Source organism: Streptomyces sp. NPDC001700 (assembly GCF_053596435.1).
Genome location: NZ_JBSFGE010000034.1, coordinates 1 through 56,445 on the forward strand (window position 1 = coordinate 1; position 56,445 = coordinate 56,445).

Genomic DNA, 56,445 nt, shown 5'->3' on the forward strand with positions numbered 1-56,445 from the left:
TTGTGGGTGGTGGTGGTGCCCCCGGGCCGGCGCCTCACCCCCGGGGCCCCCCCGGGTTGGGTGTGGGGGGGGGGGGGGGCGCCCGCCCCCCCCCCCCCCCCGGCCCCGGCACATGAATGGCCGCGATGAGTCATCGACGCAATGAATCGCCGTACGGGGCCGAAAACGCGTAACGGATCCACGCGGAGCGCGCAACGATCGCGGCTTGTCGGCCGATCTCGGCGCAACGTACCGTTTTCTGTGTACGGTCACGTCTCCCCAGAGGTCTTCATGCCGCCGCTGCGCACCGCCCTGCTCCAGAGCTCCGGTCACCCCGGCGACCCCGCCCGTAACCTCAAGGCCCTCGACGCCGCCGCCGAGCGCGCCGCCGCGGACGGGGCCGGGCTGCTGGTCACGTCCGAGATGTTCCTCACGGGCTACGCCATCGGCGACGGTGTGCACCGGCTGGCCGAGCCCGCCGACGGGCCGAGCGGCCGGGCCGTGTCCGAGATCGCCGCCGAGCACGGCATCGCGGTCCTCTACGGCTACCCGGAGCGCGCCGGGCAGGCCGTCCACAACTCCGCCCGCCTGGTCGGCCCCGACGGCACCGCGCTCGCCAACTACCGCAAGACCCACCTCTTCGGCTGCTTCGAGAACGACTGGTTCACCCCCGGTGACACCCCCGTCGTCCAGGCCACGCTGGGCGGGCTGACCATCGGCATCATGATCTGCTACGACGTGGAGTTCCCGGAGAACGTCCGGGCCCACGCCCTGGCCGGGACCGATCTGCTGCTCGTGCCGACCGCGCAGATGCACCCCTTCCAGTTCGTCGCCGAATCCCTCGTCCCCGTACGGGCCTTCGAGAGCCAGATGTACATCGCGTACGTCAACCGCAGCGGCCCCGAGGGCGAGTTCGACTTCATCGGGCTGAGCTGCCTGGCCGGTCCCGACGGCACCATGCGCGCCCGGGCGGGTCGCTCCGAGGAACTGGTCCTCGGCGACGCCGACCCCAGGCTGCTGGCCACCTCGCGCCGGATCAACACCTACCTGCGCGACCGCCGCCCCGGGCTGTACGGGTCCCTCGGCTGACCCCGCCCTCCTCGCCTTCACCCTCACCCTCGCTCGATCCGCAAGGAGTCCGTACCCGATGACGTCCACGGTGCCCACCGCCGTCCACGACGAGCACGAGTCCGAGCACACCGACAGCCTTCCGCCGGTCACGATGTTCGGCCCGGACTTCCCGTACGCCTACGACGACTTCCTCGCCCACCCGGCGGGCCTCGGCCAGATACCGGCGACCGAGCACGGCAGCGAGGTCGCGGTCATCGGCGGCGGGCTGTCCGGCATCGTGGCCGCGTACGAGCTGATGAAGATGGGCCTGAAGCCCGTCGTGTACGAGGCCGACCGGATCGGCGGGCGGCTGCGCACTGTCGGGTTCGAGGGCTGCGACGGGGAGCTGACCGCCGAGATGGGCGCGATGCGGTTCCCGCCGTCCTCCACCGCGCTCCAGCACTACATCGACCTGGTCGGCCTCGTCACCGAGCCGTTCCCCAACCCGCTGGCCCCGGAGACCCCGTCCACCGTCGTCGACCTCAAGGGCGAGTCCCACTACGCCCGCACCATCGACGACCTGCCGCAGGTGTACCGCGAGGTCGCGGACGCCTGGAACGCCTGCCTGGAGGAGGGCGCGGACTTCTCCGACATGAACCGCGCCATCCGCGAGCGCGACGTCCCGCGCATCCGCGAGATCTGGGCGAAGCTCGTGGAGAAGCTCGACAACCAGACGTTCTACGGCTTCCTCTGTAACTCCTCGGCCTTCACCTCCTTCCGCCACCGCGAGATCTTCGGCCAGGTCGGCTTCGGCACCGGCGGCTGGGACACCGACTTCCCCAACTCCATCCTGGAGATCCTGCGCGTCGTCTACACCGAGGCCGACGACCACCACCGCGGCATCGTCGGCGGCAGCCAGCAGCTTCCGCTGCGGCTGTGGGAGCGCGAGCCCGAGAAGATCGTCCACTGGGCGCACGGCACCTCGCTGTCCTCCCTGCACGACGGCGCACCGCGCCCCGCCGTGACCCGGCTGCACCGCGCCGCGGGGGACAGGATCGTGGTGACGGACGCGGACGGTGACATCCGCTCGTACCGGTCGGTCGTCTTCACCGCGCAGTCCTGGATGCTGCTCTCCAAGATCGACTGCGATGATTCGCTCTTCCCGATCGACCACTGGACGGCGATCGAGCGCACCCACTACATGGAGTCCAGCAAGCTCTTCGTCCCCGTCGACCGGCCGTTCTGGCTCGACAAGGACGAGGAGACCGGCCGGGACACGATGAGCATGACGCTCACCGACCGGATGACCCGCGGTACGTACCTCCTGGACAACGGCCCGGACCAGCCCGCCGTGATCTGCCTCTCGTACACCTGGTGCGACGACAGCCTCAAGTGGCTGCCGCTGTCCGCGAACGAGCGGATGGAGGTCATGCTGAAGTCGCTGTCGGAGATCTATCCGAAGGTGGACATCCGCAAGCACATCATCGGCAGCCCGGTCACGGTGTCGTGGGAGAACGAGCCGTACTTCATGGGCGCGTTCAAGGCCAACCTGCCCGGCCACTACCGCTACCAGCGGCGGCTGTTCACCCACTTCATGCAGGACCGGCTGCCCGCGGATCAGCGCGGCATCTTCCTCGCGGGGGACGACATCTCCTGGACCGCGGGATGGGCCGAGGGCGCCGTACAGACCGCGCTCAACGCGGTGTGGGGCGTCATGCACCGCTTCGGCGGCGCCACCGATGCGCACAACCCGGGTCCTGGCGACGTGTACGACGAGATCGCGCCCGTCGAACTCCCGGAGGACTGATCATCCGGAGGACGGCAGGGGAGCGAGCAGGCACCGCCCGACCAGGCCCACGGTCTTGTCGATCCGCTCCGTGAACTCCTCCACCAGCTCCGGCAGCGCCCGCAGGCCCCACAGGGCGCGGAACGACGCCCACGCGGCGTCCCGCGCCTTGTCCAGGCTCCACGAGCCGACGAGATGGGTGAGCGGATCGGCCGCCTCCAGCGGATCCGGGCCGGGCATCAGCTCCTCCCGGATCCGCTGCTCCATATCGGTCAGCATGGCCCCGACCTGGTCGAAGTCGCCCTCCAGGGCGGCCGGTTCCGTGTTCCGGGCCCGGCAGGTGTCCACCAGCGCGAGCGCCAGGTCATGGCCGATATGGGCGTTGATCCCGGCGAGTGCGAACTGCACCGGGCGGACGCCGGGGTGGCCGCGCAGCTCGAACAGCGGCCGCCAGCAGGCCGGGGGCCGCCGCCCGGCCGCCCCCGCGTCGACCGCCCCCGCGTCGACCGCCGCCAGATAGCGGCAGGCGAACCGTACGTCCAACTCCTCGGTGGCGGCCGGGTCCTGGAAGCCGCCGGTGCCGAGGCGGCGGCCGACCTCCTCGGTGACCTGCAGATACACCCGGTTGAAGACCGCCACCCCGTCCTCGGGCGGCAGCGCCGCGCCGAGCGCGCGCATGCGCGCCACGACGCTCCGTACGGTGCGCGGCGCGGTGAGCCGCTGGGCGGGCATCGGCATCGGCATCGTCATGGGGAACAGCGTGGCAGCGCGCGCTGCTTGTCGGCGGTCGGTGTGCCGTCACATCCCCCGTACGGCGGAGCGTTTCGTGACGCTTTTACAGCGCCCCCGCGTCGCGCGCCGTCCACATCGACGGGTACAGCGGACGCCAGCCCAGCTCCTCGCGCAGCCGCAGGTTGGAGGTGCACCCGAACCAGGTGTCGCTGTCCGTCCGCTCGGTCAGGCCCTCGGGGAGCGGCACCCCGAGGATCTGATGCAGCTCGACGATGGTCGCCGGGGCGTCGTCCACGATGTTGTACTTCCGCCCCGACACCGAGCCGCCCGCCGTGCCGCCGGGGGCGCGCAGCAGCCGCAGCAGCGCCTGCGTCACATCCGCGTGGTGGACCATGGCGAGCCGCTGGTTCCCGGCCCAGGCCCCGGCCAGCTGGAGCGATTCGACCAGATGCGGGTCGCCGTCCCCGTATACGAAGGCCAGACTGCCGATCCGCAGGTCGAGGCCGTGGTCCCGGTGCAGCGCCAGCAGTTCCCGCTCGGCCTCCGCCTTCGAGGCGGGGTACGCGCCCCACAGCAACGCGCCTTCGGGCACGCTCTCGTCGTCCTCCACCAGCGGCCGCCCGCGCGAGGCGCCGTACACGAGATTCGTGCTGACCTGGACGAACCGGCTCGTACCCGCCTCGACCGCGGCCCGTCCCAGGGCCACCGCGGCGTCCCGGTTGACCGCCCACGCCTCCTCGTCCGGCACCCCACGGAACGCCGCCGCGATGTTGACGACGGCGTGCGCCCCGTCCATCGCCTTCCGCAGATCCTTCTCCTCGCGCAGATCGCCGACCGCCACCTGCGCGCCGAGCGCCGCGAACGGCGCGCCCCGCTCCTCGTCGCGGACCAGCACCCGCACCTCGGTCCCGGACCGGGCCTCCGCCAGCAGCCGCTTCGCGAACCGCTGCCCCACCCGGCCCGTCACACCCGTCACCAGAATCAACGGCATCGCGAACAACCGCCCTTCGTCTCGATTGGTTGGGCTCACGGGCTCACCCTGCGCCCGCTGACCAGGACACCGGGAGAGACCTCCGTATCCAGGGATCGGCAGACCCTGGATACGGGCGGGCCGTGGCGCGACGATGGTGGGCGTGCACCGAACGGAACTCGCGGACTTCCTGCGCCGCCGCCGCGCCCGCCTCGGCCCCGCCGACGTGGGGCTCACCCCTGGCCCTCGGCGGCGTACGCCCGGACTGCGCCGGGAGGAGGTCGCCCAGCTCACCGGCATGTCCACGGACTACTACACCCGGCTGGAACAGGCCCGTGGCCCGCGCCCGTCCCGCCAGATGCTGACCGCGCTGGCGCGTGCGCTACGGCTCACCGACGACGAGCGCGACCACCTCTTCCACCTGGTCGGGGAGGAACCGCCGCGCGCCGCGACCACGTCCGGGCATGTGCGCCCGGGGCTGCTGCGGGTCCTGGACCGGCTGTACGACACCCCGGCGCAGGTGATCACCGACTGGGGCGATGTGCTCGCGCAGAACGCGATGGCGGCCGCCCTGGTCGGCGACATCACCGCCCGCCCGCCGAAAGACCGCAACATCCTCCGCAGCTTCTTCCTCCGGCGCCCCGGCACCGCGATCTTCCCGTCCGTCGACCTCGGCGAGCACGCCCGCACCCACGTAGCCGCCCTCCGCGCGGTGGTCGCCGCCCGCCCCGACGACCCGGGCCCGGCGGCCCTGGTCGCCGAACTGCTCGCGGGGAGCGCGGAGTTCGCGGCGCTGTGGGAGACCCATGAGGTCGCGGTGCGCCGCTCGACCGTCAAACGGTTCGTGCACCCGGTGGTGGGGGCGCTGGAGCTGGAGTGCGAGGTGCTGCTGAGCACGGAACACGCCCAGCGCCTGATCGTCCACACGGCGGCCCCGGGCAGCGAGTCGGCCGAGCGCCTGGAGCTGCTACGGGTGGTAGGCCTCCAGGACCTGACCCCCAGCCCCTGACCCCGGGGGCCTTCATCCCCCACCCCGCCCCTTCCCGAATCCGGGGACACTCCGGCCCCCCCGGGGCCCTCGGGGCCGGACGCTGGTGCTCCCGGCGCGCCGTGCAGAGGCTGGGCGGACACGCCCTCGGGCGGTGCCCAGCGCTGCGGGCATGTCGCAGGTCCGGTGGCTTCTCGGACCCGGGCAAGCCTACGAGTCCAGCCCGGCCCGCAGCCCCAGCAGAGGCCCAGGGACACGACCGGGGCGCCACCCGGCGGCGCGCGGCCGTCGTCGTACGCGCTTGCCGCCGGGGCGGCGGACTCCGCCCGAGCCGGGGCCGCAGGGTCGGGCGTCGCGTCGGGCCGCGCGCAGAGCGCGAGTGGCCGCCTGCCACGCGCGTCGGGGTCCGGGGTATCCCCGGTTTCGGGAAGGGGCGGGGCTGGGGAGAGACCCGACGCCGCGCGGCCGTCGTCGTACGCCGGGACTGCCGCGCCAGGGCGGGACTTCGCGGGCGAGCAGCCGTGCCGCACCCACGGGGTCCGGGGTGTCCCGGGTTCGGGGGACGGGCCTGCGGTACGCGGCCGTCGTGCGCGCTGCCCGCGCCGTCCCGCGCCGGGTCCGCCGGGTCCGCCGGGCCCGAGAAGTCCCCTTCCGCCAAAGGCGGGACCGCACCCGCACCGGGGCCCGGGGTGTCCCCGGTTCGGGAAGGGGCGGGGTGGGGAGGACAGCGCCTACGGCGTGCGGCCCTCGTCGTCGTACGCGCTCGTCCCCGCGTCCAGCAGCGGCTCCCGGGACGGCTTGAGGTGTTCCGGCGCCAGCGCCCGCAGCGCGTGGTAGCCGACGATCACCACGATCGTCCCGAGTGCGATCCCGCTCAGCTCGAAGTTGTCGCTGACCTTCAGGTTCACGCCGCCGACGCCGATCACCACACCCGCCGCCACCGGCACCAGGTTCAGCGGGTTCCGCAGGTCCACCCCGTTGTGCACCCAGATCTGCGCGCCGAGCAGGCCGATCATGCCGTACAGGATCACGGTGATGCCGCCCAGCACCCCGCCCGGCACCGCCGCCACGACCGCGCCGAACTTCGGGCAGAGCCCGAAGAGGAGGGCGAATCCGGCGGCGGTCCAGTACGCGGCGGTGGAGTAGACGCGGGTGGCGGCCATGACGCCGATGTTCTCGGAGTACGTGGTGGTGGCCGGGCCGCCGACCGCGGTCGACAGCACGGTCGCGGCGCCGTCCGCCGCGATCGCCGTGCCGAGCTGGTCGTCGAGCGGGTCGCCGATCATCTCGCCGACGGCCTTCACATGCCCGGCGTTCTCGGCGATCAGCGCGATGACGACCGGCAGCGCGACCAGGATCGCCGACCAGTGGAACTCGGGCGCGTGCAGGGACGGCAGTCCGACCCAGTCGGCCTTGGTGACGCCGGACAGGTCCAGCCGCCAGTGGTCGGTGACCTTCCCGCTGCCGTCGATCGAGTGGATCTGGCCGAAGGCGCGGTCGAAGACCCAGGAGACCGCGTAGCCGAAGACCAGCCCGAGGAAGATCGCGATCCGCGACCAGAAGCCGCGCAGACAGACCACGGCCGCCGCGGTGACCAGCATGGTCAGCAGCGCGGTCCACTGGTCGGCGGGCCAGTACGTCGTGGCGGTCACCGGCGCGAGGTTGAAGCCGATCAGCATGACCACCGCACCGGTCACCACGGGCGGCATCGCCGCGTGGATGACGCGCGCCCCGAACCGCCGCACCGCGAGCCCGCTCAGCAGCAGCGCGCCGCCCACCACCAGGATCGCCCCGGTGACGGCGGCGCTGCCGCCGCCCTGCGCCCGGATCACGGCGGCCACGCCGACGAACGACAGGCTGCAGCCCAGATAGCTGGGCACCCGGCCGCGCGTGGCCACCAGGAACAGCATGGTCGCGACCCCGGACATCATGATCGCGAGGTTGGGGTCGAGCCCCATCAGGACCGGGGCGACGAAACTCGCACCGAACATCGCCACGACATGCTGGGCGCCGAGGCCCGCCGTCCTCGGCCACGACAGCCGCTCATCCGGCCGGACGACGGCTCCGGGGGCGGGGGTGCGCCCGTCGCCGTGCAGGGTCCAGCGCATGCCGAGGCCCATGAGTGCTCCACTTCATCACACGTACGGGGGGATCGGAGCAATGTTAGTTGGCCGAAAATGTGCACCTTGCACCTGATGGCGGGGGCCCAACCCGACGATTGATCGACAACTGGGCAACAGTCGTTCCGCTTCCATGGAGTTGACGCCCTATGAAGTGTGAGGGTCGAGCGCATGGCATTTCGATCCACCTCCCACGCCACCCGCCCCGCCCTCGCCGTCGGCGCCGTCTGTCTCGTACTCGCCCCGCTCACCGGATGCGGCGGCGCGGACGGCGGCGGACCGTCCTCCTCGAAGGGGCAGCCCAGCGCGCCCGCCGAGAGCCGGGCACCGGGCCAGGGAAAGGGGTCGAAGGACCCGGACGACCTCAACGGGGACGGCCACCGGGACCTCGTACTGCCCGCCCCGGCCCGGCGCGACCCGGAGAAGACCGGCCGGGACGAGCGCGTCGCGGTGGTCTACGGCTCGGCGAAGGGCCTCGACCCCGCGACCCGCACGGTCCACGGCCGCCGCGCCCTGGGCCTGCCCGCCGCCCCGGACACCACCCCGGGCGCGGGCCCCGAGCACGTCCCCACCGACAACGTGGTGACCGCCGATCTGGACGGCGACGGCTTCTCGGACGTCGTGACGACCGCGGAGGGGGAGATGGCGGACGACGGGAACATCAGCGCCGCGCGCACCGTCCCGCACGTCACCTGGGGCGGGCCCGGCGGGCCCGGTCGCTCCGGTCAGGGCGCCGAGGCGACCCCGGTGAGGCTGCCGGAGAGCGCGTCCAAGCTGGGCGTGACCTCCGTGGTACGCGGCGACTTCGACGGCGACGGCCACCACGACCTCGCGGGGCTCGCCCAGAACCAGTCCTCCGGGGTGGTGCTGTACGGCCCGTTCACCCGCTCCGGCGAGCTGAAGCGTACTGACACCTCCCTGCCGTGGACGGACGGTGACCTGGCCGCGGACACCATCGACCCGTCCGGCACGTCCCGCGCGACCTCCCTCCTGGTCCACGCCATCAGCGACGGCGAGCAGTCCGGCAACACCCTCTACCCGGCCCGCCGCGGCACCGGCCTGTCCGCCGAGGGGAAGAAGCTGCGCGCCGGGAACGCCCACGCGTTCGGCGACTTCGACGGCGACGGGAAGCGCGATGTGGCCATCGGGGACGACGGCTCCCGCAACGACGAACCCGGCAACGAGACCGAGCCGTCGGACGTCTCCGGATCGCTCACCGTGTACCCCGGCAGCGGAGGGGATCCGGTCGTCCACCGGTCGCCCGCCGCGGTGCCCGCCGATGAGGGGTACGAAGCGGCCGGTGGGTACACGGCCGCCGACCCGGACGGTGACGGCCGCGACGGCATCCTGGTCGCCACGTACGAGGGCGCCACGTTCGTCGACGGCGACCGCCGCACCCCGGTCCTGCGCAAGGGCCCCGCGAAGGCCGACGGCCGGAAGATGTCCGCGAAGGACCGGCGCACCCATCCCGTGGGGGCGGGTGACTTCGACGGTGACGGCAAGGACGAGCTGGTCCTGAACTGGGGTTCCGGCGTCTCCACCGGTCCGTACGGCCAGCAGCCCACCCACTGGTGGATCACGGACGGCACCGGCTCCCGGGACAAGACCTCCTTCGCCACGACGGAGTTCGTGAGCGACTAGTTCATGCAGTTCATGACCGGCTAGGAGGCCGTCGTATCGGGGGTACGGTCCGCCGGAGCGGACACGGCGCGGTCCGGGGCCGCCGCGGCGGAGCCGCGTAGCACCCCGGCCCCGGCCACCAGCCCCAGCGACAGCGCCGTGACCAGGCCGAACGAGGCGGTCAGCGAGGTCATGTCGGCGATCGAGCCGATCGCCGCCGGGGCGATCAGGCCCGAGGTGTACGTGATCGTCGCGACGCCCGCGATCGCCTGGCTCGGCGCCGGGCCGCTGCGCCCGGCGGCGGCGAAGGCGAGGGGGACGACGACCGCGATGCCCAGGCCGATGAGGCCGAACCCGGCGATCGCGGGCACCGGGCCGGTGGCCGTGACCACCAGCACCCCGCCGAGCGTGGCCAGCACGCCGCCCGCCCGTACGGTCCGCACCGGGCCGAACCGGCCCACCACCGCGTCACCGGCGAACCGGGCGGCGGCCATCATGCAGGAGAAGGCCGTGGTGCAGGCGGCGGCGACGCCGGGGGAGGAGCCCAGCACCTCGCGCAGATACACCGCCGACCAGTCGAGGCTCGCGCCCTCGGCGAAGACCGCGCAGAACCCCACCGCGCCGATGACCAGCGCGGAGCGGGGCGGCAGGGCGAAGCGCGGCGGTGGCTGCTGCTCGGGGGCGCTGCGCAGGTCGAGGACCCACCGGCAGGCGCCGGTGCCCAGCAGCGTGAGCACCGCGGCGGCGATCGCGAGGTGCACCCGGGCGTCGGTGCCCGCGTGGGCGGCCACCGTGCCCGCCGCCGAGCCGAGCAGCGCGCCCAGGCTCCACATGCCGTGCAGCCCGGACATGATCGACCGGCCGAGCCGTTCCTCGATCTCCACGCCGAGGGCGTTCATGGCGACGTCGGCCATCCCGGCGGTCGCCCCGTAGACGAAGAGCGCGCCGCACAGCCACACCAGGCCGGGGGAGAGCGGGGGCAGGACGAGCGCCAGACACCACAGGGCGATCAGCCCGCGCAGCGCGGTGCGGACGCCGAAGCGGTGGCTGATCGCTCCCGCGAGGGGCATCGCGCAGGACGCGCCGATGGCGGGGAACGCGAGGGCGATGCCGAGCTGGCCCGCGCTGATGCCCAACTGCTCCTGCACCCAGGGGATACGGGTGGCGAAGTTGCCGGTGACCGCGCCGTGGACCGCGAACACCGTGGCGACGGCCATGCGGGCGCGCCGTACGTCACGCGGGGGCGGTTCCGTACCGCCGCTCACTCGCTCATCCGGTCATCCGCCGCTCATGGCGCTCGTCGCTGCTCATGTCCGTACTCTGCGCATGCCCCGCCGTCCGGCTCAAGGCTATTTCCGCACGATCTCTTGTCGTGCTCATGATCCAGTCCTACTCTGACCTCCAATCTCGATTCTGAATTCGGTTCAGATATCTGATTGGAGTGCCCGATGGTCGCGACTCCAGCGGAGCGCGGGAGACCCACCCGCGTCCTCGTCGCCCTCGCCGCCCTGCTCGTCCTCCTGGCCACCCTGGCGACGCCGTCCGCCCACGGCGCCGAGCGCGGCCGGTGGCCCGGCCGGGTGCCGGACACGGTGGTGCTCGACGGCCCCAGGCTGGCCCTCACCAAGCTGAAACTGCAGCTCGGGGACCGGCCGCTGAAGCGGACCCTGCGCGATCTGACCACCCAGGCCGACCAGTGGATGACCCAGGGGCCGTGGACCGTCACCGACAAGGACCAGGTGCCGCCCAGCGGTGACAAGCACGATTACTTCAGCCAGGCCCCCTACTGGTGGCCCAGCAAGCCGAAGACCGACGACAACCCGTATGGCTGCCCGTACGTTCAGAAGGATGGCCAACGGAACCCCGATGTGGACAAGATGACGGACCGGCCCGAGGTCGGGAAGGTCTTCGAATCCGCCTACGAGCTGTCCCTCGCCTGGTACTACACCGGCAAGCGCGGCTACGCTGAGCACGCCGCCGACATCCTGCGCACCTGGTTCGTCACCCCGGCGACCCGGATGAACCCGAGCCTGAACCACGCCCAGTTCATCCCGTGCATGTACGACGGCCGCTCCATCGGCATCATCGACTTCTCCCAGGGCTTCACCAGCCTCCTGGACGCCGCCGCCATCCTCGACACCGGCGCCCCGGGCTGGTCGCGCGCCGACCACGCGGGCTTCCGCACCTGGAACAAGCAGTTCCTGGACTGGCTGGTGAACAGCGACTTCGGCAAGGAGGAGAGCGCGGCCGACAACAACCACGGCACCTTCGCCGACATGCAGATCGCCGCCATCGCCACCGCCGTGGGCGACCGCGACCTCGCCCGCAAGGTGCTGCGCGACGCCCGGACCCAGCGCATCGACACCCAGATCGCGGCCGACGGCAGCCAGCCCCAGGAACTCGCCCGCACCCGGAGCTTCCACTACTCCACGTTCAACCTCGTCGCCTACACGCGGATGGCGGCCATCGGGCGGCACGTCGGCGTCGACCTGTGGCGCTACACCGGCCCCACCGGCTCGAACCTCTTCAAGGCCGTCGACTTCCTGCTGCCCGCCGCCACCGGGGCGAAGCCGTGGCCGTACCCCGACCTGGAGTTCAAGGCGTACGCCGCGAGCGACATCGTGCACGCGGCGGCCGACGCGGGCGACCGCCGAGCCCGCGCCGCCCTCCCCAAACTCCAGCCCCCACCGAGCGGCGACCTCTGGTCCCTGCGCCCGGCGGTGGAACAGTTGGACAGCATCGCCCAGGGCTAGCCCTCCACCTTTCGCCGAACCCGGGGCAAGCCCCGGGCCCCGGCCCGCAGCCGGGGCGCGGAACGCGGGGGCGACTCTTCCCCCACCCCGCCCCTTCCCGAAACCGGGGCAAGCCCCGGACCCCGGACCCCTGCTTGCCAGCGGGCGAACGGCGGGCGGGCGAGCTACTACGCGGCCCGCCCGCCCGCCCGTCTTCCCACCCGGCAGCCCGGGGCCCGGCGGGCGCTGCGGCTGGACCCCAGGAGCCCGGTGCGACCCGCCACGCCCGACGCTGGCTCAGCCGTGCGGTGCGCACCGCGAGCCCAACCCCGCAACGGCGCCCCGGCCGAAGCCGCGGCGATCGGTTGCGTGCCGTGTCCCGGTTGCGGGGCGGGGGTCCGGGGGCTGGGCTCTCGGTTTTGGGAAGGGGTGGGGTGGGGGAATGTCCGCGTCCGGCTTGGCCACCGCAGTGCCCGTCGCGCTGCTGCGCGGCGGGCGGTTGCGTGCCGTGTCCCGGTTGCGGGGCGGGGGTCCGGGGGCTGGGCCCTCGGTTTCGGGAAGGGGCGGGGTGGGCGAAAGCCCGCATCCGGCGTTGGCCACCGCAGTGCCCGCCGCGCCGCCGCGCGGCGATCGGTTCCGCGCCGGGGGCCGGGGCTGGGCCCCGGTTCGGGGAAGGGGGCGGTGGGTGGGTGAGGCAGCACACATGGGGGCCGGGTCCCACCTGCGGTGATCGCCGTGGCACACTGGGGCCGTACCAGTGACGTCAGCGCACTCCGGGGTCGGTGAAAATCCGAACCGGCGGTTATAGTCCGCGACCCGTCCGCCGCCAGCGGCCGGTTGACCAGGTGAAATTCCTGGACCGACGGTTAAAGTCCGGATGGGAGGCAGTGCGTGGCGGTAGCGACATCACCGGTGCGCCGTCTTCGCGGCGGCCGCGCTTCCGGCGCGAGCCGTACGTAGCGATCCCGGCGTCCCGGCGGCGGCGTTCCCGTTCCATGTCGTTTCCGACAGCCCCGGAGTCCGTGCCCGAAGAGGCAGGAGGACCCGGTGGCCCCCGCACCCGGCACAGAAGCCCAGGCGATGCGCCGTGCCGTCGTGCTCGCCGCCCGTGGTCTCGGGCACACCAGCCCCAACCCCGTCGTCGGGTGCGTCATCCTCGACGCCGAAGGACAGCAGGTCGGCGAGGGCTGGCACCAGCGCGCGGGCGGCCCGCACGCCGAGGTGCACGCCCTGCGCGCGGCGGGGGAGCGGGCCCGCGGCGGGACCGCGCTGGTCACCCTCGAACCCTGCAACCACACCGGCCGCACCGGACCCTGCGCCCAGGCGCTCATCGACGCCGGGATCGCCCGCGTCCGCTACGCCGTCCCCGACCCCACCGCCCAGGCGCGCGGCGGCGCCGCGACCCTCGCCGCCGCCGGGGTCGACGTCGCGGCCGGGCCGCTGGGCGACGAGGCGGCGGCGGTCAACGAGGCGTGGCTGACCGCGATGCGCCGCGGCCGCCCCTTCGTGCTGTGGAAGTACGCCGCCACCCTGGACGGCCGCAGCGCGGCCGCAGACGGCACCAGCCGCTGGATCACCTCCGCCGCCGCCCGCGCCGATGTGCACCGGCTGCGCGCCGAGGCGGACGCCGTGGTCGTCGGCTCCGGCACCCTGCGCGCCGACGATCCGCACCTCGCCGTACGCGACCGGGAGGGCGTCACCCAGCCGCTGCGGGTCGCCGTCGACACCGACGCCACCGCCCTGAAGCCGGGCGCCCGCATCCTGGACGACGCCGCGCCGACGCTGGTCGCCGTGGCCGAGGACGCCGACACCAGCCGACTGCCCGCCGGGACGGAGAGCGTGCGGCTGCCCCGTGCGGGAAAGGGGCTCGACATCGCCGCGCTCCTCGCCGCCCTCCACGACCGAGGTATCCGCTCCGTCCTGCTGGAAGGCGGGCCCACCCTCGCCGGGGCGTTCCTCGGCGCGGGCGCCGTCGACAAGGTCGTCGGCTATCTCGCCCCCGTCCTGCTCGGCGCGGGCCCCGCCGCCCTCGCCGACGCCGGAATCACCACGATCGCGCAGGCGTTGCGGCTCGATACGGCCGATGTCACCCGGCTCGGCCCCGATCTGCGGATCACCGCCTTCCCCACCACAGACACCACCGCCCACGCCGAGGAGAGCTGACGTGTTCACCGGAATTGTCGAAGAACTGGGTGAGATCGTCGCCGTCGAGAACCTGGACGACGCGTCCCGCTTCCAGGTCCGCGGCCCCGTCGTCACCGAGGGGGCGCGGCACGGCGACTCGATCGCCGTCAACGGCGTCTGTCTCACCGTCGTCGACACCGGAGACGGCCACTTCAGCGCCGACGTCATGGCCGAGACCCTGAACCGCTCCAGCCTCGGCGCGCTCACCGTCGGCTCCCGCGTCAACCTGGAGCGCCCCATGGCGCTCGGCGGGCGGCTCGGCGGCCATCTCGTCCAGGGCCATGTGGACGGCACCGGCACCCTCGTGGAGCGCGAGCCGTCCGAGCACTGGGAGATCGTCAAGATCTCGCTGCCCGGCGGACTCGGCCGCTACGTGGTCGAGAAGGGCTCCATCACGGTCGACGGCATCAGCCTGACCGTCGTGGACGCGGGCCCCGACTACTTCACCGTCAGCCTCATCCCGACGACGCTCGACCTCACCACCCTCGGCGTCAAGCAGCCGGGCGACCCGGTCAACCTCGAAGTGGACGTCCTCGCCAAATACGTCGAGCGGCTGCTCAACCACGAAGGCGCCGACAAGGACAAGGAAGCGATCGAATGATGTCCCTCGACTGGCTGGGCGCCGAGGCCGGGCAGATATTCGGCCAGCACATCCTGTGGTCGGACGCGATCGGCAACACCATAGGACTGCTCGCCCTCGCGCTCGGCAGCCGCCGCTCCCTGTGGACCTGGCCCGCCCAACTCGCCTCCGGCGTCGTCCTGGTGGCCGCCTACGCCTCGGCCCACCTCAGCGGCGGCGTCGGCAAGCAGCTCCTGGTCATCGGCGTCGCCGCCTGGGGCTGGCGGCAGTGGCGGCGCGGCCGCCGCGACGAGGGCGGCGCGGTCGCCGTCCGCTTCGCCACCGGCCGCGAGCGCGCCGCGCTCCTCACCGGCCTGGCGATCGGCACGCTCGCCGTCGGCGCCCTCTTCACCGCCGTCCCCGAGCTGTCCTGGAACCCCTGGCCCGACGCCTACATCTTCGTCGGCACCCTCGCCGCGATGGTCGCCCAGGCCCGCGGCCTGATCGAGTTCTGGTTCGCGTGGATGCTGGTCGACGTGGTCGGCGTCCCGCTCGCCTTCAGCAGCGGACTGGCCTTCTCCGGCCTCGTCTACGTCATCTACTTCGCACTCGTCCTCTGGGGCGCGCGCGACTGGTGGCTGCGCTCCCGTACCGAGAAGACCCGGACGAGCGCGCCCACACCCGCAATGGAAGGAGTGTCAGTGTCATGAGCGAGGCATACACCGAGGACGCCACCGCCGCCGCCTGGCCGCCCGACGAACTGGCGTTGGACACCGTCGAGCGGGCGATCGCCGACATCACGGCGGGCCGTCCCGTCGTGGTCGTGGACGACGAGGACCGGGAGAACGAGGGCGACCTCATCGCCGCCGCCCAGACGATCACCCCGGAGATCGTCGCCTTCATGATGAACGAGTGCCGCGGACTGATCTGCGCCCCCATGGAGGAGACCGACCTCGACCGGCTGCGGCTGCCGCAGATGGTCGACGAGAACACCGAGTCCATGCGGACCGCGTTCACCGTCTCCGTCGACGCCACCCCCGAACACGGCGTCAGCACCGGCATCTCCGCCGCCGACCGGGCCACCACGCTGCGCCTGCTGGCCGACCCGGAGACCTCCTCCGGCGACCTGGTGCGCCCCGGCCACATCTTCCCGCTGCGCGCCCGCCCCGGCGGCGTCCTCGCCCGCGACGGCCACACCGAGGCCGGGGTCGACCTCGCCCGGCTGGCCGGACTGCGCCCGGCGGCCGTGATCTGCGAGATCGCGGGGGAGGACGGCGTGATGCTGCGCCTGCCCGACCTGGTCGCCTTCGCCCATAAGCACGACCTCGCGATCATCTCCATCGCCGACCTGATCGCGTACCGCAGGGCCGCCGAGCCCGCCGTGCGGCGCGAGGCAGAGACCCGGCTGCCCACCGCCTTCGGCGACTTCCAGGCGTACGGCTACCGCGCGACCGCCGACGGCGTCGAGCACATCGCGCTCGTCCAGGGCGACATCGGCGACGGCGAGGACGTGCTGGTCCGGGTCCACTCCGAATGCCTGACCGGCGACGTCTTCCACTCGCTGCGCTGCGACTGCGGCCCCCAGCTGCACGCCTCCCTGGAGCGGGTGACCGCCGAGGGCCGCGGCGTGGTGCTGTATCTGCGCGGCCACGAGGGCCGCGGCATCGGGCTGCTGTCCAAGCTGCGCGCGTACCAGCTCCAGGAGCTGGGCCGGGACACCCTGGACGCCAACCTGGAGCTGGGCCTGCCCGCCGACGCGCGCGACTACGCGGCGGGCGCCGAGATCCTGGCGGACCTGGGCGTGCGCTCCCTGCGGCTGATGACCAACAACCCCGAGAAGACCACCGCCCTGGTCCGCTACGGGCTGCGGGTCACCGGCCGGGAGCCGATGCCCGTCCAGGCCGGGGAGCACAATCTGCGCTATCTGCGCACCAAGCGGGACCGGATGGGGCACGACCTGCCCTGGCTGGAGGGCGACCGCAGGGCGGAGAGCCCGGAGCCCGTGTCCGCCTGCGGCAATCAGTAGAACCACCTGGCCAGCAGAACCACCTGCCAGTTGAACCACCTGTACGTACGAAAGATCTTGAGGAGTGACGTGAGCGGTAAGGGTGCCCCCGAACTGTCCGTGGAGAACTGCGGGGACCTCCGCGTGGCCGTCATCGCCGCGCAGTGGCACGAGCAGGTGATGGACGGCCTGGTCGCCGGGGCCCGGCGGGCCCTCGGCGAGCTGGGCATCGCCGACCAGGCCGTGCTGCGGGTGCCCGGCAGCTTCGAGCTGCCGGTCGTCGCCAAGGTCCTCGCCGACCGCGGCTACGACGCGGTCGTGGCGCTCGGCGTCGTCATCCGGGGCGGCACGCCCCACTTCGACTACGTGTGCCAGGGCGTCACCCAGGGCCTCACCCAGGTCAGCGTGGACACCGGCGTCCCCATCGGCTTCGGTGTGCTGACCTGCGACACCGAGGAACAGGCCCTCGACCGGGCCGGAATCGCCGGTTCCAGCGAGGACAAGGGGCATGAGGCGGTCACCGCCGCCGTCGCCACCGCCGTCACCCTGCGGTCGGTCGCGTAGCCCTGCGCGCATGCGCGCCGTACGACATCAGTAGGATGTCGTACACCATGTCCAAGAAGACGTTCGAGGAGCTGTTCGCCGAGCTCCAGCAGAAGGCCGCCACGGCCGACCCCGCCACCTCCCGTACCGCCGAACTGCTCCAGTCCGGCGTGCACGCGATCGGCAAGAAGGTCGTCGAGGAGGCCGCCGAGGTGTGGATGGCCGCCGAGTACGAGAGCGACGCGGCGGCCGCCGAGGAGATCTCGCAGCTCCTCTACCACCTTCAGGTGATGATGGTCGCCAAGGGACTCACCCTCGACGACGTCTACGCCCACCTCTGAACCACCGCAAGCTCACCACCCATCCCCCGTACGAAGGAAACACCCCTCATGCTGCGCATCGCCGTCCCCAACAAGGGTTCACTGTCCGAGCCTGCGTCGGCGATGCTCCATGAGGCGGGCTACCGGCAGCGCAAGGACCGCAGGGAACTCGTCCTGGTCGACTCCGACAACGACGTCGAGTTCTTCTTCCTGCGCCCCCGCGACATCGCCGTGTACGTCGGCTCGGGCCGCCTCGACATCGGCATCACCGGCCGCGACCTGCTGCTCGACTCCGGCTCCCAGGCCGAGGAGATCCTGCAGCTCGGCTTCGCCGGGTCCACCTTCCGCTACGCGACCCGCCCCGGCACGGCCACCGATGTGAGCGAGTTCGGCGGGATGACCGTCGCCACCTCCTTCTCCGGTCTGGTCACCAAGCACCTCGCCGACCACGGCGTGGACGCCGCCGTCGTCCACCTGGACGGCGCCGTGGAGACCGCCATCCAGCTCGGCGTCGCCGAGATCATCGCGGATGTCGTGGAGACCGGCACCACCCTGCGCAACGCCGGTCTCGACATCATCGGCGAGCCGATCCTGGAGTCCGAGGCGGTCGTGATCCGCCGCACCGGGGCGCCCACCGACGACCCCAAGGTGCGCCAGTTCCTCCGCCGCATGCAGGGCGTCCTGGTGGCCCGGCGCTACGTGATGATGGACTACGACATCCGGGTCGAGCAGGTCGAGCGGGCCGTGGCGCTCACCCCCGGCCTGGAGTCGCCCACCGTCTCCCCGCTGCACCACGAGGGCTGGGTCGCGGTCCGCTCGATGGTCCCCTCCAAGGACGCCCAGCGGGTCATGGACGAGCTGTACGAGCTGGGCGCGCGGGCGATCCTCACCACGGGCATCCACGCCTGTCGCCTCTGAGTCCCCGGCCCCTCCACCCCTCCCGCTCACGAGAGCTCACGAGAGACCCATTACACGTGTCCGCCGCCGCCCAGCCGCCCGCCCTCCCGGTCACCTTCCGGCCGACCCGCACCCGGGTCATCCTGCTGACCACCGGCGCGGCCCTCGTCGTCACCCTCACCATGATCGCGGTGCTCCTGGAGAACCTGTCCCCGGGCCAGCAGGCCAGCTTCATCGGCACCGGGCTGCTGTTCTTCGCGTTCCTCGTGCTGTTCAGCCGCCCCAAGGTGGTGGCCGACGAGGCCGGGGTGACCGTGGTCAACCTCGTCACCACCCGTCGGCTCGCCTGGGCCGAGGTGCTGCGGGTCAATCTGCGGCCCGGTGACGCCTGGGTCTATCTGGACCTCGCGGACGGCACCAGCCTGCCCGCGATGGGCATTCAGGTGGGCGTCGCGAAGGCACGGGCGATCGACGATGCCCGCGCCCTGCGTACCCTCGCCGAACACCACAGTTCGGGCGGCGGCACGTCCTGACAGCATCTGGGGCCTGCCCGTAACCCGCCATCCTTGTTTACTCTGTTGCCGGGGCCGAACGATGCCCCGCCCCGCCTCGACCTGTCCGCGCACCGCGCGCAGCCGGCGGGCACACCTGCGACCCAAGGAGTGACTCCCTCCAGAGATGGACGGATCGTCCTGTAGTACCTGCGCCGCCGCCGACCCCGAGGCGGCGGCATGAGCGTCACCCTGTCTCTCCTGCTGCTCGCCGCGGCACTCGTCCTCATCCTCGCGAACGGCTTCTTCGTGGCCGCCGAATTCGGCCTGGTCACGGTCGAGCGGCCGGACGCGGAGCGGGCGGCCGAGGAAGGCGACCGGCGGGCCCGTACCGTCGTCGAGTCGCTGCGCGAGCTGTCCTTCCAGCTCTCCGGCACCCAGCTCGGCATCACCATCACCTCCCTGGTGGTCGGCATGCTGGCCGAGCCCGCGCTCGGCCATCTGCTGACCACGCCGCTGTCCGCGGTGGGGCTGCCGCACGGCGCCGTCCCCGGCGTCGCCGTGGTCATCGGCATGCTGGTGGCGTCCGCCGTCCAGATGGTGATCGGCGAACTCGTCCCCAAGAACTGGGCGGTCTCCCGGCCGCTGCAGGTCGCGCGCTTCGTCGCGGGCCCGCAGCACGCCTTCGCCCACTTCTTCCGGCCCGTCATCACCCTGCTCAACACCGTCGCCAACCGGCTGGTGCGCGCGCTCGGCGTCGAGCCCACCGAGGAGCTGGCGTCCGCCCGTACCCCCGGTGAGCTGGTCTCGCTGGCCCGCCACTCGGCGCGGGCCGGGGCGATCGAGCAGGACACCGCCGACCTGTTCGTCCGCACCCTCTCGCTGGGCGACCTCACCGCACAGCACGTGATGACCCCGCGCGTGCGGGTCAGCGCGCTGCAGTCCACGGCGACCGCCGTGGATGTGCTCAACCTCACCCGGGCCACCGGACTCTCCCGGTTCCCGGTCTACCGCGACCGCCTGGACGAGGTCATCGGCATGGTCCACCTCAAGGACGCCCTCGCGGTGCCCTCGGAGGAGCGGCTGCGCACCCCCGTCGGGTCCATCGCCCAGCCCCCGCTGCTCGTCCCCGAGACGCTGCCCGTCCAGCCCCTGCTGGAGCGGCTGCGCAGCGAGCAGCCGATAGCCGTGGTCGTCGACGAATACGGCGGCACGGCCGGTGTCGTCACCCTGGAGGACATCGTCGAGGAACTGGTCGGCGAGGTCCGCGACGAACACGACGACGAGGCCGCCGACACGCCCGACCTGGCCCAGACCGTCGCCGAGGACGGCCGGGCCGCCTGGGACGCCGACGGCGCCTGCCGCGTCGACACCCTGCGCCGGATCGGCCTTGAGGTGCCCGACGGGCCGTACGAGACGGTGGCCGGTCTGGTCGCCGATCTGCTCGCCCGGATCCCCGCCCCCGGGGACACCGCCGAGCTGCCCGGCTGGAAACTGGCCGTCCGGCAGGTCGGCCACCACCGGGCGGAGCGGGTACGGATCGTGCGGACCGGAACGGGTACGAGTGCCGGTGCCGCTGCCCCCACAACCGCCTCTGTTGTCGCCGTTGCTGAGAAGGAAGCTGAGCGATGAGCCTCGTCCAACTCCTCTTCGCCGCTCTTCTGGTCCTCGCCAACGGATTCTTCGTCGGCGCCGAGTTCGCCCTGGTCTCGGTACGCCGCAGCCAGATCGAGCCGCGGGCCGCCGAGGGCTCCGCCCGGGCCCGTACGGTGCTCACCGGGCTGGAGAGCCTGCCGCAGATGATGGCCGCCGCGCAGTTCGGCATCACCGTCTGCTCGCTGACCCTCGGCGCGGTCGCCGAGCCGACCGTCGCCCAGCTGCTGGAGCCGGTCTTCCACGCCGTGCACCTGCCCGAGGGGCTGATTCATCCGCTTGGCTACGCCATCGCGCTCGCCGTCGTCGTCTTCCTGCACCTGGTGATCGGCGAGATGCTGCCGAAGAACCTGGCCATGGCGGCGCCGGAGAAGACCGCGCTGTGGCTCGCCCCCGGCCTCGTCGGCTTCGCCCGGCTGTGCCGTCCGGTCACCGCCGCGCTGGGCGCCTGTTCCCGGCTGGTGCTGCGGCTCTTCCGGGTCGAGCCCAAGGACGAGGTCGAGGCCGTCTTCACCAGTGAGCAGCTGACCCATCTGGTCGAGGACTCCCGGCAGGCCGGGCTCCTCGGTGACGGGGAGCACGAACGGCTCTCGGACGCCCTGGAGCTGGGCAGCCGCCCGGTCACCGACGTCCTCCTGGACCCGGCGGGCCTGGTCACCGTCGACCCGTCGGTCACGCCCCGGCAGATCGAGGAGCTGACGGTACGGACCGGCTACTCGCGCTTCCCGGTGTGCGGCGCCGGTGGCGCCTTCATGGGCTACGTGCACGTGAAGGACGTCCTGGACCTGGAGGCTCCCGAACGGGCGGTCCCCCAGCGGGTCTGGCATCCCATCGAGACCCTGCGCGCCGAACTGCCGCTGGACGACGCGCTCAGCGCGATGCGGCGGGCGGCCTCGCACCTGGCGGCCGTGGCCGACGCGTCGGGCAAGGTGCTGGGGCTCGTCGCGCTGGAGGACGTGCTGGAGATGCTGGTGGGCGAGGTCCGCGACCCCTCCCACCGGGACAGCGGGCGTAGCCGCCCGGCCGCATCGCGGCCCGCGACACCGGTCGCCGCGGCGGCCCCGGCTCCGGCCTCGGCCTCGTCCTCGTCCTCGGCCTCGGCCTCGGAGGAGCCCGCGATGGTCTCCCGCTAAGGGGTTACGGCCCAAGGGTTACGGCCCAAGGGCTACCGCCCGAGGGTTACGGCAGCGGGGGGTCCTCCGGGTCGCGGTACATCGGACCGCGGCCCGACAGGACCTCCCCGTACGCCTGCATCAGATCCGGCAGCCGCAGCGTCGCCAGGTCGTCCCGGGTCGGTATGCCCGTCCACCCGGACAGCCGCAGATCCCGGTACGCGCAGCTCTTCTCGTACAGGGTGCGCAGGAAGCGCCCGTTCCCCAGCTCGTCGATCCAGCCCTGCTCGACCACGTGTCCGCTGATGCTGCGCAGCTCCTCCAGGGACTCCTCGTCCCACACATCACCGTTCTCCGCGGCCAGCACCTCACCTATGCGGGTGAGTTCGAGCGGACGGTAGCTGGGGAAGTCGACGCGGGTGGTGAAGCGGGAGCCGAGGCCGGGGTTGGCGGCGAGGAGGCGGTCCATACCCTCGGGGTAGCCCGCGAGTATGACGACCAGCCGGTCGCGGTTGTCCTCGGCGCGCTTGAGCAGCACTTGAAGCGCCTCGTCGCCGTACGCGTCGCCCTTGCTGTAGCCGGAGTTGGACAGGCTGTAGGCCTCGTCGACGAAGAGGACCCCGCCGAGCGCCGAGTCGATCAGCTCGTTGGCCTTGACCGCGGTCTGCCCGAGGTATTCGCCGACCAGATCGGCGCGCCCGGCCTCGACCAGATGGTCGCCGCCGAGCAGCCCGAGCGCGTAGAAGACCCGGCCGAGGATGCGGGCGACGGTGGTCTTGCCGGTGCCGGAGGGGCCGGAGAAGACGAAGTGCCGCTTCGGCGGCTGGACCGGCAGCCCCTGCCCGGCGCGCAGCCGGGCCATGTGCAGCTGCGCGGACAGCGCCCGCACCTGCCGCTTCACCGGCTCCAGGCCGACCATGCGCTCCAGCTCCTGCAGCGCGCTCTCCAGCAGGGCGGGGTCGGAGGGCCCGGGCTGGGCGGGCTGGCCGCCCCGGTCGCGGGTGTCGCCGCCGGTCACGGGGGTGGCCAGGAGCGGCGGGCCGTCGGGGCCGTCGCCGCCGGTGCGCAGATCGCGCCCGTCGGCCGGGTCTCCGGCGGTCGACAGGGTGTCGGCGGGGTCGGAGATGGTGCCGTCCGTGGCGTCCTGACTGCTGACCCCGGGCAGCGTCACGGTCGCGAGGTCGGCGGTCTCGTCCAGACCGTCCGACTCGGCTATCGCGGCCAGCCGCGCCGAGGTGTCCATGAAGGTGGGGTCGATGCGGTGCACCGCGCGGTAGAGGGGGAGGGCCGCGGCGCTGCGGCCGGTGCCCTCATGGGCGCGGGCGAGCCAGTAGCGCAGCTCCTTGCGCTGGGGCTGTTCGCTGCGGCAACGCATCAGGGCGGCGGCGAGCAGCGGTTCCGCCTGGCCGTACATCTCCAGCCGGACCCGGGCCATGCCGCCGAAGAGTCCGGCCTCGATGCCGAGGAAGGGGTCGTCCAGGAGGGGTTCGGTGTGGCGGACCAGCTGCTCCCAGTCCTTGACCAGATACGCGCGGCAGGCGTGCAGGAAGCGGGCCTGCGGATCGGCCTCCACGGGCGGACAGCCCGCCAGCGCCCGGTCCAGCTCGGGGACATGGCGGCCGTCGAGCCAGTGCGAGGCGTGGGCCAGCAGCAGGTCACGGCTGGTCTCCAGCACGGGCTGGACCCACCAGCCCAGCCAGTACCAGGAGTTGAGGGTGCGGCGGTGGCGGGTGCGCTGCTCGCCGAAGCGATCGCGGTGCCGGTACATGCGTAACAGCGCCGTCGCCGTGTCGGCGCGCAGCGCGTGCAGGCCGAGCCATGCGTCGGCCATGCCCGGATCGTGTCGCACCGCGGCCCGGAACTCCTCCTCGGCCTGTGCGTAGGCGCCCATCGTGTAGGCGTCCACGGCACGCAGCCAGGCGAGATCGGCCGGGGTCTGCGAACCCTGCGTGCCGAAATCCATCACGTCCCCCACAACCCCTGCCCCCGTGGATGCCGCCGGGGCGGCTGCCCTTTTCGCATCGTACCTGCGCAGGCCGCACCGGCCGAGGGTGCCGCACTGTTGTTCGTCGCAATCGCACAAGGCTTGGCAGGCGTGCGCGGGGGCGTGTAAGGGGCGCACACGGCCGGAGGGGGTGAATCACCGAGAGTGACGGCGCGATGCCGTACGGCAGCCGGAATACGGTGTCGAACCGGCCGCAGACAGGACGAAGCCCCCGATCACGGGGGAACAACCGGGGGCTTCGCGTACTGGGGCGACTCGTACGAGTCGCGCATTCAGAACGTAAGACCTGTATGGGCCCCAGGTCAAGCCGAGTTGGGGCGTGTGTGGCAGGTCGGACGCCGGGCGTGGCCGACCCGCTTTCACCCGGTCACGCTGGGTGACGCCCGGGGGTGCTCCGGGTGGTCACGGCGGGCCCCGTGAGCATCGCGTACCCCTCTTTTCGCCGCGCTATCAGGGTTTCCGCATGGGGGCGCGACGGGTCGGCGGCGAAATGCGCGCGCTCAGCTGGTTGCCAGCCGTCCCAGAATGTGGACAGTTCGGGGCCGTCGCGCAGCCTTCCGCGCCGCCAGGCGTCCCGGTCGGGCAGCTCCATCCACACCAGATGGGCCAGCTGCGGCCGCACCGCCCGGCGCCCGGCGCCCACGCCTTCGAGGAGGATGACTGGTGCGGGGTCCAGTCGCCGCCGGGTGGCCGCGAAGCGGCGCTCGACCCAGTCATACGGGGCGTATCGGGCGGTGGTGCCGTGGCTCAGCGGGGTCAGGATGTGCTCCTGCAACCGCCCGGCCCATCCGAACGGCTCCTCGTGCGTGGCGAGGTCGTCCGTATGGACGACAGGCGCGCCGCCCAGCGCCTCCGCCAGCCGCGCGGCGAACGTGGTCTTCCCGGAGCCCGCGTGCCCGTCGACGGCGACGAGCCGCACCGGTCCGCAGGACGGCGGCAGGCCGCACAGCCGCCGCGCGAACGCGCGCAGCGTCTCGGTGGGGCGGTCGGCGGTCTCCATGGGGGGCCACTGTACGGCTACCCGGGAGTATTCACTCCATTGGTCCACACCAATATTGGTCTGCGGGCGGGAGGGGAAGCACTGGCCTGACACCACTCGCAGCGGCCATAGTTGTGCGACTGTCGCGCATCCGCCGCTGGACGACGACTGGGGGAGCCCCGTATGACCAGTTCCGGATTCACGCCCCGCCGCTCCGTGCTCGCAGCCGCCATCGGCGTCGCGGGCGCGGCCGCCGTACAGATGACATCCGCCGCGGCTGCCCCCGGGCCCGCCCGCCCGAACCCGGTAGCCGCCTCGGCGGCCTCCGCGGCGAAGAAGGCGACCACCGAGTACCACGGCTGGACCAGCCACACCGACTGGCTGGCCGGAGCCGCCAAGGGCGTCCGCGCCGAGGCCGGAGCCCGCCCCGGCATCGTGATCTCCCGCCCGGCCGGGACCACCGACTACACCGACCCGCACACCGGCACCAAGGCCGCCTGGGAGTACGCCACCTGGACCTCCCCGGTACGCAAGCTCACCGTCCCCGCGACCGAGGCCATCGTCTCCTGGAACGCCCGCACCCCGGCGGGCACCTGGATCCAGGCCGAGCTGAAGGGCACGTACTCCGATGGCACCGCGACCCCCTGGTACGTGATGGGCCGCTGGGCCTCCGGCGACGGCGCGAACTCCATCCGGCGCACCTCCGTGGACGACCAGAGCGACGACAAGACCTCGGTGTGGACCGACACCCTCGCCGTCGACGACCCGGCGAGCGGCCTGCGGCTGACGGCGTACCAGCTGCGCCTGACCCTCTACCGCAAGCCCGGCACCACCCGCACCCCCACCGTGTGGCGGGTCGGCGCGATGGGCTCGGACGTCCCCGACCGCTTCGAGGTGCCCGCCTCGAAGCCTGGTCTGCCCAAGGGGCGCGAACTCGCCGTACCGCGCTACTCGCAGGAGATCCACAAGGGCCAGTACCCGGAGTACGACAACGGCGGCGAGGCCTGGTGCAGCCCCACCTCCTCGCAGATGATCATCGAGTTCTGGGGTCGCAAGCCCACCCCCGAGGACCTGGCCTGGGTCAACCCCGACTACGCCGACCCCCAGGTCTGCCACGCGGCCCGGGCCACCTTCGACTACCAGTACAACGGCTGCGGCAACTGGCCCTTCAACGCCGCCTACGCCGCCACCTACCGCGACCTCCAGGCCGTGGTCACCCGGCTGGGCTCCCTGACCGACCTGGAGAAGCTGATCGCCGTGGGCATCCCGGTGATCACCTCGCAGTCCTTCCTCAAGGAGGAGCTGACCGGCGCGGGCTACGGCACCGCGGGCCACCTGATGACCGTCATCGGCTTCACCGCCACCGGCGACATCATCGCCAACGACCCGGCCTCCCCGGACAACCCGTCCGTCCGCCGGGTCTACCAGCGCAGGCAATGGGAAAATATCTGGCTGCGCACCAAGCGCTACAACGCCCAGGGCAAGGTCGTCTCCGGCACCGGCGGGGTCTGCTACCTCTACTTCCCGGCCAAGCCGACAGCCCGCCAGCAGCGCGCGCTCGCGGAGCTGGGCATCCGCTAAATCCGCTGAGCGTGGATCTCGGTGAAGGGCAGGAGGAGCGCGGCGGTGCGTGGTGGGTCCTCCAGGATGGGGGTGTGTCCGGACCCGGGCAGATACTCGACTGCCGCGCCGGGAACGGCGCGGTAGTCGGCCGCGGATGAGGGTCGCCATCTGCGGTCCTGGTCGCCGAAGATCACCTGTAGCGGCTTGCCGAGGGGCATCAGCCGGTCCGGGAGCGCGCGCTGGTTCAGATAGGCGATGGACGCCTGCATCGCGGCGGTGATCGCGCGGAATGTCATGCCGCGCAATTCGTCGACGAGTTCTTGGGGGACCTGGTAGCCCACGCGGAATCCGGTGCTCGCGAACTCGCGGATCTGCTCGTCGGTCGGTGGCCACCGCGCGGGGTCGAACGGGAGGGGCCCCGGTGCGATGAAGGCGTCCATGCTGGGGCCGGTGTTGATGAGCGCGAGCGCGGTCACCAGGTCGGGGCGGTGCTCGGCGAGGGCGGTGGCGGCATAGCCACCGCTGGAGTGGCCGACGACCAGGGCGTGTTCGACGCCGAGCCGGTCCAGTGCCGTGCCGATCCTGCGTCCCTGTTCGGGGATCGCGTAGTCGCCGTCGACCGGTTCGGCCGAGCGGCCGTGCCCCGGCAGGTCGATACGGATGACGCGATGGAGCGTGGTCAGAAGCGGAACCAGCGCGTCCCATGACCGGCTCGAGGTGGCGGAGCCATGGATGAGCAGGAGCACGGGGGCGTCGCGAGGGCCGTCCTGGCGGACGTAGAGGTCGCCGTGTTCCAGGCAGAGGATCGGTCTGTTGGGAGGAGTCATGAGTGCACTGTCGCCGCCGGTGCGCGTCGGCGGCTTGGACAAATGTTCCCTCCCTGGCCCGCTTAGCATGGGGTGATGGGGTCCACCACGAGTGAACGTGACGATCCTGCCGCGTGGGACGTCGCACGTCCGCGGCGGCCCAGCCGGGTGGCTGGTGTCGACATGGCCGGGTTCCGGGTTCCGGGCCCGCTCGCCGGTGGCCTGCGGATGGTTCCGCACCCGGCCGTCATGCTGATCCTTGAGTTCGGGACGAGCCCCTACTCCGTGGACGATGGCGCTGGGCTCCGGCGTGGCGGAAGCCTCGTCGCCGGGCCCGGATTCGGCTCCGGAGGCGGGGTCCGGGCGTGGGGCGAACAGGTCGAGTGCGTGCAGGTGCGGCTGTCCCCGGTGGTCGCGGGCGCGGTTCTGGGGGCCGGTCCGGCCGATCTGGGCGGTTCCGTGGTGTCCCTCGAAGACCTGTGGGGCAGGGAGGCGTCCCGGATCCGCGAGCGACTGGGCGAAATCCCCTCGTGGGAGGCCCGCTTCGCCTTCACGGAGACGCTGCTCGCCCGCCGACTCGAGTCAGGGTCGCCGGTGGACCCGGCGGTGGCCTGGGCCTGGAACCGCATCGTCGTCGGCAGGGGTCTCGTCCGGGTCGACCACCTGGCGGCCGAACTCGGATGGAGCCGCAAGCGTCTGTGGTCCCGGTTCCAGTCGCACATCGGCATTCCACCGAAGAGTGCCGCGAAGCTGGTCCGCTTCGACCACGCCGTGCACCGTCTGGTCGCGGGTGAGGCCGCAGCCCACGTCGCGGCGGACAGCGGCTACTGCGACCAGTCCCATCTGCATCGGGACGTCATGGCGTTCACCGGTACGACCCCGGCGACCGTGCTGGACGAGCCCTTCCTGACGGTTGACGACCGCGCATGGCCGACCCGGGGACCGTCGACCCCTCGCCATACGGCGCACGGGGGACTGCCGCCGGGCCCGTAGCGGTGGACAACGCGAACCCAGTGGCCGGACGGCTGCGGCGGGCGGGATCACATGTCGCGGTAGCGCTTCGCCGCCGCCAGTGCGGCGCGCATCGTGTTCGCGGTGGCGGGGCGGCCCGGGCCCGGGTCTGCTCCTCGTACCGTCGTGGCCAGGCTGTGGCCCTCGCTGAAGTAGGGGTCGCTGTAGGCGGCCGTGTCGCGCTGGAAGCGCCAGCCTTCGGCGAGCGGGCCGGTGTCGAGCGCGTCGTAGCCGATCGAGTCCAGGAAGGCGGTGACGGTCTGCTTCGCCGCCGCGTCGTCGCCCGCGAGGGCGAGCACCGACCGTGCGGGGTCGCCGCTGGGGCGGGCGAGGTTGCCCAGGTGCGCGTAGAAGATGTTGTTCATCGTCTTGACGATGCGCGAGGCGGGCAGGTGGGCCTGGAGCAGCTCGCTGGTCGTGGTGGTCTCGGCGTCCAGCTCGGCGATGCGGCCGTCCCGCTCGGGGTAGTAGTTGTTGGTGTCGATGACGACCTTGCCGCGCAGCGCGGCGGCCGGGACCGTGCGGTAGGCGTGCAGGGGGATGGTCACCACGGTGATGTCCCCGGCCTGTGCGGCCTCGGCGGGGGTGGCGGCGCGGGCCTGTGGGCCAAGCTCGGCGACCAGGCCGGAGAGGGTCTCGGGGCCTCGGCGGTTGCTCAGGACGACCTCGTGGCCTGCGGCGACCGCGAGCCGGGCGACGGTGCTGCCGATCAGCCCGCTGCCGATCAGTCCGATCGTGCTCATGTGGCGGTGTTCCTTACGTTCCATCGTGGCGGTACGGGGTTCGGCGGCTCGGGCTCAGGTCAGCCGCAGCGTGTAGCCGATCTGCTCGGCGAGGCCCAACTCCTGGCACATGAACCACATATCGGTGATCTTGCCCTCGTCGTTGAAGCGCAGCACCGTGATCTCGTCCCACTCGACGCGCTGGCCGGTGGCCGGGGCACCGGCGAAGGTGCCGGAGTGCAGCGCGGTCATGTGGAACGCCATCATCACGGTGTCGCCGGAGGCCACCACGTCCCGCGCCTGCGAGGTCTTGTCGCTGAGGCCCCGGGACAGCTTCTTCCAGCCGGACTCCAGCCACTCGATGAAGTTGCCGCTGCGGGGGATGTCGTCACCGGTGGCCGCGTAGAGGTCGGCGAAACCGGCCCGGGTGATCGGGGCGTCGGGGGTGACCAGGGAGCGCATCAGGTCCCAGTCGAGGCGGGGCATGGCGTCTTCGAGCAGCTTCCTGGCGGTGGCGATGTTGCGCTCGCCGGTGATGTCGTTCATGTCTCCAGTCTCGGCGGGAGAAGCGAGCGCTCGGCCCCTGAACCTGGCCCAGCCGGTCCCATGCTCAGCTGGTCCACCCGCGCGCATAGGCTGCAAGCCACATCAGCGGTCAGGGGGCGGCAGAGCATGCGGATCGAGCGTCATCAGGTGGGCGGGGCGGCGGTTTCGGCGGTACGCGACGACTTCGCGAACCGGATCGGAGGTCAGGTCCGGTCCCTGTCGAAGGCCGGTCGGATAGCCACGTACGAGTGGCGGCTGCTCGCGGAGGAGTTTCACGCGTACCTGGGCGCGCTGTCGGTCGAGTGGCCCGACCTCGCCACCCCGGAGGCCAAGGCGGTCCTCAAGGACGCGACCGAGGCCGCGGTCGGCGCCGTCGCGTACGCGGCGTACCACCCGCACGTTCCGTTTGGGGTCACGCTCGACTACGTGAACTTCGGGATGAGCTACCAGCCCGGAGCCGAGGAGGACCCCGGAGACCAGGTCACCCCGCACGAATGGATCGACGCGTTCTGCCTCGCGATCGTGTCCGGCAAGGCCACGCGGCATGGCGAGGCGTTCCACTTCGCCCGGGAGAAGTTCAGCGAGTACGGGGTGGGCAGCGGCACCGTTGAGCTGGTCACCGGCTTCATGGCCCATGTCCTCGGAGACATCGGAGATGACGGCGAACTTGGTGCGATCGACGGGGCGTTGGCCCGGGTCCGGGCCCGGGCGGAGGGGGACAGCGCGCTCCGTCACCCGCACACCGTGGCGCTCCAGACCCTCCGCGCACTGGCCGCCGGAGACCAGGACGCATTCGACACCGGCCTGACCGACCTGCTGCTCCCCCTCGCCGCGCGGCACGGACCGGCTGCCGGGCCGAGCAGTCTCCTCCCGCTGCTGCCGATCGCCCTGGCCGCGCTCGGGTACCGGGGGCGGGGCTGGGTTCCGGCGGTCGAGACCGACTACCTGCCGCGCGCCCTGGTCACCGGGTTCGAGACCTCCGGCCCGCGCGTCGGCGGCCTGGGCCGCGACCGCCGCGCGGACGCGGTCGCCGCTCTGGCCGACGGCGCCGTGGTCATCGACCGGCCGGTTCATCCCCAGACCCTGCATCCGGAGAGCGAGGCCCGCTTCGAGCAGTACACCCGGAAGGCATTCACCGAGACGGATGGCCGGCGCCCCGCCGTATGGCGGCTCGCCCGTGCGATGGGCGACCAGGAGATCCTTTTCAAGGCGCGCGCCTCGCTGTCCGCCGATGTGACGGACGTCCAGCTGGCGAACCTGCGCCTGGCGTCCCAGCTGGGGGCGGCCCTGTTCCGCGTAGCGCTCGCCGAGCCCGGTACGGAGGCCGTGGTGACGATCGCGGATCGTACGGTGGCCTACCCGGCCACCCGGGACGACCACATGAGCCCCGGCCACTGGCACACCGCCACCAACTTCGCGCTGATCACCGGCGTACGCGAGGATCTCGCACCGCTGGTGCTCACCGGTCCGCGATACGCCCGCGAGGACGGCTCGGCGTTCACCGCGTACCGCGAGGCCCTGCACGACTACCTGAGGGGTGAGGATCCCCTCCCGGCGACGGAACGCGCCCTGGAGGAGGCGGAGCGGGCCAGGGGCTGGGGGTTCTTCCCGCCGCCCGCCGTGCTGTTCTCCCAGCTCGTCGAGGGCGATGAGGAGAGCTTCAACCTGGCCCTCGCCGACGCCCTCGAAGCCCACCGCGACCACTACCAGGTCGCCGACCGCGCGGACGACACGGACGCGGCGATCAACCTCGACATCCTGGCCCTGACCTGCCACGCCCGCCGCCGGGGCCGGACGATCCGGGTCGAGTCCCCCTACGTGCCTCCGCGACTGCTCCGGGCGGCCGTACCCTTCGAGGGGCTGACCAGGCTCTGACCGGGCGCTGACCAGGGCCCGCCAGCTGTCACGACCAGGCGCCGAGCGCCCACATGATCAGCCCCCACCCGCCCACCATCACGACGGCGGCGATGGCCAGCCACAGGAACACGCCCCACGGCCACACCACCGGGTCGGGCTCCTTCGGCGGCTCCACGGGGCAGCACTTCGAGCAGTGAGGGTCGTCGGCCACCCCCGCAGCATGGCGCGGTGCGCTCCGTGAACACCCCTCGGCGGCGTGGTCTCCACCCGGACGGGCGACGCGTCGAGGGCCCGCGCGATTTCGCGCGGGCGTGGCTATCCTCGGAGCGTGGGGAGCCGGTGGAAAGGCCATGTCACGCGCCATCCGCTCTGGGGCGCCGTCGAGTTGACGCTCGCCTGGCATGTGGTGCTGGTGTTGTTCGCCGAGGTGATTCTGCCTCCGCTGGCTCCGTCGTGGTTTCCCGACCTCGGTGCCACCCTGGTCAACGCGGTCTGCTTCGCGGGTGTGTGGTGCGTGCTGTGGCGATGGGGGTGGCTGCGGGCGTCGGGGGTGGGGACGCTGGGGCGGGTGGGGCGCTGGTGGCTGGGCGTGCCGATGCTGCTCGTCGCGGGTTCGTACGCCGTCGCGGGCCTCGACGGCAGCGCGGGCGTGATCGTCAGCTCGCTGGTGTCGCTGCTGTGGGTGGGCGTCAACGAGGAGGCCTGCAGCCGGGGCCTGGTGCAGCAGGTGCTCACCCCGCTCGGCGCGATGCGCGCGGCGGTGGCGGTCGGCGTGCTGTTCGGCCTGGGCCACATCCAGAACTACCTGTTCTTCGGCGCCGCGTTGGACGACAGCCTGTGGCAGATGCTGTCCGCCGGGCTCTTCGGCTTCGTCTGCGCCGGGCTGCGCTACGCGATCGGCTCGGTCTGGCCCCTGGTGGTCATCCACGGCCTGGACGACTTCTTCCAGATCCGCTCGCCGGGTTCGGCACCGGACTGGTGGGAGGCGGCCGTGTACGTCTTCTACGTCGCGTACGGGGTGTGGCTGCTGCGGCGGTACGGCGCCGGAGACGGGGCCTAGAGCGCGGCCGGTCCCGCGGCGGGCTGAGCACAATGCATCTTTAACGGCATTACAGAAGGGCTCGGATTTCCTTTTCTTGATCTTCTCCTAGTTCCATTTCCAGTGCTTCACGCCAGCATGCGCGGGCCCTATCTGTCTGCCCCAGTTTCTCCAACGCCTGACCCAGTACGCTCAATATCGTGCCCCGGCGCAACCGGTCGCCGACGGAGCGCATAGACAGCGCCTGCTCGGCATGAATGGCGGCTTCCGCCGGATGGCCCGACGCAAGGTACACATCGGCCAGTCGGGCATGTGTGGAACCTTCCCAGAGACGTTGCCGGTTATCTCGGAAAATGCCGAGTGCCTGCAGTAACTCGTTCAGTGCCTCAGTGTGACGTTCTGCCTGGTGCAGCGCGATCCCTAAGGCGTACTGAGCATTCGCGACTCGCCATACACTCCCCAGGTTCCTGTAGAGGTCGACGCTCTGTGTGGCGAGTTCGATCGCCCTGTCAGCGCGATCTGTGGCCGCATGTACGCGGGAGAGGTTGGATAGAGCGCTGGCTACTCCGGAGAGATTATTGTCGGCGCGGAAGCCGTGAAGTGCCTCGCGGAAGTACACTCCAGCATCTTCGTGCTGCTGCTGATAGATCGCGATGATGCCGCGTGCATTTGCGGCGTGGCAGGTGACGAGCAAGTCTCCTGCCTTGGCCGCGAGGGCACTGGAGCGACGGGCTTCGTCGTAGGCTTGTTGCTGTCCTCTGGCGTGAGGAAACATACTTGCAAGCGCCAGGTACGCTCGGCCTTGCGTTCCCGTGTCTCCGGCCGTGTGGGCGGATTTCTTTACGGATTGGGCTGCTGCCACGTATTCGGATGAATGTGCGCCGGACTCGGCCAGATCTTTCGTGACCAGGAGAAGATCTGCTGCGCGGCGTATGGTGCTCTTGTCGCAGGATTTGACGGCTTGCTGGGCGCAGGTGAGTAGGCATTCGGCCTCTGCGAAGAGCCAGTCCAGCGCTGTGGTGGCATCTGGGAAGTCCTGCCCGGGGTGCTCAGTGGATGCCAGGTGGGCGACGAGCCGGTCTGCTGGCCGTTCCATGGCGTAGACGCGTGCTGCCGAGGCCAAGTAGAAGTCGAGCAGACGCGATACCGCTGCCGCCCGGGCTTCTTCGCCTTCGTCCCGGTCGGCGCAGGCGTGGCCGTAGAGTCGTACGAGGTCGTGATAGCGGTAGCGGCCAGACACGGTCGAATCCAGCAGACTGGTATCCACGAGTGTTTCGAGCAGGCGTTCGGTCTCCCTTATGCCCATGTCGAGTGTGGCCGCTGCTGCGGGCAGGGAGATGTCCGGGCCGTAGGCGAGCGACAGAAGCCGGAAGGCACGTGCCTGGGCTGGTTCCAACTGTGCGTATCCGAATTCGAAACTCGTCTGGACCGCGAGGTCTCCGGCTCGCAGTTCTTGCAGGCGGTGCTGGGCGTCGGCCAAGCGGCCGTTAAGCATGGCGACAGTCCAGCCGGGACGGCTTGCCAGGCGGGCGGCGGCGATGCGGATGGCCAAGGGCAGGTAGCCGCAGGCGGCAACGGCTTCGCGGCAGGAATCCGGCTCTGCGGCAGCCCGTCCGTTGCCGATGATGCGGGTGAACAGAGCCAGGGCTTCTGACGGGTCCATGATGTTCAGGTCGGCCAAGTGGACGCCGTCGAGGCCGACCATGGAGGTGCGGCTGGTGATCAGCGTGGCGCAGTCGGGAGCGCCGGGCAGCAGCGGGCGTACCTGTTCCGTGTCGTGGGCGTTGTCCAGCAGGACCAGGACGCGTCGGTCGGCCAGGGTGGAGCGGTACAGCGCTGCCCGCTCATGCAACCCCTTTGGGAGGTCCGCAGGCGGGGTTCCCAAGGCGCGCAGGAACATGCCTAATACGGCCGTGGGATCGGCTGGCCGGGAACTTTGGCCCAGGAGATCCACGAACAGTTGCCCGTCGGGGAAGTGATCCCGGACGGAGTGGGCAACGTGTACGGCCAAGGCGGTCTTGCCTACCCCGCCCAGTCCTCGTACCGCGGAGACTGCCATCACCGTGCCCTGGGCGTTCAGCAGCCGCTCCCGCAAGGTATTCACGGCGGCGATGCGGCCGGTGAAGTCAGCCGATCCCGCCGGGAGCTGGGCCGGGCGCGGTATGGCCGCGTGTGCGGGTTCCGCGACGGACTGGTGCCCGTGAGGGCGGTCGGTGAGGGTGGGATCGGCGCACAGGATGCGCTGGTGCAACTGTGCGAGTTCCGCGCCTGGGGCCACACCAAGCTCGTCGGCGAGCAGGCGGCGGGTGTCGGTGTAGACGCCCAGCGCTTCTGCCTGCCGACTACTGCGGTAGAGCGCCAGCATCAGCATGACGCGTAACCGCTCCCGCATCGGGTGCTCGGCCGTGAGCGCGGTCAGCTCCGAGACCATCTCCGCGTGCATGCCCAATTCCAAGTCGAGCTGAAGACGGGCCTCCAGCAGAGCGAGGCGCCACTCCTCCAGACGACTGCGCTGGGCATGCGCGTATGGGCCGGGAACCCCGGCCAGCGGTTGCCCGTCCCACAGTACGAGCGCCATGTGTAGCAGTCTCCGCGCCTCAGCCAGATCCCCTTCTGCCCGGGCGCGCTTCGCTTGCGCCTCGTACCCCCCGCACACCTCCAGGTCCAGCGCCTCCGGCGCCACTCGGAGCGCGTATCCCCGCGCTTCCGAAACCAGCACGCCAGGCCCCAGCTTCCGACGCATCCGGAAGACGTAGGTGCGTAATGCGGCGATCGCTTCAGGCGGCGGCGCTTCTCCCCACACCGCGTCAACCAACTCGTCTGCGGTGGCAGTACGTCCCTGTCGCAGCAGCAGAACGCACAGCACGGCCTGCGCTTGCGGACTGAAGGCCGCGAGTGTCTGCTCACCACGCCAGATACGAACTGGACCCAGCACGGCGAACCGCGATGCCGTGGCCGCGGCGTCGTGCGGCTTGTCTGGCTTCCCGGTGACACTGGCCTTCCCCGACGGCAGCCGCCCATTGGCGACGGGGACATCAGATGCGGCGGTTACGTCCGTCGCCAATCGGCGGCGTGGAGGGAGGGTAAAGCCAAGCTGTTCCAGGTGCAGTCCGAACATTTCTTCCAGTACCCGCTGACTCGATGGTCCCGGGCACGGCGGGTCAGGCTGACGCCACCGGTGAAACTGCCGCGCTGTCACGCGTTCGGGCTCTCCGAGGCTGCCCGCGACCTTGGCGTACACCCTGAGAAACACCTCTGGTCGACCCCACTGACGCTCCTCGCACAGCTGCCTGAAGACCGCTTGCCCCACTCGTGCCTCGCCTTCGTGCTCCGTTCGCAACGGATGCCCGATGACCGTAGTCCCCGAGCAGGAGCGGCCCCAGTGGGCAACCAGCCAAAAGTCCGAACTTGGGTCCGATCGCGCGGGACTCCCCGCCCTGCCGGGCAGCTCGCCAGGTGCCAGTGCGTGACGGTGGCGACGGGTTCAGATGGGCCACCCTCAAGCTGTGGAAGCACCGGGCTTCGAGCTGTACGGTTTCGCCGGCGGCGACTCCTCTCCAGACCAGCCGTCCAGGCCCGGTTACCGTACTGCTGGGCCCCAACAGGGCAGGCAAGTCCACGCTGATGGCGCTGGTTGCCTCTCAGCTCAAGCCCCTGAGCGGAACAGTCAGATGGAAGGACCACAGCTCCGCAAGCCGCAAGGATCTGAAGGTTCGCGAGCAGGTTGCCTACGCCGGCTGACTCAAGGGGAGGCTGCTGGAGCGGTCGTGCAGGTCCGCTGCCCCGTGGTCAGCGGGGCGTTACGGTGGATCAACGAGGGCCTCCTGGGCGTCGGCGGTAGATGTCGCAATCCACACCGAAACCAGAGGCCCTCGCCTCGTTCAAGCACCACTCACAGCGCGTCGCCCGTCACCAACGTGCCCGGACAGCACACCTAGGGGGTGTCGCCGAGGTACGTCTCTATGTGCTCGGTGACGGCGGCTTCGACGTCGGCGGGGGTGCCGGAGCGCAGCGCGTCGAGCAGGGCGCGGTGTTGCCGGGGGATCTCGTCCAGGGTGGGGTGGCCGGGCGCGTCGCGGACGAAGTAGGCCAGCACGCGGGGCTGGATGATGCGCCAGATCCGCAGCGTCTGGGTGTGTCCGGTGGCTTCGATGACGGCCTCGTGGAACGCGAGGTCGAGGGCTGCGAGGCGTTCCGCGGCCCCGGAATCCGGCGCGCTCGCCGCGGCCTCGGACATCTCGTCGACCAGCCGCTCCAGGCGTTCGAGCAGTTCGGGCGAGCGGTCGCGGGCGGCGTCGGCGAACGCGACCCGTTCGATCGTCAGGCGGATGGGCACCAGGACCTCGCGCACCTCGCGCTGCGACACCCCGACCACCGAGGCTCCACGGTAGGGGTGGGAGACGACGAGCCCCTCCTGCTCCAGGACCATGATCGCCTCGCGGACCGGGCCTCGGCTCACGCCGGAGCGCGCCGAGATGTCCCGCTCGACCAGGCGGTCGCCGGGCCCCAGTTCGCCCGTGGCGATGGCCTGCCGGAGCCAGTTCAGGATCCAGTCCCGTCGCGACATGGGCGGCGCTGAGCCCGGACTCGACTGCGTCACGTGATTCCCGTCCCACCGAATAAGGCTCGCGATAAGGCCCGCACCTTGCGGATTCGTACGAGACACCCTAACGCAGCCGCCCCTCTGGCAGATGGTTGACCATCTGCCATCCATCGACCTAGTGTCCGAGCCATGAAGATCCGTGACATCCGCGCCACCGGCCTCCGGGGCGCGACCCCCGCGGGCGGGTGGCAGGAAGAGCTGAGCCCCGATGACGTCGTCCACACCCTGGTCGCGGTGCACACGGAGGACGGACTGGTCGGCGTGGGAAGCGTGTTCACCAGCGAGGCCCTGGTGCGCGGCGCGCTGGAGGTGCTGCGGCCGCTGGTGATCGGCGAGAACGCCGCCGAGCCCGAGCGCGTGGCGGAGCGGCTGCACCGGGCCACGTTCTGGCTGGGCCGCGGCGGCTCGGTGACCCACACGATCAGCGGCATCGACACGGCCCTGTGGGATCTGCTGGGCCAGATCACCGGCCAGCCCGTCGGGCGCCTGCTCGGTGGGCGGTACCGGGACCGGGTCCGTCCGTACGCGTCGCTGCTCATGGACCAGCCCGACGTCCTGGCCGAGCGGCTGCGCGAACTGGCGCGGCGCGGCTGGACCGCCTTCAAGATCGGCTGGGGTCCCTTCGGGCGGGTCAACGAGGCCCTGGACGAGCGCATCGTGGCCGCCGCCCGGGAAGCCGTCGGCCCCGACGCCCTGCTCATGGTGGACGCGGGCGGCAGCGACAGCGCCTGGTCAGGCGGCTACAAGTGGGCGCTGCGCACCGCGCACATGCTCCACCGCTACGACGTCGCCTGGTTCGAGGAGCCGCTCGGCCCCGACGCCCTGGAGGACTTCGTCCATCTGCGCCGCGAGGCACCGGTCGCCATCTCCGGTGGGGAGGTGCCCACCCGGCGGCAGAGCTTCCACCCCTGGCTGGAGGCGGGGGCCTGGGACATCGTCCAGCCCGATGTGACCAAGGTCGGCGGGCTGAGCGAACAGCGCCGCATCGGGTGGGCCGCGCAGGACCACGGCGTACGGCTGATCCCGCACGGCTGGAACACGGCCATCGGGCTGGCCGCAGACCTCCAGCTGGCGTCCGCGCTGCCGGACACCGACCTCGTCGAGTACGTCACCGGCTCCCCGTACGTCGACCACCTCACCGCCCGGCCCTGGGAACTGGACGCGGACGGAATGCTCCCCATCCCCGACAGCCCCGGACTGGGCGTGCGCCTCGCCCCCGAAGCGCTGGCCCGCTACACCGACGCCGACACCCTGCTGAAGCCCGGACGGCCGACGTGACGTACGACAACGCGCACGACATCGCCTTGGTCACCGGCGCGGCATCGGGCATCGGGCGGGCCATCGCGCTCCTGCAGGCGTCGGCGGGCCGCTCCGTCGCCCTGGTCGACCGGGACGAGACCGGCCTGCGGAAGGCCGCCGACGAGGCGAGGGCGCTCGGGGCCGCCGAGGTGGCGGCCATCCCGGCCGACGTCGGGTCCGAATCCGCCGTCACCGAGGGCTTCCGGCACTGCCGTGAGGTGCTGGGCGTCCCCACGCGGGTGGTCGCGGGCGCGGGCATCGAGATATCGGTGAAGGCCCATGAGACCGGGCTCGCGGACTGGGAGCGGGTGATCGGCACCAATCTCACCGGCACGTTCCTCACCTGCCGCGAGGCCATCAGACTGCTGCTGGAGCACGAGCTGACGGGCTCCCTGGTCTGCGTCTCGTCCCCGTCCGCCGTCATCGGGTTCGGGGGAGGGGCGAACAGCGCCTACGGAAGCTCCAAGGGCGGTATCTCGGCGCTCGTCAGGGCCCTCGCCATCGACTACGCGGCCGTGGGCATCCGCGTCAACGGCGTCATCCCGGGCGCCACGGCGACCCCGCTGCTCGACGTCGTATCACCGGACGCCGAGGGGCCCGACACCATCGCCGCCCGCGCGAAGCGGCAGATTCCGCTCGGCCGACTCGCCCGCCCGGAAGAGATCGCCGAAGCGGTCGACTGGCTGCTTAGCCCCCGGGCCAGCTATGTGACGGGCAGCCACCTCCACGTCGACGGCGGTCTGACGGCCCGCAGCGCGAACGACTTCTGACCCCCTGCGCGGCGGCCCGCACCTCCTGCGCGGCGTCGCCGTGGAGCGCCACCCGGACCAGGGCCGCCGCGAGCCGGGGTACGTCCTCGCCGCCTTCTCGCTCATCTCAAAGCCCACCTCCTTCCGGTTCACTCCGCAGGATCTTCCAGATGCGGGTGGCCACCTGGAGGTTGAGCCTGCTGTCCACGTCCGTCAGATCGCAGCCGCTGATCTCGCGGATCCGCTGCAGCCGGTAGCGCAGCGTGGAGCGGTGGATGACCAGGACGGCGGCCGTCGCGCTGTAGTTGCCGCCTCGGTCGAAGTACGCGGTCAGGGTCTCGACCAGGGCCGTCCGGTGCAGCGCGTCGTAGTCCAGCAGCGGGCCCAGCCACTCCCGTACGAACTGCTCGACCTCCCGCTGATCCTCTCCGGTGCGCAGAATGCGGTACAGGCCCAGATCGTCGAAGAAGGTGATGCCGTACGCGCTGTGCGAGCCCTGCCGTACCTCCAGCGCGCGCAGCGCCTCCTGGTACGAACGGGGTACGTCATGCGGGCTGTCGCAGCGACCGCCGACGCCGACCGCCCCGGCCGGGGAGCCCAGCTCCCGGCTGAGCGCCGTGTGCAGCGCGCGCTCGGCCGGACGGCCCCGCGCCACCAGCACCGCCGTACCGGAGCGGCGGGTCGGCAGCACTCGCAGCCCCAGCCCCGAGGCCGCCCGGCCGACGGCGCGCAGGAACCCGTCGTCCGCCGGTCCGTCCGCCCAGCGCACCGCGACGACATGGTGCGGACCGTGCAGATCGTGGCCGACCGCCTCGGCGCGGGCGTAGGCGCTGGTGTCGTCCGCGCCCGTGAGCAGGTCGTCCACCAGCTCGCGCCGCAGCCGCAGCTCCAGTTCGGCCAGCTCGCGCAGGTGCGCCAGCTCCAGGGCGAGCGCGGACGCGGCGTGGTCCAGGGCGCGTACGGCCCGTTCGTCGGCCCGGCCCTCGGGGTCCACCAGGCACAGCGCGCCCAGCAGCTCGCCGCGCGGCGCGGCGACCGCGACCAGCCGGTCCCGCACCCGGGCCGGGCGGGACCGGCGGGCGGCGTCGCGCAGCAGCTCCTCGCGCTGCGCCGGATCGGGCTTGGGGTACGGATCGGGGCGCCCGGGCCCCGCCCAGGCGCGCAGATTGCCGAACCGGTCCTCGACCACGGCGGGCAGCCCGGTGACGCGGTGCAGCGCACGGGCGATCCCCGCCTCGCCGTCGCCACGGGCGGCGGCCCGGGCGAGCGCGTCGTGCACCGCGCGCAGATGTCCCAGGTCGGAGAGGGAGTGGTCGAGCCGCCGCCGGATCGCTTCCCGCTCGCCCCGGGCCCGGCGCAGCTCGGCGGCCTGGGCGCGCTCCCGGCGGTGGGCGGCGGCGATGGACAGCGCCGCGGAGGTCTGGTGCACCAGGAGGGACAGCAGGAACCGCTCGTCCTCGCCCGGCCGGTCCCGGGAACTGACCACCAGCGCGCCGCGCAGCCCATCGGGTTCGTACGGCCCATCCGGCGCCCGCAGTCCGTCAGGCGCCCGCAGTCCGTCCAGCTCACGCAGCCCATCCGGCTCGCGCAGCCCGTCCGGCTCGCGCAGGGCGAACGCCCACCCCCAGGCCCGCCGGGGAAAGCGCACCGGCCCGTCCCGGCCCGCCAGCGCCCTGACCTGCGCGTCCAGGGCGGCCGTGGCCCGGAAGCCGTCGTCCGGGCAGCGCACCAGACCGTCGCCGAGCAGCAGATAGCCCGCTTCGGCGCGGCCCGGCCCCACCGCGCTGACCTGGGCCATCGCCCGGCGCAGGATCTCCGTCTCGTCCCGGCTGTCGAACATGGTCAGACAGCGCAGCATCAGCTCATCGGCGACACCAGAGGGGGCCATGCGCACCGGAGTACCCCTATCCCGGCGAATCACCGCAAGAGGGCGAATTCAGGGCCGTAATTTCGACCCCGGGGACGCAGGCGCACCCTCGTCCCGCCTTGTCACCCTGACGGCATGGGCCTCGGTCTCGCCAGTGGTCCGGCCACTGGCGAGGACGCGACCATCCGGCCGCCCGCTACGGCAAGTACGGCAAGGAGGGTGACGCCATGGCCATCGAGCCCGACCCCCATCTGTCCATGGTGCGCCCGGTCGCCCCGCACACCCCGCAGGGGTGCGAGGAGTGCCTGCGCCTGGGGTCGCCCTGGGTGCATCTGCGGCTCTGCCTGACCTGCGGACATGTCGGCTGCTGCGACTCCTCGCCGCTCAAGCACGCCCGCGCCCATGCCGCCGTGGCGAGCCATCCCATCGTCGAGCCCCTGGAGACGGACGAGGAATGGCGGTGGTGCTACGTCCACGAGGCCCTGGTCTGACCTGCCGACAACCATCACCACGGAGGTGAAGGACGATGAGCATGCCCGTCCGACGACACCGGGGCGCAGGCCCCCTCGAACGCCCCCGGGGCTGGAGCCGCAACCCGCTGGCGGAATTCGACGAACTGCTCAGCCAGATGGGCGGACTCCTCGAATCCACCGTCGGCGCCGCCCCGCCCGCCCTCACCGCATGGGCGCCCGCCGCCGATGTCACCGAGGCCGACGACGCCTACCGGGTCGAAGTCGACCTCCCCGGCGTCCGGCGTGCCGACGTGGACGTGGAGGTGAGCGGCCAGGAGCTGACCGTCTCCGGCGAGATCGGGGAACGTGAGCGCGAGGGCGTGCTGCGCCGGAGCACCCGTCGCACCGGGCGCTTCGAGTACCGGATGCTGCTGCCCGCCGAGGTCAACACCGAGGCCGTCAAGGCCGGGATGACCGACGGTGTGCTGACCATCACCGTCCCGAAGGCGGAGGCCGTGAAGCCCCGTCATGTCGAGATCACCGAGAGCGGGGAGGTCGGGGGCAGGGCGCAGGCCCAGCAGCCGCCCGGCGGGACGCGGATGACCGACGAGACCACCGAAACCCGGAGCACCCAGGCCGCCCAGGGAGCCCAAGGCACCCAAGGGATGCGGGACACCCAAGGAATGCGGGACACCCAAGGGACCCAACGAGCCCAAGAGGCTCAACAGTCCACTCGGGAGGCCCAAGGCACTCAAGAGGCCCAGGAGTTCCAGGAGTCCCGAGAGGCCCAGGAGGCCCGCGAGTCCCGAGAGGCCGATGAGACCCGCCCCTCCTGGGGCTTCCGCGGCCGCAACCGCTGAACCCGAGAGAAACCCCCTCCACGGCGGCGCTCCATCCGGGGCGCCGCCGCCCGATGCCCGGCTTCTCCCGGCTTCTCCCCTCTCCGCGGGTACATCCGGATGGTCAATGTCCATTTTTCCTTTCCTCAGCCAACGGTTGATCAGTAATCTCGCCTCAGCAGCGGGTTGCCCTGCCGCTCTTCGTCGTGCTCCACTGCCCCGAGGACGCGGACGACCCCGAGGGCGGCCCCGGAAGCCGGAAGAGGGCGAAGGAAGTGCAGGACGTAAAAGCTGCCTGGCGGCCGGCGGGCATCAACGCCACAGACGAGGACGAACCAGCCCGAGGCGGCGTCCCCCCGGCGAGGCGTGCGATATGACCTCCACGCCGGGCGGGCCGAGACGTCGGGGCGGCGCCGGAGACGCCGAGGCGGAGAGCGAGAGGCTGCGGCGGTTCGCGGCGATCTGGAGCCGCGCCGTCCACCCGATGGCGGCCACCACCATGACCCTTGACGAGTTCCAGGGCTATCTGCTGCCGCTCGCCCACCGGCTGAGCGAGGCCCTGCAGACCGTCCCCTTCGACACCGCCGACGCCTACGAGGTGGGCGCCGCGCTCGTCGACGCCCAGTGCGCCGAGCCCGAGGCGCTGCCCGCGATCCTCGGCATCATCGACGCGTATCTGGTGCTCTACTCCCCGCCGGACCGGCCGATGAGCGACGAGGACCTACGGGCCCGCTGCGCCCGGCTGCAGCACGCGCTCGCCGCCGGTTTCGTACGGGAGCTGCGCGAGCGTGAGCGCGATGAGCGCAAGGCCGTCTCCCGCGCCGCGCTGACCGCGCGCATCGAGGCCGAGAAGGCGCTGCACGCGAGCGAGGCCAAGTTCCAGGCCGTGTTCGAGGGCGCGGTGATCGGCGTGGGGATCGCCGGGCTCGATGGCGAAGTCCTCGTCGTCAACGACGCGATGGCCAGGATGTTCGGCGGCTCCGACTTCTTCCGCCCCGGCCGTAACGTCACCGAGTTCGTCCACCCCGACGACACCCCCGGCGTCCACGAGCTGTACCGCGAGCTGGTGCGGGGCGACCGCGACCACTTCCGCGTCGAGAAGCCGCACTACCGCGACGACGGCAGCGTGCTGTGGACCAACCTCACCGTCACCCTGCTCCGCGACTCCGGCGGCGCGCCCCAGTATCAGCTCGCGCTCGCCGAGGACATCACCGAGCACCGGCTGCTGCGCGAGCGGCTGCGCTACGAGGCCACCCATGACGAGCTGACCGGGCTGCCCAACCGCACCCTGTTCCTGGAACGCCTCGACCAGGCGCTCGCCGCCGAGGCCGACGCCCAGCGCTTCGGCGTCTGCTACCTGGACCTCGACGGCTTCAAGGCCGTCAACGACAGCCTCGGGCACGTGGCGGGGGACCGGATGCTGCGGGCCGTCGCCGAGCGGCTCCAGGGCTGTGTGACCTCCCCGCACGAACTCGTCGCCCGGGTCGGCGGCGATGAGTTCCTGGCGCTGGTCACCGGTCCCGCCGCGCAGGCGGACGGCACCGCGATGGCCCGCCGGATGCTCGCCGCGCTCGCCGACCCCGTCCAGGTCGAGGGCCGCGAGCTGCGGGTACGGGCCAGCATCGGCGTCGTCGACGGGCGGGCCGGGGAGATCTGCCGGGCCGAGGTGCTGCGCAGCGCCGACATCACCATGTACCGGGCCAAGGCCGCGGGCGGCAACCGCTACGAACTGGCCGACGCCGACTCCAACGCCCGGGTGATCGCCCGTCACAGCCTCAGCAACGGGCTGCCGTCGGCCCTGGAGAACGGCGAGTTCTTCATCGAGTATCAGCCGCTGGTACGGCTCACCGACGGCACCGTACGCGGCGCCGAGGCGCTGGTGCGCTGGCTCCACCCGGTGCACGGGGTGCTCGGCCCCGACCAGTTCATCCCGCTCGCCGAGGACACCGGCCTCATCGTGCCGCTCGGCCGCTGGGTGCTGGAGCAGGCCGCCCGGCAGGCCCGCGACTGGCAGGACGCCGCCGAGTGCGACGCCGAGCGGCTGCGGGTCAACGTCAACCTGTCGCCCTGCCAGCTGAGCCACCCCACGCTGGTCTCCGACACGGTGGCGGTCCTGGAGAACGCCGGGCTGTGCCCGAGCGCCCTGTGCCTGGAGGTCACCGAGAACGACCTCATCGGCGCCGACGAGAACGCCCTGCGGCCGCTGCGGCAACTCGCCGACCTGGGCGTGGACATCGCCCTGGACGACTTCGGCACCGGGTACTCCAACCTCTCGTACCTGCGCCGCCTGCCGGTCAGCACCCTCAAGCTGGACCGCTCCTTCACCCGGGGCATGCAGCGCGCCCCGGCCGACCCCGTCGACGTCAAGATCGTGGAGGGTATCGTCTCGCTGGCCCACACCCTCGACCTGGCGGTCACGGTGGAGGGCGTCGAGACGGCGGTGCAGGCCGAGCACCTGCGGATGCTGGGCTGCGACACCGCCCAGGGCTGGTACTACGCCCGCCCCGGCCCCCCGGAGCGGCTGCACACCCTGGCACTGGCCGACGCCAGCTGAACGCCCGAAGGGCGGGCCGGTAGCTCCGGCCCGCCCATGGGCGCTACTGCTATGCGTCCAGCAGCCTGGAGCGGATCAGGAAGCGGACGCCCTCCGGCGCCTCCAGCGAGAATCCGCTGCCGCGCCCCGGCACCACGTCCACCGTCAGATGGGTATGCCGCCACCGCTCGAACTGCGAGGCGGACATCCAGAAGCCCACCGGCTCCTCGACCCCGTCCACCTCCAGCTCGCCGAGCAGCACATCGGACGCGCCCGTACGGAACTCGCCGCGCGGGAAGCACATGGGCGCGCTGCCGTCGCAGCAGCCGCCCGACTGATGGAACATCAGCGGTCCGTGGTCCGCCCGCAGCCGCCGGATCAGCTCGGCCGCGGCCTCCGTCAGGGCGATACGCGAGACCTCCGCCATGGCTAGAAGAAGCCCAGCTTCTTCGGGGAGTACGACACCAGCAAGTTCTTCGTCTGCTGATAGTGGTCGAGCATCATCTTGTGGGTCTCGCGCCCGATGCCCGACTGCTTGTAGCCGCCGAAGGCGGCGTGCGCCGGGTAGGCGTGGTAGCAGTTCGTCCACACCCGGCCCGCCTGGATGGCCCGTCCGGCCCGGTACGCGGCCGTGCCGTCGCGGGTCCAGACGCCCGCGCCCAGCCCGTACAGCGTGTCGTTGGCGATCTCGATCGCGTCCGAGAAGTCCGCGAACCGGGCCACCGCCACCACCGGCCCGAAGATCTCTTCCTGGAAGACGCGCATGTGGTTGCCGCCCTCGAAGATCGTGGGCCGCACGTAGTAGCCGCCCTCCAGCTCGCCGCCCAGCTCGGCGCGGGTGCCGCCGGTGAGGATGCGGGCGCCCTCCTGCTTGCCGATGTCCAGGTAGGAGAGGATCTTCTCCAGCTGGTCGTTGGACGCCTGGGCGCCCATCATCGTGTCGGTGTCCAGCGGATGGCCCTGGACGATCTTCTCGGTACGGGCCACGGCCGCGTCCATGAAGTCCTGGTAGTGGCCGTCCTGGACCAGCGCACGCGACGGACACGTGCACACCTCGCCCTGGTTGAGGGCGAACATGGTGAAGCCTTCGAGCGCCTTGTCGAGGAAGTCGTCGTCGGCGGCCGAGACATCGTCGAAGAAGATGTTCGGGCTCTTGCCGCCCAGCTCCAGGGTGACCGGGATCAGGTTCTCGCTCGCGTACTGCATGATCAGGCGGCCGGTGGTGGTCTCGCCGGTGAAGGCGACCTTGGCCACCCGCGGGCTGGAGGCCAGCGGCTTTCCGGCCTCCACGCCGAAGCCGTTGACGATGTTGACGACGCCCGGCGGCAGCACGTCGGCCACCCGGTTCATCCAGACGTGGATCGAGGCGGGCGTCTGCTCGGCGGGCTTGAGGATCACCGCGTTGCCCGCGGCCAGCGCCGGGGCGAGCTTCCAGGCGGCCATCAGGATCGGGAAGTTCCACGGGATGATCTGGGCGACGACGCCCAGCGGCTCGTGGAAGTGGTAGGCGACCGTGTCGTCGTCGATCTCGGAGAGACTGCCCTCCTGGGCCCGGATCGCCCCCGCGAAGTAGCGGAAGTGGTCGATGGCCAGCGGGATGTCGGCGGCCAGGGTCTCCCGTACCGGCTTGCCGTTCTCCCAGCTCTCGGCGACCGCCAGCTCCTCCAGGTGCTGCTCCATGCGGTCGGCGATCTTCAGCAGCACCGCGGCGCGCTCGGCGGGCGCGGTACGGCCCCAGGCGGGCGCGGCCGCGTGTGCGGCGTCCAGGGCCCGTTCGACGTCCTCGGCGGTGCCCCGGGCGATCTCGGTGAACGGCTGCCCGTTGACCGGGGACGGGTTCTCGAAGTAACGGCCCCGGGCGGGGGGTTGGTACGCCCCGTCGATCCAGTGGTCGTAGCGCGGCTGGTAGCTGACCACCGATCCCTCGGAGCCGGGGTTTGCGTAACGCGTCATGGGGGCGGCCTCCCTGTCGTACCTGCGGGCTCCGCCCGCCACGGGACGGGCGGAGATGAGGGGAGGCTAGACGCGGCAACGTTGCGGCAACGTTGCGTACCCGTGGCCGTCGTCTTCCCGGGTGTCACTCTCCAGGCCGTACACCTCGCGCAGCCGCCGCACCCGCGCCGCCGGGGCCGCCCGGGCGGGGGAGTACGGCGGATGGGCGGCCAGCAGCGCCTCGGCCACCTCCAGGTCGTCCTCGCCCCACGGGGTGTGCGCCCAGCGCCGCAGCAGCTCCGGGTCGTCGCGGGACAGCACGGCCCGCCGCAGCCCGTCCTCCAGGTCCCGCCGCATCCGGCACACCCCGGGCGCCTCCGACATCGGCAGCAGCGGCCCCGGATACGCGCGCAGGGCGGTGGCCACCTCACCGGCGGCCAACTCCTCGGCCGCCACGCCCACATCGGTGCGCACCGGTCCGCACAGCCGGTACGGGCGCGAGCCCAGCAGCGGCCCGACCAGCCGGCGCAGCCGGGACATCTCGGCGCGCAGCGTCACCGGGGACCGGCGGTCGGCGCGCGGCCCGTACAGCTCCAGCGCCAGCCGGTCGCCGCTCAGGCCCTCCGGATGGCCCGCGAGCAGCACCACGATCTCGCTGTGCCGCCGCCCGAGCCGCAGCCGCCGCCCCTCGGTGATCAGCAGCGCCTCGTCGCGGCCGAGCGCCGTCAGCGACGCGCGCGGGCCGCGCGCCGGGGGCGCCAGGGCGGCCAGCTGCGCTTCGGCGGCGCGGGCGGTCGCCTGGACCAGGGCGAGGCTGTGCGGGGCGGCCAGATGGTCGCCGCCGGTGAGGTCCACCGCGCCCAGCAGCCGCCCGGAGTGCGGGTCGTGGATCGGGGCCGCGGCGCAGGTCCAGGGCTGCACACTGCGGTTGAAGTGCTCCGTGGCGAAAATCTGCACCGGGTGGTCGAGGGTGAGCGCGGTGCCCGGAGCGTTGGTGCCCGCGTGGCGCTCGTCCCAGCGCGCCCCGGCCACGAAGTTCATCCGCTCGGCCCGGTGGCGCATCCCCGTGTGCCCCTCCACCCAGAGCATGCGGCCGAGGTCGTCGCAGACCGCCAGCAGATGGGCGCCGTCGTGCGCGATGCTCCCCAGCAGCTCGCGGAAGAGCGGCATCACCCGGGCCAGTGGATGGTCCGCCCGGTAGGCCTCCAGCGCGTCGTCCGCCAGATCGATCGGTGCCGCGCGCTCCTGCGCCACCCGGGCGTCGGCCGAGCGCCGCCAGGAGTCCGCCACCACCGGGCGGACGGCCGGGCCCAGGGCCCCCTCCGTCAGGAACGCCTCGTGCGCGCGGCGCACGGCGCGGGTGCGCTCCGCCGGATCGGTGCCGGATGCCATCGCCAGCCAGGGATTGACCACGGGGCCTCGCTCAACGGTACGGAGGGTCGGGTGGGACGGAGGGTCAGGTGGGTGGGGTGGTGGGGATGGCGCAGCAGCCGGGCGTGGGGGCGGGGGCGAAACCGGGCGGTGAGGCGTAGCCGCAGGAGTGGCAGATCTTCCACCCGTCCTGGTTGACGGCGAGTTGGCCGCCGCAGCTCGGGCACTGCTCGGAACTCATGATCGATCCTTTGGTTCAATACGCGACGGGCCGGTCAGGGCCGCCCCAGCGCTCAGATTTCCTTGTGAGGCGGATGCCCCGCAATAGTCAGAACAAGCCGCGTTGCGATACGGCTCCGGTGGCGGATCGGTTCACCGGAACGCAAGGAGCCGGGGGCCTTGAGGCTCCCGGCTCCGCGCGCTGTTTCCCTCGGTCAGGGATCAGCTGTTTCCCTCGATGAGGGCTCAGTTGATGGCCTTGATCAGCTCCCCGTTGGTGGTGTCGCCGCTCAGCTCCCAGAAGAAGGTGCCGCCGAGACCCTGCTGCTGCTTGTAGGTCATCTTCCCGCCGATGGTGGCGGGGGTGTCGTAGCTCCACCACTGGTTGCCGCAGTGCGCGTAGGCCGTTCCGGCGACCGTGCCGGTGGCCGGACACTTGCTCTTGAGCACCTTGTAGTCTTCGATGCCCGCCTCGTACGTCCCCGGCGCGGCGCCGGTCGCGGTGCCGCCGGGGGCCCCCTGGCTGACGCCGCTCCAGCCGCGTCCGTAGAAGCCGATGCCCAGCAGCAGCTTCGAGGCCGGGACGCCGAGCCCCTTGAGCTTCTGGATCGCGGCGTCGGTGTAGAAGCCCTGCTGGGGCAGGCCGCTGTAGGAGGTGAGCGGCGAGTGCGGGGCCGTCGGGCCCTGGGCCGCCCAGGCGCCGAAGAAGTCGTACGTCATCGGGTTGTACCAGTCGACGTATTGCGCGGCGCCCGCGTAGTCGGCGGCGTCGATCTTGCCGCCCGATGAGGCGTCGGCCGTGATCGCGGCGGTGACCAGGTTGTTCTGGCCGAATTTGGCGCGCATCGCGGCCATCACGTTCTTGAACGCGGCCCGGCCGCTGGTGTCGCAGGTGTTGCCGCAGGCGTTGGGGTACTCCCAGTCGATGTCGATGCCGTCGAAGACGTCCGCCCAGCGCGGGTCCTCGACCAGGTTGTAGCAGGACTCGGCGAACGCGGCGGGGTTCTTGGCCGCCTCGCCGAACCCGGAGGACCAGGTCCAGCCGCCGAAGGACCACACCACCTTGAGGTTCGGGTGCAGCTTCTTGAGCTTGCGCAGCTGGTTGAAGTTGCCGCGCAGGGCGCCCGCGTCCCAGGTGTCGGCCTTGCCGTCGACGCTGCCCGCCGCGTCGTACGCCTTGTCGTAGTCGGCGTAGGCGTCACCTATGGCGCACTTGCCGCCGGTGACGTTGCCGAAGGCGTAGTTGATGTGGGTGAGCTTGTTGGCGGACCCGGAGGTCTCCACGTTCTTCACGTGGTAATTGCGCTGGTAGATGCCCCACTGCGTGAAGTAGCCGACCACCTTGTTACCGGCCGCTGCCTTGGGGGTGGCTGCCTTGGCGGCGGTGGGGGGTTCCGCCGGGGCGGCACCGGGGCTGGCCGTCGCCGCGCCCGCCAGCAGGGTGGCGGTCAGCACCGCCGTCGAGAGGGCCGCGAGTGCTGCCCGTAGTCCGCGTGGTCTGAGCATGGATTCTCCTCGGTGGGGGGTGAGGGGAGACGAAGTGCCCGACGACCTGCCCCGATATTGACATGAACGCGCAGGGCAGGGTGGGAGAACGGTAGAAGGACTAGACCAGTGGGGTCAATGGTCTGGGCCAATCCCGTCCGGGCAACACCCGGACGGAGGAACTTTGTTGAAGATCGTCATACCGGTGACTCGGGCCCCTCGATCGGGCATACTCCAACCGCCACGGTGCAGGTCATCACCCGTTCGCGACCCGACGGGAGGACCGGCTCAGCGGCAGGACACGGGCGGCGCCGCCCCACCGGGCGCGTACGCCGCCGCCGCGCCCTACAGGGAGAGGAGAGCGCCGCCATGACCGACCACGGCCCGCAGCCGGTGGAACGCGAACTGCCCACTGAGGAAGCCCGCGACCTGATTTCGCTCGTCCGCGAGCTGACCGAGCGGGAGATCCGTCCCCGCGCCGCCGAGGAGGAGGCCGCCGGGCACTTCCCCCGCGAACTGTTCACCCTGCTGTCCCAGTCGGGGCTGCTGGGGCTGGTGTACCCCGAGGAGTTCGGCGGGGGTGACCAGCCGTACGAGGTCTACCTTCAGGTCCTGGAGGAGCTGGCCGCGGCCCGCCTCACCGTCGGCCTCGGCGTCAGCGTCCACACCCTGGCCTGCCACGGCCTCGCCACGTTCGGCAGCAAGGAGCAGCTGGCCGAGCACCTTCCGGCGATGCTCGGCGGCGGCCTGCTCGGCGCGTACTGCCTCTCCGAGCCCGCCTCCGGCTCCGACGCCGCCGCCCTCACCACCCGGGCCACCCGGGACGGCGACAACTGGACACTGGAGGGCGGCAAGGCGTGGATCACCCACGGCGGCATCGCCGACTTCTACACCGTCCTCGCCCGCACCAGCCCCGAGCGCACCCGGGGCATCAGCGCGTTCCTGGTGCCCGGTGACGCCCCCGGGCTCTCCGCCGCCGCCCCCGAGCGCAAGATGGGCATGAACGGGTCACCCACCGCGCAGATCCACCTCGACCGGGTCAAGGTCTCCGGCGCCCGCCGGATCGGCGAGGAGGGCCAGGGCTTCGCCATCGCCCTGTCCGCCCTCGACGCGGGGCGCCTGGGCATCGCGGCCTGCGCGATCGGCCTCGCGCAGGCGGCCCTGGACGAGGCGGTCGCGTACACCGCGCAGCGCAAGCAGTTCGGCCGTCCGATAGCGGACTTCCAGGGGCTGCGCTTCACGCTGGCCGACATGGCCACCCAGATCGAGGCCGGGCGCGCCCTCTATCTGGCCGCCGCCCGGCTGCGGGACGCGGGGCGGCCGTTCTCCAAGCAGGCGGCCATGGCGAAGCTGTTCTGCACCGATGCGGCGATGCGCGTGACGACCGACGCGGTCCAGCTGTTCGGCGGCTACGGGTACACGGCGGACTTCCCGGTCGAGCGCTATATGCGCGAGGCCAAGGTCCTGCAGATCGTGGAGGGCACCAACCAGATCCAGCGCGTGGTCATCGCGCGCCATGTCGCGGGGCCCGAGAGCCGGTAGACGGGTCGTACGAGCGGTCAGGGGGCGCGGCACCGCCGGGCCCCCTCCGTTGTGCGTTCGCTACGAGCCGCTGTGCGTTCGCTACGAGCGGGACGCGGCGTGGCGCGTCGTCAGCGGCGTCCGGATCGGGCGTGAGCCGGGGCCGCCGATGTGCGAGAACGGCTGCTTCCGCCAGTCCAGCCCCTCCGGCAGCGTCAGCAGCAGTGCCGCGTCCTGCTCGTGCGCGTCCAGCGAGGCGTCCGCGGCGGCGGCGTCCGCCACCCCGCGCCCGGTGCCGGGGCACACCGTCAGTCCGAACGGGTTCCACGGAGACGGGCACAGCGCGTGCTCCGGGAGTACGTCCTCGTCGGCGAGCAGGGCGATGGGCTGCGCGCAGTCCGGGCACATGACCCGGAACATTTCATACGTTTCGTAGGTTTCGATGTCGCCTTCGTCGAGGCGCTCAACGTAGGGCATGAGATTTCCCCCTCGGGTGGGCTGGCCAGGCGCGTCGGCCTCGACCACAGCAAGCATTTCCCTCGCCGTCGCATAGGTAATCGCGGCATCCCATAGGACACTCACGAGGAGATGTGGTGTTCGTCACATGCCCCGTGCAGATGCTGCCTGCCCACTGCCCGTCCGAAGCCGGTTCGCGGGGTGCGCCCGCTGTGCCCGGAGGCCTCCGACCACATAAGGTGATCGGCTGTGGAGGAGTTGGACAGACAAATCGTGGAGCTGCTCGTCAAGGACGGGCGGATGAGCTACACGGACCTGGGGAAGGCCACTGGCCTGTCCACATCGGCCGTGCATCAGCGGGTCCGCCGTCTCGAGCAGCGGGGAGTGATCCGCGGCTACGCGGCCGTGGTGGACCCGGAGGCCGTGGGGCTGCCCCTGACCGCCTTCATCTCGGTCAAACCCTTCGACCCCAGCGCGCCGGACGACATCTCCGACCGGCTCGCCGAGGTACCCGAGATCGAGGCGTGCCACAGCGTCGCGGGCGACGAGAACTACATCCTCAAGGTGCGGGTCGCCACCCCGCTGGAGCTGGAGCACCTGCTCAGCCGGATCCGCTCGCTGGCCGGAGTCTCCACCCGCACCACCGTCGTCCTGTCCACCCCGTACGAGGCGCGCCCGCCGCGCGTCTGACCGCCCTGCCGCACTGACCGACCCCGTACCGCCCCCGTACGGGCCCGGCCGGACCTGTGGTCCCCGGCGCCCGGATCGTCCGAAAACCGACCCCGCGAGGCAGCCCGCCGTGAACGACCCGACCCCCGCCCAGGCCGCCGAAGGCCGTACCGTCCTGCTGCGCGGGGGCGAGGTGCACAGCCCCGCCGACCCGTTCGCGACCGCGATGGTCGTCGAGGGCGACACCATCGCCTGGGTCGGCTCCGAGGGTGCCGCGGACGGCTTCGCGGACGGCGTGGACGAGGTGGTGCGGCTGGACGGGGCGCTGGTCACCCCCGCGTTCACTGATGCGCATGTGCACACCACTGCCACCGGGCTCGCCCTGACCGGACTCGATCTGACGGGCGCCCCGACCCTCGCCGACGCCCTGGAGCGGGTCCGTGCGCACGCCGCCGCCCACCCCGCCGACCCGGTGCTTCTCGGCCACGGCTGGGACGCCAGCGGCTGGCCCGGTGGCCGTCCGCCCTCCCGCGCCGAACTGGACGCGGCCACCGGCGGCCGCCCCCTCTACCTCAGCCGGGCCGATGTGCACTCCGCGGTCGTCACCACCGCCCTGCTCGACCGCGTCCCCGGCATCACCGGACGCACCGGCTACCACCCCGACGCGCCGCTGACCGGGGACGCCCACCACGCCGTGCGCGCCGCCGCGTACGCGAGCGTGACGGAGCGGCAGCGCGAGGACGCCCAGCGCGCCGCCCTCGACCACGCCGCCTCCGTCGGCATCGGCTCCCTCCACGAATGCGCGGGCCCCGCCATCTCCGGCGAGGACGACCTCACCGGGCTGCTGCGGCTCGCCGCCGCACGGCCAGGACCCCGGGTCCACGGCTACTGGGCCGAGGCCGTCACCGGCGCCGCCGACCTGGAGAAGGTGCGGCGGCTTGGCGCCGCCGGGGCCGCCGGAGACCTCTTCGTGGACGGCGCCCTCGGCTCCCACACCGCCTGCCTCCACCAGCCGTACGCGGACGCGCCGCACACCGGCACCGCCTACCTGGACGCGGCCGCCGTCGCCGCCCATGTGGCGCTCTGCACCGAGGGCGGCGTCCAAGCCGGGTTCCACGCCATCGGCGACGCCGCCGTCTCCGCCGTCGTCGAGGGCGTACGGGCCGCCGCCGACAAGGTGGGCCTGGCCCGGGTGCGCGCCGCCCGGCACCGCGTCGAACACGCCGAGATGCTCACCCCGAAGACCATCGCCGCCTTCGCCGACCTCGGCCTCACCGCCTCCGTCCAGCCCGCCTTCGACGCCGCGTGGGGCGGCGAGGAGGGCATGTACGCCCAGCGGCTCGGCCCCGAGCGGGCCCGCACCCTCAACCCGTACGCGGCGCTGCTGCGGGCCGGGGTGCCGCTCGCGCTCGGCTCCGACAGCCCCGTCACCCCGCTGGACCCGTGGGGCACCGTGCGGGCCGCCGCCTTCCACCGCACCCCGGAGCACCGGATCTCCGCCCGCGCCGCCTTCACCGCCCACACCCGCGGCGGCTGGCGGGCCATCGGACGGGACGACGCGGGCGTCCTGGTGCCCGGCGCGCCCGCCGACTACGCGGTGTGGCGGACCGGGGAACTCGTCGTCCAGGTCCCCGACACGCGGGTGGCCGGGTGGTCGACCGATCCGCGCTCCGGCACGCCCGGGCTGCCCGATCTCACCCCCGGCGGCCAACTGCCCGTCTGTGTGCGCACGGTGGTGCGCGGACGCACCGTGCACAGCCGTCCGGACGAGTGACGGAAAAGCGCCGCGTACCGCCGAACGATGTCCCACCGGCCTGTCGCGGCGGCTGAACATTGTCCGTACTGACCTGGTCATTTGAGGAAACGGCGCAGGTCATGCGACTGTTGACAGAGTCCGGTTGGTGGCCGGTAGGTTCGGCCCCGTCCACCACAGGACAACCCGACCGGGGAATCTTCACGCAGTCGTCGAACGCCGCTGGGCCAGAGGGAGACGCGCCGCCCAGGCCGTCACCACTGGGAGCCAGGTCCAGCGCACGGGGGCGAGGGAGGGTCGCCGGGTCGGCAGGTGCGACCCGGGAGGGGCCCGGACGCTCAGTAGACAACGGCTCTCGGTCGACCCGCAGCCAGCGGGCCCCAGGTCGGCCCGAAGGGCGTCGGGCCCCCATCCGCACGCACACGGCGGACCGCCCCCCGCGAGGGGGCGGCATCCGCCGAAATCGCGACCCCGGTCCGCAGGGAGATCCCCGGACTCCTTTGCCGCGATTCCTCCGCGTTATCCACAGGTTCCGCACCTCGGGGACACAGCCGCGCGCCCGCGTTATACGGTCACCTCACCACAGCTTGATTGCAGGAAGGCCGTACACCGTGCCCTCGGGTTCCGACACCACCGCCGAAGCCGCCTCGTCCGGCCCGGCCGAAGAACGACCGGACGGGCCGCGAACGTCCGCCGCCGCGCCCCGACCGGGCGACGAGGGGGACGCCGCGGCGGAGGCGTCCACGCCCCCCGGCGGGGGCCGCCCCGGCCGGTGGCGCCGCCTGGGCGGGCTCGCCCGCCGCGAGGCGGGGCGCAGCGCGCTCGCGGCCGCCGCCGGGCTCGCGCTCGGGCTCGCCTTCCCGCCGTTCGACCTGTGGCCGCTGTCCCTGCTGTCCGTGGCGGCCCTGAGCCTGCTCACCCACGGCCGGACGGTCCGCCAGGGCGCCTGGACGGGGTTCGCGTTCGGGGTGCCGTTCTTCCTGCTGCTGCTGAAGTGGCTGAGCGTGATCGGCTGGGACGCGACGATCGGCCTGTCGGTCATCGAATCGCTCTTCCTGGTGCTGATGGGCGCCGGGTTCGCGCTGGTCTCCCGGCTGCCGGTGCCGTCCCTGTGGCCGCTGTGGACGGCCTGTCTGTGGGTGACCCAGGAGTGGGCCCGGGACCGGGTGCCGTTCGGCGGCTTCCCCTGGGGGCGGCTGGCCTTCGCCAACACCGGGTCGCCGTTCACCCCGCTCGCCGCGCTCGGCGGCGCCCCGCTGGTCACCTTCGCCGTCGCGCTGACGGGCGGTCTGCTGGCCTCCGCCGCGCTCGCCCTGTGGCGGCTGCGGGCGGACGGCCGGATGACGGCGCGGGGCGCGCTGCCCGCCGCCGGCGCGGTCGTCGTCGCGGCCGCCGTGACCGTGGCCGGGTTCGCGGTGCCGATCCCGACGCAGGCGGACGACAGCGTGGACGTCGCCGTCGTCCAGGGCAATGTGCAGCAGGCGGGCATGGACTTCCTGGGCCGCCCCATGAAGATCCTCAACAACCACGTGAACGCCACGCTCGACTTGGCCAAGGACGTCAAGGCAGGCCGGATCAAGAAGCCCGACCTCGTCATATGGCCGGAGAACTCCTCCGACCTGGACCCCTTCCAGTACCAGGAGGCCTACGCCCGGATCGACGAGGCCGTGCGGGCCATCGGCGTGCCGGTGCTGGTCGGCGCCCTGGTCGACCACCCCTCCAAGCCGGGGTACGTGTTCAACGAGGGCATCGTCTGGGACCCCAAGGACGGCCCCGGCGCCCAGTACACCAAGCAGCACCCGGTGCCGTTCGGCGAGTACGTGCCGTTCCGCAAGGAACTCAGCAAGATCATCACCCGGCTGCAGCGCGTCCCCCGCGACTTCTTCCCCGGCGACCACACCGGGCTGCTGCAGGTCGGCCCGGCCAAGCTGGGCGATGTGATCTGCTTCGAGGTCGCCTACGACGAGATCGTGCGCGACACGGTCAACGCGGGGGCCCGCGCGATCGTCGTCCAGACCAACAACGCCACCTACGGCGAGAGCGGCCAGCCAGAACAGCAGCTGGTCATGTCCCGGCTGCGGGCGATCGAACACGGCCGTCCGGTGATCACCGCGGCCACCAGTGGGATCAGCGCGGTCGTCGCGCCGGATGGCACGATCGAGCAGCGGACGAAAGAATTCACGCAAGACGTGCTCACCGCGCGCATCCCGCTGCGTGACGGTACGACTCTCGCCGACCGCGTCGGTGCGACCCCGGAGTGGGTGCTCGCTATGGTGGGCGTTCTGTCCTGCGCGGCCGCGATCATGATCGGCCGTCGGGGACGTACGGACGAGAAGGGGCAGCAGCCGTGAGCGACGCACGCGAGGCCGAGGAGCCGACCACCCAGGCCGACCAGCCGCGCACCGGGGCAGACGAGGCCGACGGGCCA

The 56,445-nt window shown here is 72.0% G+C and carries 48 protein-coding genes and 1 riboswitch; of the genes, 29 read left to right on the plus strand and 19 right to left on the minus strand.

The window, feature by feature from the left end:
• Window positions 1-270 precede the first annotated feature (270 nt).
• On the plus strand, window positions 271-1,068 hold the full coding sequence (locus ACWC5C_RS37750) for a carbon-nitrogen hydrolase family protein (RefSeq protein ID WP_450883135.1): 798 nt from the start codon (window positions 271-273) through the stop codon (window positions 1,066-1,068).
• 58 nt (window positions 1,069-1,126) lie between these two features.
• Window positions 1,127-2,836 (plus strand): flavin monoamine oxidase family protein, encoded by a 1,710-nt coding sequence (locus ACWC5C_RS37755; protein ID WP_450883137.1) that lies wholly within the window; start codon window positions 1,127-1,129, stop codon window positions 2,834-2,836.
• Here ACWC5C_RS37755 and ACWC5C_RS37760 read toward each other — a convergent pair whose 3' ends face one another.
• Together ACWC5C_RS37760 and ACWC5C_RS37765 are read right to left on the minus strand one after the other, a co-directional pair.
• The gene (locus ACWC5C_RS37760) at window positions 2,837-3,565 is read right to left on the minus strand and encodes a DUF5995 family protein (protein ID WP_450883139.1); all 729 of its coding nucleotides are present in this window, start codon (window positions 3,563-3,565) and stop codon (window positions 2,837-2,839) included.
• An 85-nt stretch (window positions 3,566-3,650) separates the two neighbouring features.
• The gene (locus tag ACWC5C_RS37765; protein ID WP_450883272.1) at window positions 3,651-4,538 is read right to left on the minus strand and encodes an NAD-dependent epimerase/dehydratase family protein; all 888 of its coding nucleotides are present in this window, start codon (window positions 4,536-4,538) and stop codon (window positions 3,651-3,653) included.
• Between the two features lie 142 nt (window positions 4,539-4,680).
• Between ACWC5C_RS37765 and ACWC5C_RS37770 the strand changes: the two genes are divergently transcribed.
• Window positions 4,681-5,526, plus strand: coding sequence for a helix-turn-helix transcriptional regulator (locus ACWC5C_RS37770; protein ID WP_450883141.1), 846 nt, complete (start codon window positions 4,681-4,683; stop codon window positions 5,524-5,526).
• Window positions 5,527-6,236: 710 nt separating this feature from the next.
• On the opposite strand, the gene ACWC5C_RS37775 is transcribed toward ACWC5C_RS37770, so the two are convergent.
• Window positions 6,237-7,625: a uracil-xanthine permease family protein gene (locus tag ACWC5C_RS37775; protein WP_450883143.1), complete on the minus strand. Its 1,389-nt coding sequence runs from the start codon at window positions 7,623-7,625 to the stop codon at window positions 6,237-6,239.
• Window positions 7,626-7,796: 171 nt separating this feature from the next.
• On the opposite strand from ACWC5C_RS37775, the gene ACWC5C_RS37780 reads away from it, so the two are divergent.
• Entirely contained in the window at window positions 7,797-9,266 is a 1,470-nt protein-coding gene (locus ACWC5C_RS37780; RefSeq protein ID WP_450883145.1) for an FG-GAP repeat domain-containing protein, read from the plus strand.
• 20 nt (window positions 9,267-9,286) lie between these two features.
• Here ACWC5C_RS37780 and ACWC5C_RS37785 read toward each other — a convergent pair whose 3' ends face one another.
• Window positions 9,287-10,462, minus strand: a complete 1,176-nt coding sequence (locus tag ACWC5C_RS37785) for an MFS transporter (RefSeq protein ID WP_450883274.1) — start codon at window positions 10,460-10,462, stop codon at window positions 9,287-9,289.
• Between the two features lie 231 nt (window positions 10,463-10,693).
• Here ACWC5C_RS37785 and ACWC5C_RS37790 point away from each other — a divergent pair, with 231 nt between their 5' ends.
• The 11 genes from ACWC5C_RS37790 to ACWC5C_RS37840 all read left to right on the plus strand — a co-directional run bounded on the left by ACWC5C_RS37790 (window position 10,694) and on the right by ACWC5C_RS37840 (window position 21,762).
• A complete protein-coding gene (locus tag ACWC5C_RS37790; RefSeq protein WP_450883147.1) occupies window positions 10,694-11,998 on the plus strand; it encodes an alginate lyase family protein in 1,305 nt (434 codons plus the stop codon).
• A 743-nt stretch (window positions 11,999-12,741) separates the two neighbouring features.
• Window positions 12,742-12,872, plus strand: a riboswitch (FMN riboswitch).
• A 185-nt stretch (window positions 12,873-13,057) separates the two neighbouring features.
• Entirely contained in the window at window positions 13,058-14,140 is a 1,083-nt protein-coding gene (ribD, locus tag ACWC5C_RS37795) for a bifunctional diaminohydroxyphosphoribosylaminopyrimidine deaminase/5-amino-6-(5-phosphoribosylamino)uracil reductase RibD (protein WP_450883276.1), read from the plus strand.
• 1 nt (window position 14,141) lies between these two features.
• Entirely contained in the window at window positions 14,142-14,762 is a 621-nt protein-coding gene (locus ACWC5C_RS37800) for a riboflavin synthase (protein WP_450883149.1), read from the plus strand.
• Entirely contained in the window at window positions 14,759-15,430 is a 672-nt protein-coding gene (locus tag ACWC5C_RS37805) for a nicotinamide mononucleotide transporter family protein (RefSeq protein WP_450883151.1), read from the plus strand. Before ACWC5C_RS37800 ends, ACWC5C_RS37805 begins: the two co-directional genes overlap by 4 nt.
• Window positions 15,427-16,746, plus strand: a complete 1,320-nt coding sequence (locus ACWC5C_RS37810; RefSeq protein ID WP_450883153.1) for a bifunctional 3,4-dihydroxy-2-butanone-4-phosphate synthase/GTP cyclohydrolase II — start codon at window positions 15,427-15,429, stop codon at window positions 16,744-16,746. The genes ACWC5C_RS37805 and ACWC5C_RS37810 overlap by 4 nt, the downstream gene beginning before the upstream one ends.
• A 69-nt stretch (window positions 16,747-16,815) precedes the next feature.
• A complete protein-coding gene (gene ribH, locus ACWC5C_RS37815; RefSeq protein ID WP_385436788.1) occupies window positions 16,816-17,289 on the plus strand; it encodes a 6,7-dimethyl-8-ribityllumazine synthase in 474 nt (157 codons plus the stop codon).
• A 47-nt stretch (window positions 17,290-17,336) separates the two neighbouring features.
• The gene (locus ACWC5C_RS37820; protein WP_039936817.1) at window positions 17,337-17,609 is read left to right on the plus strand and encodes a phosphoribosyl-ATP diphosphatase; all 273 of its coding nucleotides are present in this window, start codon (window positions 17,337-17,339) and stop codon (window positions 17,607-17,609) included.
• 48 nt (window positions 17,610-17,657) lie between these two features.
• Window positions 17,658-18,506, plus strand: a complete 849-nt coding sequence (gene hisG / locus ACWC5C_RS37825; protein ID WP_009713584.1) for an ATP phosphoribosyltransferase — start codon at window positions 17,658-17,660, stop codon at window positions 18,504-18,506.
• A 56-nt stretch (window positions 18,507-18,562) separates the two neighbouring features.
• Window positions 18,563-19,018, plus strand: coding sequence for a PH domain-containing protein (locus ACWC5C_RS37830; RefSeq protein ID WP_385436785.1), 456 nt, complete (start codon window positions 18,563-18,565; stop codon window positions 19,016-19,018).
• 198 nt (window positions 19,019-19,216) lie between these two features.
• Window positions 19,217-20,608, plus strand: a complete 1,392-nt coding sequence (locus ACWC5C_RS37835) for a hemolysin family protein (protein ID WP_450883157.1) — start codon at window positions 19,217-19,219, stop codon at window positions 20,606-20,608.
• On the plus strand, window positions 20,605-21,762 hold the full coding sequence (locus ACWC5C_RS37840) for a hemolysin family protein (protein ID WP_450883159.1): 1,158 nt from the start codon (window positions 20,605-20,607) through the stop codon (window positions 21,760-21,762). Before ACWC5C_RS37835 ends, ACWC5C_RS37840 begins: the two co-directional genes overlap by 4 nt.
• A gap of 46 nt (window positions 21,763-21,808) precedes the next feature.
• On the opposite strand, the gene ACWC5C_RS37845 is transcribed toward ACWC5C_RS37840, so the two are convergent.
• Together ACWC5C_RS37845 and ACWC5C_RS37850 are read right to left on the minus strand one after the other, a co-directional pair.
• Window positions 21,809-23,704 carry an AAA family ATPase gene (locus tag ACWC5C_RS37845; protein WP_450883161.1) on the minus strand — a complete coding sequence of 632 codons (1,896 nt, stop codon included), beginning with the start codon at window positions 23,702-23,704 and terminating at the stop codon, window positions 21,809-21,811.
• A 409-nt stretch (window positions 23,705-24,113) separates the two neighbouring features.
• Complete coding sequence (locus ACWC5C_RS37850) at window positions 24,114-24,746, minus strand: uridine kinase family protein (protein ID WP_450883163.1); 633 nt, start codon at window positions 24,744-24,746, stop codon at window positions 24,114-24,116.
• A gap of 162 nt (window positions 24,747-24,908) precedes the next feature.
• Here ACWC5C_RS37850 and ACWC5C_RS37855 point away from each other — a divergent pair, with 162 nt between their 5' ends.
• Complete coding sequence (locus tag ACWC5C_RS37855) at window positions 24,909-26,306, plus strand: peptidase C39 family protein (RefSeq protein WP_450883165.1); 1,398 nt, start codon at window positions 24,909-24,911, stop codon at window positions 26,304-26,306.
• Here ACWC5C_RS37855 and ACWC5C_RS37860 read toward each other — a convergent pair.
• Window positions 26,303-27,115, minus strand: a complete 813-nt coding sequence (locus ACWC5C_RS37860) for an alpha/beta fold hydrolase (RefSeq protein ID WP_450883167.1) — start codon at window positions 27,113-27,115, stop codon at window positions 26,303-26,305. The genes ACWC5C_RS37855 and ACWC5C_RS37860 overlap by 4 nt on opposite strands.
• A 162-nt stretch (window positions 27,116-27,277) precedes the next feature.
• Here ACWC5C_RS37860 and ACWC5C_RS37865 point away from each other — a divergent pair, with 162 nt between their 5' ends.
• Window positions 27,278-28,087: a helix-turn-helix domain-containing protein gene (locus tag ACWC5C_RS37865; RefSeq protein WP_450883278.1), complete on the plus strand. Its 810-nt coding sequence runs from the start codon at window positions 27,278-27,280 to the stop codon at window positions 28,085-28,087.
• Window positions 28,088-28,134: 47 nt separating this feature from the next.
• On the opposite strand, the gene ACWC5C_RS37870 is transcribed toward ACWC5C_RS37865, so the two are convergent.
• Both ACWC5C_RS37870 and ACWC5C_RS37875 read right to left on the minus strand, forming a co-directional pair.
• Complete coding sequence (locus tag ACWC5C_RS37870) at window positions 28,135-28,848, minus strand: NADPH-dependent F420 reductase (protein WP_450883169.1); 714 nt, start codon at window positions 28,846-28,848, stop codon at window positions 28,135-28,137.
• 54 nt (window positions 28,849-28,902) lie between these two features.
• Window positions 28,903-29,373, minus strand: a complete 471-nt coding sequence (locus tag ACWC5C_RS37875) for an ester cyclase (RefSeq protein WP_450883171.1) — start codon at window positions 29,371-29,373, stop codon at window positions 28,903-28,905.
• 126 nt (window positions 29,374-29,499) lie between these two features.
• On the opposite strand from ACWC5C_RS37875, the gene ACWC5C_RS37880 reads away from it, so the two are divergent.
• Entirely contained in the window at window positions 29,500-31,248 is a 1,749-nt protein-coding gene (locus tag ACWC5C_RS37880; RefSeq protein WP_450883173.1) for an Imm49 family immunity protein, read from the plus strand.
• A 28-nt stretch (window positions 31,249-31,276) separates the two neighbouring features.
• Here the strand turns inward: ACWC5C_RS37880 and ACWC5C_RS37885 are convergent, their stop codons facing one another.
• Window positions 31,277-31,441 (minus strand): hypothetical protein, encoded by a 165-nt coding sequence (locus ACWC5C_RS37885; protein ID WP_450883174.1) that lies wholly within the window; start codon window positions 31,439-31,441, stop codon window positions 31,277-31,279.
• A 117-nt stretch (window positions 31,442-31,558) separates the two neighbouring features.
• On the opposite strand from ACWC5C_RS37885, the gene ACWC5C_RS37890 reads away from it, so the two are divergent.
• Window positions 31,559-32,290 carry a CPBP family intramembrane glutamic endopeptidase gene (locus ACWC5C_RS37890; protein ID WP_450883176.1) on the plus strand — a complete coding sequence of 244 codons (732 nt, stop codon included), beginning with the start codon at window positions 31,559-31,561 and terminating at the stop codon, window positions 32,288-32,290.
• A gap of 49 nt (window positions 32,291-32,339) precedes the next feature.
• Here the strand turns inward: ACWC5C_RS37890 and ACWC5C_RS37895 are convergent, their stop codons facing one another.
• Window positions 32,340-35,387: a BTAD domain-containing putative transcriptional regulator gene (locus ACWC5C_RS37895; protein ID WP_450883280.1), complete on the minus strand. Its 3,048-nt coding sequence runs from the start codon at window positions 35,385-35,387 to the stop codon at window positions 32,340-32,342.
• A gap of 506 nt (window positions 35,388-35,893) precedes the next feature.
• On the opposite strand from ACWC5C_RS37895, the gene ACWC5C_RS37900 reads away from it, so the two are divergent.
• The gene (locus tag ACWC5C_RS37900; protein WP_450883178.1) at window positions 35,894-36,010 is read left to right on the plus strand and encodes a hypothetical protein; all 117 of its coding nucleotides are present in this window, start codon (window positions 35,894-35,896) and stop codon (window positions 36,008-36,010) included.
• A 193-nt stretch (window positions 36,011-36,203) separates the two neighbouring features.
• Here ACWC5C_RS37900 and ACWC5C_RS37905 read toward each other — a convergent pair whose 3' ends face one another.
• Window positions 36,204-36,836, minus strand: a complete 633-nt coding sequence (locus ACWC5C_RS37905) for a GntR family transcriptional regulator (protein WP_450883180.1) — start codon at window positions 36,834-36,836, stop codon at window positions 36,204-36,206.
• 165 nt (window positions 36,837-37,001) lie between these two features.
• On the opposite strand from ACWC5C_RS37905, the gene ACWC5C_RS37910 reads away from it, so the two are divergent.
• Window positions 37,002-38,150, plus strand: coding sequence for a mandelate racemase/muconate lactonizing enzyme family protein (locus ACWC5C_RS37910; RefSeq protein ID WP_450883182.1), 1,149 nt, complete (start codon window positions 37,002-37,004; stop codon window positions 38,148-38,150).
• Entirely contained in the window at window positions 38,147-38,941 is a 795-nt protein-coding gene (locus ACWC5C_RS37915; RefSeq protein ID WP_450883184.1) for an SDR family NAD(P)-dependent oxidoreductase, read from the plus strand. Before ACWC5C_RS37910 ends, ACWC5C_RS37915 begins: the two co-directional genes overlap by 4 nt.
• A gap of 106 nt (window positions 38,942-39,047) precedes the next feature.
• Here ACWC5C_RS37915 and ACWC5C_RS37920 read toward each other — a convergent pair whose 3' ends face one another.
• Complete coding sequence (locus ACWC5C_RS37920; RefSeq protein ID WP_450883186.1) at window positions 39,048-40,808, minus strand: PucR family transcriptional regulator; 1,761 nt, start codon at window positions 40,806-40,808, stop codon at window positions 39,048-39,050.
• A gap of 206 nt (window positions 40,809-41,014) precedes the next feature.
• Here ACWC5C_RS37920 and ACWC5C_RS37925 point away from each other — a divergent pair, with 206 nt between their 5' ends.
• From ACWC5C_RS37925 to ACWC5C_RS37935, 3 genes are all read left to right on the plus strand, one after another.
• Window positions 41,015-41,278, plus strand: coding sequence for a UBP-type zinc finger domain-containing protein (locus tag ACWC5C_RS37925; protein WP_385436765.1), 264 nt, complete (start codon window positions 41,015-41,017; stop codon window positions 41,276-41,278).
• Between the two features lie 41 nt (window positions 41,279-41,319).
• On the plus strand, window positions 41,320-42,099 hold the full coding sequence (locus ACWC5C_RS37930; RefSeq protein ID WP_450883188.1) for an Hsp20 family protein: 780 nt from the start codon (window positions 41,320-41,322) through the stop codon (window positions 42,097-42,099).
• A gap of 352 nt (window positions 42,100-42,451) precedes the next feature.
• Window positions 42,452-44,632 (plus strand): putative bifunctional diguanylate cyclase/phosphodiesterase, encoded by a 2,181-nt coding sequence (locus tag ACWC5C_RS37935; RefSeq protein WP_450883190.1) that lies wholly within the window; start codon window positions 42,452-42,454, stop codon window positions 44,630-44,632.
• Between the two features lie 49 nt (window positions 44,633-44,681).
• Here the strand turns inward: ACWC5C_RS37935 and ACWC5C_RS37940 are convergent, their stop codons facing one another.
• From ACWC5C_RS37940 to ACWC5C_RS37960, 5 genes are all read right to left on the minus strand, one after another.
• Entirely contained in the window at window positions 44,682-45,038 is a 357-nt protein-coding gene (locus ACWC5C_RS37940; protein ID WP_450883192.1) for a DUF779 domain-containing protein, read from the minus strand.
• A gap of 2 nt (window positions 45,039-45,040) precedes the next feature.
• The gene (gene exaC / locus ACWC5C_RS37945) at window positions 45,041-46,564 is read right to left on the minus strand and encodes an acetaldehyde dehydrogenase ExaC (RefSeq protein WP_385436758.1); all 1,524 of its coding nucleotides are present in this window, start codon (window positions 46,562-46,564) and stop codon (window positions 45,041-45,043) included.
• 66 nt (window positions 46,565-46,630) lie between these two features.
• Complete coding sequence (locus ACWC5C_RS37950; RefSeq protein ID WP_450883195.1) at window positions 46,631-47,956, minus strand: GAF domain-containing protein; 1,326 nt, start codon at window positions 47,954-47,956, stop codon at window positions 46,631-46,633.
• Window positions 47,957-47,999: 43 nt separating this feature from the next.
• Entirely contained in the window at window positions 48,000-48,155 is a 156-nt protein-coding gene (locus tag ACWC5C_RS37955; protein WP_450883197.1) for a hypothetical protein, read from the minus strand.
• Between the two features lie 224 nt (window positions 48,156-48,379).
• Window positions 48,380-49,639, minus strand: a complete 1,260-nt coding sequence (locus ACWC5C_RS37960) for a glycoside hydrolase family 18 protein (RefSeq protein WP_450883199.1) — start codon at window positions 49,637-49,639, stop codon at window positions 48,380-48,382.
• A 348-nt stretch (window positions 49,640-49,987) separates the two neighbouring features.
• Between ACWC5C_RS37960 and ACWC5C_RS37965 the strand changes: the two genes are divergently transcribed.
• A complete protein-coding gene (locus ACWC5C_RS37965) occupies window positions 49,988-51,160 on the plus strand; it encodes an acyl-CoA dehydrogenase family protein (RefSeq protein ID WP_450883201.1) in 1,173 nt (390 codons plus the stop codon).
• An 81-nt stretch (window positions 51,161-51,241) separates the two neighbouring features.
• Here ACWC5C_RS37965 and ACWC5C_RS37970 read toward each other — a convergent pair whose 3' ends face one another.
• Window positions 51,242-51,616, minus strand: coding sequence for a hypothetical protein (locus tag ACWC5C_RS37970; protein ID WP_450883203.1), 375 nt, complete (start codon window positions 51,614-51,616; stop codon window positions 51,242-51,244).
• A gap of 228 nt (window positions 51,617-51,844) precedes the next feature.
• Between ACWC5C_RS37970 and ACWC5C_RS37975 the strand changes: the two genes are divergently transcribed.
• The 3 genes from ACWC5C_RS37975 to lnt all read left to right on the plus strand — a co-directional run bounded on the left by ACWC5C_RS37975 (window position 51,845) and on the right by lnt (window position 56,368).
• Window positions 51,845-52,285, plus strand: coding sequence for an Lrp/AsnC family transcriptional regulator (locus ACWC5C_RS37975; protein WP_009713557.1), 441 nt, complete (start codon window positions 51,845-51,847; stop codon window positions 52,283-52,285).
• Window positions 52,286-52,394: 109 nt separating this feature from the next.
• Complete coding sequence (locus tag ACWC5C_RS37980) at window positions 52,395-54,038, plus strand: amidohydrolase (protein WP_450883205.1); 1,644 nt, start codon at window positions 52,395-52,397, stop codon at window positions 54,036-54,038.
• A gap of 590 nt (window positions 54,039-54,628) precedes the next feature.
• Window positions 54,629-56,368, plus strand: a complete 1,740-nt coding sequence (lnt, locus tag ACWC5C_RS37985; RefSeq protein ID WP_450883207.1) for an apolipoprotein N-acyltransferase — start codon at window positions 54,629-54,631, stop codon at window positions 56,366-56,368.
• Window positions 56,369-56,445 lie beyond the last annotated feature (77 nt).

Bases quoted from the DNA above. Each gene is read 5' to 3' on its own strand.
- ACWC5C_RS37780 (WP_450883145.1), top strand. From the start codon at position 7,797: ATGGCATTTCGATCCACCTCCCACGCCACCCGCCCCGCCCTCGCCGTC.
- ACWC5C_RS37750 (WP_450883135.1), top strand. From the start codon at position 271: ATGCCGCCGCTGCGCACCGCCCTGCTCCAGAGCTCCGGTCACCCCGGC.
- ACWC5C_RS37880 (WP_450883173.1), top strand. From the start codon at position 29,500: ATGCGGATCGAGCGTCATCAGGTGGGCGGGGCGGCGGTTTCGGCGGTA.
- hisG (WP_009713584.1), top strand. From the start codon at position 17,658: ATGCTGCGCATCGCCGTCCCCAACAAGGGTTCACTGTCCGAGCCTGCG.
- ACWC5C_RS37910 (WP_450883182.1), top strand. From the start codon at position 37,002: ATGAAGATCCGTGACATCCGCGCCACCGGCCTCCGGGGCGCGACCCCC.
- exaC (WP_385436758.1), bottom strand. From the start codon at position 46,564: ATGACGCGTTACGCAAACCCCGGCTCCGAGGGATCGGTGGTCAGCTAC.
- ACWC5C_RS37855 (WP_450883165.1), top strand. From the start codon at position 24,909: ATGACCAGTTCCGGATTCACGCCCCGCCGCTCCGTGCTCGCAGCCGCC.
- ACWC5C_RS37775 (WP_450883143.1), bottom strand. From the start codon at position 7,625: ATGGGCCTCGGCATGCGCTGGACCCTGCACGGCGACGGGCGCACCCCC.
- ACWC5C_RS37865 (WP_450883278.1), top strand. From the start codon at position 27,278: ATGGCCGGGTTCCGGGTTCCGGGCCCGCTCGCCGGTGGCCTGCGGATG.
- ACWC5C_RS37810 (WP_450883153.1), top strand. From the start codon at position 15,427: ATGAGCGAGGCATACACCGAGGACGCCACCGCCGCCGCCTGGCCGCCC.
- ACWC5C_RS37835 (WP_450883157.1), top strand. From the start codon at position 19,217: ATGAGCGTCACCCTGTCTCTCCTGCTGCTCGCCGCGGCACTCGTCCTC.
- ACWC5C_RS37900 (WP_450883178.1), top strand. From the start codon at position 35,894: ATGGCGCTGGTTGCCTCTCAGCTCAAGCCCCTGAGCGGAACAGTCAGA.
- ACWC5C_RS37760 (WP_450883139.1), bottom strand. From the start codon at position 3,565: ATGACGATGCCGATGCCGATGCCCGCCCAGCGGCTCACCGCGCCGCGC.
- ACWC5C_RS37935 (WP_450883190.1), top strand. From the start codon at position 42,452: ATGACCTCCACGCCGGGCGGGCCGAGACGTCGGGGCGGCGCCGGAGAC.
- ACWC5C_RS37930 (WP_450883188.1), top strand. From the start codon at position 41,320: ATGCCCGTCCGACGACACCGGGGCGCAGGCCCCCTCGAACGCCCCCGG.
- ACWC5C_RS37820 (WP_039936817.1), top strand. From the start codon at position 17,337: ATGTCCAAGAAGACGTTCGAGGAGCTGTTCGCCGAGCTCCAGCAGAAG.
- ACWC5C_RS37765 (WP_450883272.1), bottom strand. From the start codon at position 4,538: ATGCCGTTGATTCTGGTGACGGGTGTGACGGGCCGGGTGGGGCAGCGG.
- ACWC5C_RS37875 (WP_450883171.1), bottom strand. From the start codon at position 29,373: ATGAACGACATCACCGGCGAGCGCAACATCGCCACCGCCAGGAAGCTG.
- ACWC5C_RS37920 (WP_450883186.1), bottom strand. From the start codon at position 40,808: ATGGCCCCCTCTGGTGTCGCCGATGAGCTGATGCTGCGCTGTCTGACC.
- ACWC5C_RS37870 (WP_450883169.1), bottom strand. From the start codon at position 28,848: ATGAGCACGATCGGACTGATCGGCAGCGGGCTGATCGGCAGCACCGTC.
- ACWC5C_RS37905 (WP_450883180.1), bottom strand. From the start codon at position 36,836: ATGTCGCGACGGGACTGGATCCTGAACTGGCTCCGGCAGGCCATCGCC.
- ACWC5C_RS37840 (WP_450883159.1), top strand. From the start codon at position 20,605: ATGAGCCTCGTCCAACTCCTCTTCGCCGCTCTTCTGGTCCTCGCCAAC.
- ACWC5C_RS37925 (WP_385436765.1), top strand. From the start codon at position 41,015: ATGGCCATCGAGCCCGACCCCCATCTGTCCATGGTGCGCCCGGTCGCC.
- ACWC5C_RS37860 (WP_450883167.1), bottom strand. From the start codon at position 27,115: ATGACTCCTCCCAACAGACCGATCCTCTGCCTGGAACACGGCGACCTC.
- ACWC5C_RS37940 (WP_450883192.1), bottom strand. From the start codon at position 45,038: ATGGCGGAGGTCTCGCGTATCGCCCTGACGGAGGCCGCGGCCGAGCTG.
- ACWC5C_RS37895 (WP_450883280.1), bottom strand. From the start codon at position 35,387: ATGTTCGGACTGCACCTGGAACAGCTTGGCTTTACCCTCCCTCCACGC.
- ribD (WP_450883276.1), top strand. From the start codon at position 13,058: ATGCGCCGTGCCGTCGTGCTCGCCGCCCGTGGTCTCGGGCACACCAGC.
- ACWC5C_RS37965 (WP_450883201.1), top strand. From the start codon at position 49,988: ATGACCGACCACGGCCCGCAGCCGGTGGAACGCGAACTGCCCACTGAG.
- ACWC5C_RS37845 (WP_450883161.1), bottom strand. From the start codon at position 23,704: ATGGATTTCGGCACGCAGGGTTCGCAGACCCCGGCCGATCTCGCCTGG.
- ACWC5C_RS37805 (WP_450883151.1), top strand. From the start codon at position 14,759: ATGATGTCCCTCGACTGGCTGGGCGCCGAGGCCGGGCAGATATTCGGC.
- ACWC5C_RS37970 (WP_450883203.1), bottom strand. From the start codon at position 51,616: ATGCCCTACGTTGAGCGCCTCGACGAAGGCGACATCGAAACCTACGAA.
- ACWC5C_RS37755 (WP_450883137.1), top strand. From the start codon at position 1,127: ATGACGTCCACGGTGCCCACCGCCGTCCACGACGAGCACGAGTCCGAG.
- ACWC5C_RS37790 (WP_450883147.1), top strand. From the start codon at position 10,694: ATGGTCGCGACTCCAGCGGAGCGCGGGAGACCCACCCGCGTCCTCGTC.
- ACWC5C_RS37955 (WP_450883197.1), bottom strand. From the start codon at position 48,155: ATGAGTTCCGAGCAGTGCCCGAGCTGCGGCGGCCAACTCGCCGTCAAC.
- ACWC5C_RS37960 (WP_450883199.1), bottom strand. From the start codon at position 49,639: ATGCTCAGACCACGCGGACTACGGGCAGCACTCGCGGCCCTCTCGACG.
- ACWC5C_RS37850 (WP_450883163.1), bottom strand. From the start codon at position 24,746: ATGGAGACCGCCGACCGCCCCACCGAGACGCTGCGCGCGTTCGCGCGG.
- ACWC5C_RS37785 (WP_450883274.1), bottom strand. From the start codon at position 10,462: ATGGCCGTCGCCACGGTGTTCGCGGTCCACGGCGCGGTCACCGGCAAC.